The sequence below is a fragment of the Pseudomonas sp. RW3S2 genome, assembly GCF_014268955.1.
Taxonomy (GTDB): Bacteria; Pseudomonadota; Gammaproteobacteria; order Pseudomonadales; family Pseudomonadaceae; genus Aquipseudomonas; species Aquipseudomonas wayambapalatensis.
On record NZ_JABWRM010000017.1, the window covers coordinates 1 to 55,617 of the forward strand.

53 protein-coding genes (1 of these 53 only partly in view) are annotated in these 55,617 nt (G+C 64.7%); 20 read left to right on the forward strand and 33 right to left on the reverse strand.

The genetic code is table 11. From position 1 onward, the window contains the following. Positions 1 to 69: 69 nt before the first annotated feature. Together nadE and pncB are read right to left on the reverse strand one after the other, a co-directional pair. Positions 70 to 897, reverse strand: coding sequence for an ammonia-dependent NAD(+) synthetase (gene nadE, locus HU748_RS21150; RefSeq protein WP_186711696.1), 828 nt, complete (start codon positions 895 to 897; stop codon positions 70 to 72). Positions 898 to 900: 3 nt separating this feature from the next. Further along, on the reverse strand, positions 901 to 2,106 hold the full coding sequence (gene pncB / locus HU748_RS21155) for a nicotinate phosphoribosyltransferase (protein WP_186721824.1): 1,206 nt from the start codon (positions 2,104 to 2,106) through the stop codon (positions 901 to 903). 494 nt (positions 2,107 to 2,600) lie between these two features. Between pncB and HU748_RS21160 the strand changes: the two genes are divergently transcribed. From HU748_RS21160 to HU748_RS21185, 6 genes are all read left to right on the forward strand, one after another. Next, positions 2,601 to 3,737 (forward strand): branched-chain amino acid ABC transporter substrate-binding protein, encoded by a 1,137-nt coding sequence (locus HU748_RS21160; protein WP_186721826.1) that lies wholly within the window; start codon positions 2,601 to 2,603, stop codon positions 3,735 to 3,737. A 159-nt stretch (positions 3,738 to 3,896) separates the two neighbouring features. After that, positions 3,897 to 4,811: a branched-chain amino acid ABC transporter permease LivH gene (locus tag HU748_RS21165; protein ID WP_186665947.1), complete on the forward strand. Its 915-nt coding sequence runs from the start codon at positions 3,897 to 3,899 to the stop codon at positions 4,809 to 4,811. A gap of 2 nt (positions 4,812 to 4,813) precedes the next feature. After that, positions 4,814 to 6,115 (forward strand): high-affinity branched-chain amino acid ABC transporter permease LivM, encoded by a 1,302-nt coding sequence (gene livM / locus HU748_RS21170; protein ID WP_186711698.1) that lies wholly within the window; start codon positions 4,814 to 4,816, stop codon positions 6,113 to 6,115. Next, positions 6,112 to 6,987, forward strand: coding sequence for an ATP-binding cassette domain-containing protein (locus HU748_RS21175; RefSeq protein WP_186665953.1), 876 nt, complete (start codon positions 6,112 to 6,114; stop codon positions 6,985 to 6,987). Before livM ends, HU748_RS21175 begins: the two co-directional genes overlap by 4 nt. Then, the gene (locus HU748_RS21180) at positions 6,984 to 7,700 is read left to right on the forward strand and encodes an ABC transporter ATP-binding protein (RefSeq protein WP_054894550.1); all 717 of its coding nucleotides are present in this window, start codon (positions 6,984 to 6,986) and stop codon (positions 7,698 to 7,700) included. The genes HU748_RS21175 and HU748_RS21180 overlap by 4 nt, the downstream gene beginning before the upstream one ends. A 595-nt stretch (positions 7,701 to 8,295) precedes the next feature. Beyond that, the gene (locus tag HU748_RS21185; RefSeq protein ID WP_186721828.1) at positions 8,296 to 9,063 is read left to right on the forward strand and encodes an SDR family oxidoreductase; all 768 of its coding nucleotides are present in this window, start codon (positions 8,296 to 8,298) and stop codon (positions 9,061 to 9,063) included. Between the two features lie 174 nt (positions 9,064 to 9,237). Here the strand turns inward: HU748_RS21185 and HU748_RS21190 are convergent, their stop codons facing one another. From HU748_RS21190 to HU748_RS21200, 3 genes are all read right to left on the reverse strand, one after another. Further along, a complete protein-coding gene (locus tag HU748_RS21190) occupies positions 9,238 to 10,347 on the reverse strand; it encodes an AGE family epimerase/isomerase (protein ID WP_186721830.1) in 1,110 nt (369 codons plus the stop codon). An 82-nt stretch (positions 10,348 to 10,429) separates the two neighbouring features. Continuing rightward, positions 10,430 to 11,062: a TetR family transcriptional regulator gene (locus HU748_RS21195; protein WP_054894553.1), complete on the reverse strand. Its 633-nt coding sequence runs from the start codon at positions 11,060 to 11,062 to the stop codon at positions 10,430 to 10,432. A 125-nt stretch (positions 11,063 to 11,187) separates the two neighbouring features. Next, positions 11,188 to 11,643, reverse strand: coding sequence for a phage infection protein (locus HU748_RS21200; protein WP_186721832.1), 456 nt, complete (start codon positions 11,641 to 11,643; stop codon positions 11,188 to 11,190). A 341-nt stretch (positions 11,644 to 11,984) separates the two neighbouring features. On the opposite strand from HU748_RS21200, the gene HU748_RS21205 reads away from it, so the two are divergent. Then, entirely contained in the window at positions 11,985 to 14,048 is a 2,064-nt protein-coding gene (locus HU748_RS21205) for an AsmA family protein (protein WP_186721834.1), read from the forward strand. A gap of 98 nt (positions 14,049 to 14,146) precedes the next feature. Here the strand turns inward: HU748_RS21205 and HU748_RS21210 are convergent, their stop codons facing one another. Together HU748_RS21210 and osmE are read right to left on the reverse strand one after the other, a co-directional pair. Then, complete coding sequence (locus HU748_RS21210) at positions 14,147 to 14,677, reverse strand: ferritin-like domain-containing protein (protein WP_186721836.1); 531 nt, start codon at positions 14,675 to 14,677, stop codon at positions 14,147 to 14,149. A gap of 39 nt (positions 14,678 to 14,716) precedes the next feature. Further along, entirely contained in the window at positions 14,717 to 15,058 is a 342-nt protein-coding gene (gene osmE, locus HU748_RS21215; RefSeq protein WP_186665960.1) for an osmotically-inducible lipoprotein OsmE, read from the reverse strand. A 134-nt stretch (positions 15,059 to 15,192) separates the two neighbouring features. On the opposite strand from osmE, the gene HU748_RS21220 reads away from it, so the two are divergent. Further along, the gene (locus tag HU748_RS21220; RefSeq protein ID WP_186711367.1) at positions 15,193 to 16,083 is read left to right on the forward strand and encodes a triacylglycerol lipase; all 891 of its coding nucleotides are present in this window, start codon (positions 15,193 to 15,195) and stop codon (positions 16,081 to 16,083) included. On the opposite strand, the gene HU748_RS21225 is transcribed toward HU748_RS21220, so the two are convergent. Beyond that, positions 16,064 to 16,957 (reverse strand): DMT family transporter, encoded by an 894-nt coding sequence (locus HU748_RS21225; protein ID WP_186711366.1) that lies wholly within the window; start codon positions 16,955 to 16,957, stop codon positions 16,064 to 16,066. The genes HU748_RS21220 and HU748_RS21225 overlap by 20 nt on opposite strands. 153 nt (positions 16,958 to 17,110) lie before the next feature. Here HU748_RS21225 and HU748_RS21230 point away from each other — a divergent pair, with 153 nt between their 5' ends. From HU748_RS21230 to HU748_RS21240, 3 genes are all read left to right on the forward strand, one after another. Next, entirely contained in the window at positions 17,111 to 17,899 is a 789-nt protein-coding gene (locus HU748_RS21230) for a helix-turn-helix transcriptional regulator (RefSeq protein WP_186711365.1), read from the forward strand. Between the two features lie 62 nt (positions 17,900 to 17,961). Continuing rightward, positions 17,962 to 18,255, forward strand: a complete 294-nt coding sequence (locus tag HU748_RS21235) for a PsiF family protein (RefSeq protein WP_186665964.1) — start codon at positions 17,962 to 17,964, stop codon at positions 18,253 to 18,255. Between the two features lie 70 nt (positions 18,256 to 18,325). After that, a complete protein-coding gene (locus HU748_RS21240) occupies positions 18,326 to 19,333 on the forward strand; it encodes a hypothetical protein (protein ID WP_054894564.1) in 1,008 nt (335 codons plus the stop codon). Between the two features lie 68 nt (positions 19,334 to 19,401). Here the strand turns inward: HU748_RS21240 and HU748_RS21245 are convergent, their stop codons facing one another. Continuing rightward, positions 19,402 to 20,673, reverse strand: coding sequence for an Hsp70 family protein (locus tag HU748_RS21245; protein ID WP_186721838.1), 1,272 nt, complete (start codon positions 20,671 to 20,673; stop codon positions 19,402 to 19,404). Positions 20,674 to 20,836: 163 nt separating this feature from the next. On the opposite strand from HU748_RS21245, the gene cbpA reads away from it, so the two are divergent. After that, entirely contained in the window at positions 20,837 to 21,790 is a 954-nt protein-coding gene (gene cbpA, locus HU748_RS21250) for a curved DNA-binding protein (RefSeq protein ID WP_186665967.1), read from the forward strand. 2 nt (positions 21,791 to 21,792) lie between these two features. Next, positions 21,793 to 22,098, forward strand: coding sequence for a chaperone modulator CbpM (locus HU748_RS21255; RefSeq protein WP_186665968.1), 306 nt, complete (start codon positions 21,793 to 21,795; stop codon positions 22,096 to 22,098). A gap of 13 nt (positions 22,099 to 22,111) precedes the next feature. On the opposite strand, the gene HU748_RS21260 is transcribed toward HU748_RS21255, so the two are convergent. From HU748_RS21260 to cbiE, 18 genes are all read right to left on the reverse strand, one after another. Then, positions 22,112 to 22,642 carry a GNAT family N-acetyltransferase gene (locus HU748_RS21260; RefSeq protein WP_186721840.1) on the reverse strand — a complete coding sequence of 177 codons (531 nt, stop codon included), beginning with the start codon at positions 22,640 to 22,642 and terminating at the stop codon, positions 22,112 to 22,114. A gap of 3 nt (positions 22,643 to 22,645) precedes the next feature. Beyond that, positions 22,646 to 23,170 carry a GNAT family N-acetyltransferase gene (locus tag HU748_RS21265; RefSeq protein WP_186665970.1) on the reverse strand — a complete coding sequence of 175 codons (525 nt, stop codon included), beginning with the start codon at positions 23,168 to 23,170 and terminating at the stop codon, positions 22,646 to 22,648. 31 nt (positions 23,171 to 23,201) lie between these two features. Continuing rightward, the gene (gene urtE / locus HU748_RS21270) at positions 23,202 to 23,900 is read right to left on the reverse strand and encodes an urea ABC transporter ATP-binding subunit UrtE (RefSeq protein ID WP_054894570.1); all 699 of its coding nucleotides are present in this window, start codon (positions 23,898 to 23,900) and stop codon (positions 23,202 to 23,204) included. A gap of 117 nt (positions 23,901 to 24,017) precedes the next feature. After that, a complete protein-coding gene (gene urtD / locus HU748_RS21275) occupies positions 24,018 to 24,875 on the reverse strand; it encodes an urea ABC transporter ATP-binding protein UrtD (protein ID WP_186665971.1) in 858 nt (285 codons plus the stop codon). Next, complete coding sequence (urtC, locus tag HU748_RS21280) at positions 24,872 to 25,951, reverse strand: urea ABC transporter permease subunit UrtC (protein ID WP_186665973.1); 1,080 nt, start codon at positions 25,949 to 25,951, stop codon at positions 24,872 to 24,874. Before urtC ends, urtD begins: the two co-directional genes overlap by 4 nt. Beyond that, positions 25,951 to 27,438 carry an urea ABC transporter permease subunit UrtB gene (gene urtB, locus HU748_RS21285; protein ID WP_186721842.1) on the reverse strand — a complete coding sequence of 496 codons (1,488 nt, stop codon included), beginning with the start codon at positions 27,436 to 27,438 and terminating at the stop codon, positions 25,951 to 25,953. The genes urtC and urtB overlap by 1 nt, the downstream gene beginning before the upstream one ends. A 139-nt stretch (positions 27,439 to 27,577) precedes the next feature. Next, entirely contained in the window at positions 27,578 to 28,843 is a 1,266-nt protein-coding gene (gene urtA / locus HU748_RS21290) for an urea ABC transporter substrate-binding protein (protein ID WP_186665977.1), read from the reverse strand. Positions 28,844 to 29,114: 271 nt separating this feature from the next. Further along, a complete protein-coding gene (gene cycA / locus HU748_RS21295) occupies positions 29,115 to 30,521 on the reverse strand; it encodes a D-serine/D-alanine/glycine transporter (protein WP_186721844.1) in 1,407 nt (468 codons plus the stop codon). 229 nt (positions 30,522 to 30,750) lie between these two features. Beyond that, positions 30,751 to 32,118 (reverse strand): PepSY domain-containing protein, encoded by a 1,368-nt coding sequence (locus HU748_RS21300; protein WP_186721846.1) that lies wholly within the window; start codon positions 32,116 to 32,118, stop codon positions 30,751 to 30,753. Between the two features lie 57 nt (positions 32,119 to 32,175). Further along, positions 32,176 to 34,233 (reverse strand): TonB-dependent copper receptor, encoded by a 2,058-nt coding sequence (locus tag HU748_RS21305; RefSeq protein WP_186721848.1) that lies wholly within the window; start codon positions 34,231 to 34,233, stop codon positions 32,176 to 32,178. A gap of 67 nt (positions 34,234 to 34,300) precedes the next feature. Next, positions 34,301 to 34,738 (reverse strand): DUF2946 domain-containing protein, encoded by a 438-nt coding sequence (locus tag HU748_RS21310; protein ID WP_186665984.1) that lies wholly within the window; start codon positions 34,736 to 34,738, stop codon positions 34,301 to 34,303. A 19-nt stretch (positions 34,739 to 34,757) separates the two neighbouring features. Continuing rightward, positions 34,758 to 35,240: a copper chaperone PCu(A)C gene (locus HU748_RS21315; RefSeq protein WP_186665986.1), complete on the reverse strand. Its 483-nt coding sequence runs from the start codon at positions 35,238 to 35,240 to the stop codon at positions 34,758 to 34,760. Between the two features lie 44 nt (positions 35,241 to 35,284). Then, entirely contained in the window at positions 35,285 to 35,671 is a 387-nt protein-coding gene (locus HU748_RS21320; protein ID WP_186665988.1) for a DUF2946 domain-containing protein, read from the reverse strand. 124 nt (positions 35,672 to 35,795) lie between these two features. Then, complete coding sequence (locus HU748_RS21325) at positions 35,796 to 36,650, reverse strand: SPFH domain-containing protein (RefSeq protein WP_186665990.1); 855 nt, start codon at positions 36,648 to 36,650, stop codon at positions 35,796 to 35,798. Positions 36,651 to 36,674: 24 nt separating this feature from the next. Then, entirely contained in the window at positions 36,675 to 37,112 is a 438-nt protein-coding gene (locus HU748_RS21330) for an NfeD family protein (RefSeq protein WP_186721850.1), read from the reverse strand. A gap of 135 nt (positions 37,113 to 37,247) precedes the next feature. Further along, on the reverse strand, positions 37,248 to 37,967 hold the full coding sequence (locus HU748_RS21335) for a cobalt-precorrin-6A reductase (protein ID WP_186665992.1): 720 nt from the start codon (positions 37,965 to 37,967) through the stop codon (positions 37,248 to 37,250). After that, positions 37,964 to 39,058 carry a cobalt-precorrin-5B (C(1))-methyltransferase gene (locus HU748_RS21340; protein ID WP_186665994.1) on the reverse strand — a complete coding sequence of 365 codons (1,095 nt, stop codon included), beginning with the start codon at positions 39,056 to 39,058 and terminating at the stop codon, positions 37,964 to 37,966. Before HU748_RS21340 ends, HU748_RS21335 begins: the two co-directional genes overlap by 4 nt. Next, complete coding sequence (gene cbiE / locus HU748_RS21345; protein ID WP_186721851.1) at positions 39,051 to 40,262, reverse strand: precorrin-6y C5,15-methyltransferase (decarboxylating) subunit CbiE; 1,212 nt, start codon at positions 40,260 to 40,262, stop codon at positions 39,051 to 39,053. Before cbiE ends, HU748_RS21340 begins: the two co-directional genes overlap by 8 nt. Positions 40,263 to 40,444: 182 nt before the next feature. Between cbiE and cobG the strand changes: the two genes are divergently transcribed. The 7 genes from cobG (at position 40,445) to HU748_RS21380 (ending at position 46,935) form a co-directional block, all read left to right on the forward strand. Next, the gene (gene cobG / locus HU748_RS21350; protein WP_186721852.1) at positions 40,445 to 41,761 is read left to right on the forward strand and encodes a precorrin-3B synthase; all 1,317 of its coding nucleotides are present in this window, start codon (positions 40,445 to 40,447) and stop codon (positions 41,759 to 41,761) included. Further along, positions 41,754 to 42,380, forward strand: coding sequence for a precorrin-8X methylmutase (locus HU748_RS21355; RefSeq protein WP_054894218.1), 627 nt, complete (start codon positions 41,754 to 41,756; stop codon positions 42,378 to 42,380). Before cobG ends, HU748_RS21355 begins: the two co-directional genes overlap by 8 nt. Next, entirely contained in the window at positions 42,380 to 43,111 is a 732-nt protein-coding gene (locus tag HU748_RS21360; protein ID WP_186721902.1) for a precorrin-2 C(20)-methyltransferase, read from the forward strand. Before HU748_RS21355 ends, HU748_RS21360 begins: the two co-directional genes overlap by 1 nt. Beyond that, complete coding sequence (gene cobJ, locus HU748_RS21365; protein ID WP_186721853.1) at positions 43,099 to 44,805, forward strand: precorrin-3B C(17)-methyltransferase; 1,707 nt, start codon at positions 43,099 to 43,101, stop codon at positions 44,803 to 44,805. The genes HU748_RS21360 and cobJ overlap by 13 nt, the downstream gene beginning before the upstream one ends. Positions 44,806 to 44,897: 92 nt before the next feature. Beyond that, positions 44,898 to 45,578: a hypothetical protein gene (locus HU748_RS21370; protein ID WP_186721854.1), complete on the forward strand. Its 681-nt coding sequence runs from the start codon at positions 44,898 to 44,900 to the stop codon at positions 45,576 to 45,578. Between the two features lie 60 nt (positions 45,579 to 45,638). Then, on the forward strand, positions 45,639 to 46,319 hold the full coding sequence (locus tag HU748_RS21375) for a hypothetical protein (protein WP_186721855.1): 681 nt from the start codon (positions 45,639 to 45,641) through the stop codon (positions 46,317 to 46,319). Next, positions 46,312 to 46,935 (forward strand): hypothetical protein, encoded by a 624-nt coding sequence (locus HU748_RS21380; protein ID WP_186666002.1) that lies wholly within the window; start codon positions 46,312 to 46,314, stop codon positions 46,933 to 46,935. Before HU748_RS21375 ends, HU748_RS21380 begins: the two co-directional genes overlap by 8 nt. A gap of 14 nt (positions 46,936 to 46,949) precedes the next feature. Here HU748_RS21380 and HU748_RS21385 read toward each other — a convergent pair whose 3' ends face one another. The 6 genes from HU748_RS21385 to HU748_RS21410 form a co-directional block, all read right to left on the reverse strand. Continuing rightward, the gene (locus HU748_RS21385) at positions 46,950 to 49,721 is read right to left on the reverse strand and encodes a response regulator (RefSeq protein ID WP_186721857.1); all 2,772 of its coding nucleotides are present in this window, start codon (positions 49,719 to 49,721) and stop codon (positions 46,950 to 46,952) included. A 135-nt stretch (positions 49,722 to 49,856) separates the two neighbouring features. Beyond that, positions 49,857 to 51,152 carry a phosphoribosylamine--glycine ligase gene (gene purD / locus HU748_RS21390; RefSeq protein WP_186666006.1) on the reverse strand — a complete coding sequence of 432 codons (1,296 nt, stop codon included), beginning with the start codon at positions 51,150 to 51,152 and terminating at the stop codon, positions 49,857 to 49,859. A gap of 133 nt (positions 51,153 to 51,285) precedes the next feature. After that, positions 51,286 to 52,893 carry a bifunctional phosphoribosylaminoimidazolecarboxamide formyltransferase/IMP cyclohydrolase gene (gene purH, locus HU748_RS21395; protein WP_186666008.1) on the reverse strand — a complete coding sequence of 536 codons (1,608 nt, stop codon included), beginning with the start codon at positions 52,891 to 52,893 and terminating at the stop codon, positions 51,286 to 51,288. A gap of 80 nt (positions 52,894 to 52,973) precedes the next feature. Beyond that, a complete protein-coding gene (fis, locus tag HU748_RS21400) occupies positions 52,974 to 53,294 on the reverse strand; it encodes a DNA-binding transcriptional regulator Fis (protein ID WP_029614158.1) in 321 nt (106 codons plus the stop codon). After that, on the reverse strand, positions 53,291 to 54,304 hold the full coding sequence (gene dusB, locus HU748_RS21405; protein WP_186666009.1) for a tRNA dihydrouridine synthase DusB: 1,014 nt from the start codon (positions 54,302 to 54,304) through the stop codon (positions 53,291 to 53,293). Before dusB ends, fis begins: the two co-directional genes overlap by 4 nt. Before the next feature lie 156 nt (positions 54,305 to 54,460). Further along, positions 54,461 to 55,617: the 3' portion of a DUF3426 domain-containing protein gene (locus HU748_RS21410; protein WP_186710796.1), read on the reverse strand. 157 nt of this gene lie beyond the right edge of the window; only the last 1,157 of its 1,314 coding nucleotides appear in the window; its start codon lies off the right edge, out of view; the stop codon is at positions 54,461 to 54,463.

Consider the following 55,617-nt stretch of genomic DNA (forward strand, 5'->3'; position numbering starts at 1 on the left):
CCCACAGGTTGTTCACTGCCATTGAGAACAGTGAACAACCTGTGGGAGCGGGCTTGCCCGCGAAGCTTTTTATGGGGCGAACGGCAGTTCGCGCTTGTGCTGGGTCTTGCGGTAGGTGGCGACGATGATGTCGAACGCTGCCTGGTCAACCGGCTGCCCATGCAGGAAGGCATCGATCTGCTGATAGGTCACGCCATGTGATGCCTCGTCCGGCTTGCCTGGTTCCAGGTCTTCCAGGTCTGCGGTCGGCACCTTCTCCACCAGCGATTCCGGCGCACCGAAGCTGCGCGCGATCGCCCGCACCTGGTTCTTCACCAGCCCGCTCAGCGGCGCCAGGTCACAGGCACCATCACCGAACTTGGTAAAGAAGCCCATCACCGCCTCGGCGGCGTGGTCGGTGCCGATCACCAGGCCTGCGCGCGCGCCAGCGATGGTGTACTGGGCGACCATGCGGGTGCGCGCCTTGACGTTGCCAACGACGAAGTCGACCAGGGTCGGCGAGCCGTTCTTCAGCTCCACCACTTCGGCGGCCAGGGCTCGGACGGCCGGGGCGATATCGACGGTGTGCACTTCGTCTGCCTTGATCACCTCCAGGCAGGCCTGGGCGTCGTGTTCGTCGTGCTGCACCTGGTAGGGCAGGCGTACGGCGATGAAGGTGTAGGCCTTGTCGCCGGTCTCGGCGCGCAGCTCATTGACGGCGCGCTGGGCGAGCAGGGCGGCGGTCAGCGAATCGACGCCGCCGCTGATGCCCAGCACCAGGGTCTTGAGTCGGGCGTTGGCCAGGCAGTCCTTGATGAAGGCCACGCGCCGGGCCACTTCCTTCTCGAGCGCGGCGGCGTCGGCGAAGGGTGGCTGTACCTTGAGCGCCTGGGCAATCTCTTGCTGAACGGCTTGCATGGGTTACTCCTTGCTAGGGACTTTGAATACGTGACGCAGGTAGGCGACGAAGTTCTCGTCGCGGCATTGGGTCTTGGCGGCTTCGTCGGAAATCTTCGCCACTGGCGAGCCGTTGCAGTCGGTCATTTTAAGCACGATGCTCATCGGCGCCACACCCGGGATGTCACAGGTCAGGTTGGTGCCGATGCCGAAGCTGACATTGATGCGGCCGCGCAGTGCGCGGAAGATCTGCAGGGTGCGCGGCAGGTCCAGGCCATCGGAGAACACCAGGGTCTTGGTCATCGGATCGATCCCCAGCTTGCGATAGTGCGCGATGGCCTTTTCCGCCCAGGCCACCGGCTCGCCCGAATCGTGGCGCAGGCCGTCGAAGAGCTTGGCGAAGTACAGGTCGAAGTCGCCGAGGAACGCATCCATGGTGATGCAGTCGGTCAGGGCGATGCCGAGCAGCCCGCGGTACTCGCGTACCCAGCAGTCCAGCGCGGCGATCTGGCTGTCGATCAGCCGCGGGCCGAGCTGCTGGTGGGCCATGATCCATTCATGGGCCATGGTGCCGAGCGGCTTGATATCCAGTTTCCATGCCAGGTCGACGTTGCTGGTGCCGACGAAGCGTGCCGGGAAGTCATCGCGCATCACCCGTACCACCTCTTCCTGCACGCGGCTCGAGAAGCGTCGGCGGGTGCCGAAGTCGGCGACCTGCAGGGCGCCCAGCTCCTCTTCACTGGCATTGGCGCGCAACCAGTCGAACTTGCGATAGAGCTGGTCGCGCGCAGCGTTCAGGCGCATCTGCGGATGCAGGGCGCGGTTGCGCACTTCGCTGATGATCGCCAGCAGCGGCACCTCGAACAGGATCACGTGCAGCCATGGGCCGCGCAGGCGCAGGAACAACTGGTCGTGCTCGATGCCGATGCGCAGGTAGCGCAGGTTGAAGCGGAACAGGCCGAGAAAGCGCAGGAAGTCGGGCTTGAGGAAGCTGATGCGTTCGAGGAAGGTCAGTTGGCCGTCGTCGAGGGTGAGGTCGGCCAGCCGTTCGATCTGCCGGCGGATTTCACCCAGATAGGGGCGCAGGTCTTCGCCGTTGCGGCAGCGGAATTCCCATTCCACGTCGGCGTCCGGGTAGTTGTGCAGGACGCCCTGCATCATGGTGAGCTTGTAGAAGTCGGTGTCGAGCAGGTTATGCACGATGCGCTCGGCGAATGCGCTCTCGCTCATCAAAAAGGCTCCGGAAGCAGCGAATGGCGGACATTGTGCCAGCCTTTTGGGTGTTGTGGTGTCTGGGCTGGTCTCTTCGCGGGCAAGCTCGCTCCTACACAGGAGTGGGAGCGGGCTTGCCCGTGAAGGGGCCAGAACCGCCAGATCGGGTGTTTTTCCGTGCACCAGCTAGCCTTCAAACAGTGCTGCCTGTAGCAGTGACGCACCACCGGTGTGCACTTCGGTGACGTCCACTGTTACAGGGCGGTTGCACGTAAACACTTGCGAGGGTTGCAATGATGGCACCTTGCGGTTGCTCCTTTGTTTTGCGTTCAGTGGCGCCTGCCCTGTGGCAGACGGTTGCACGCTCAATAAAGAAACGACCGCCGGAGGTCTGCAGTGGCCCAGCGAAGTGTGTTTTCCCGGAAGACAAAACTGATGGCACGGCCCTTGCTCGGAGCACAGGGTTGATGAAGTTGTAGTGCCAACTAAAAAAACTCTAGGAGCACCACCTCATGTCGCAGACGTTTTACAAGAAAGGTTTCCTGGCACTGGCCGTGGCTACGGCACTGGGTGTTTCTTCGTATGTACAGGCCGACGTAAAGATCGGCGTAGCGGGCCCGATGACCGGCGCCAACGCAGCGTTTGGCGAGCAATACATGAAGGGCGCCCAGGCGGCAGCCGATGTGGTCAACAAGGCTGGCGGCATCAACGGCGAGAAGATCGTCCTGGTCAAGGGCGATGACGCGTGCGAGCCGAAGCAGGCCGTGGCCGTGGCCAACCGCCTGGTCGATCAGGACAAGGTGATCGGCGTGGTCGGACACTTCTGCTCCTCCAACACCATTCCCGCTTCCGAGGTGTACGACGAAGCCGGCGTCATCGCGATCACCCCCGGGTCGACCAACCCGCAGGTCACCGAGCGCGGCCTGTCGGCCATGTTCCGCATGTGCGGTCGTGACGACCAGCAGGGCATCGTCGCCGGCGACTACATCGTCGATGTGCTCAAGGGCAAGAAGGTCGCGGTCCTGCACGACAAGGACACCTATGGCCAGGGCCTGGCCGATGCGACCAAGGCGCAGCTCGAGAAGCGCGGCGTCAAGCCTGTGCTGTACGAAGGCCTGACCCGTGGCGAGAAGGACTTCAGTGCCGTGGTCACCAAGATCCGCGCCAATGGTGCCGACGTCGTCTACTTCGGCGGGCTGCACCCGGAAGCCGGTCCGCTGGTGCGCCAACTGCGCGAGCAGGGCCTGAAGGACGTCAAGTTCATGTCCGACGACGGTATCGTCACCGACGAACTGGTGGCCACCGCAGGCGGTGCGCAGTACACCGACGGCGTGTACATGACCTTTGGTGCCGACCCGCGCCTGCTGCCAGACAGCAAGGCGGTGGTCGAGGAGTTCCGCAAGGCCGGCACCGAGCCTGAGGGCTACACCTTGTACGCCTACGCCTCGGTCCAGGCGCTGGCCGCCGCGTTCAACGGCGCCAAGTCGAACAAGGGCGAAGACGCCGCCAAGTGGCTCAAGGCCAATCCGGTCAAGACCGTCATGGGCGAGAAGAAGTGGGACAGCAAGGGCGACCTGACCGTCTCCGACTACGTGGTCTACCAGTGGGATGCCAACGGCAAGTACCACCAGCTGGAAAAACAAAAATAACAATGGCTTGAAGCCCGGTCGCCTTGGCGCACCGGGCCGCGGCCCCGCGGTATTTGTACTTTATCCGTAGATCTGCACAGTCCTGCGCGGCGAGGGACGCTCTACCCTTGCCCCCGCCGTGGTCGGCGCTCGTGCAATCTCAATAGGTGAGATTGCGTTATGGATGGTATTTTCCTGCAGCAACTGATCAATGGGCTGACCCTCGGGTCTGTCTATGGTCTGATCGCCATCGGCTACACAATGGTCTATGGCATCATCGGCATGATCAACTTCGCGCACGGCGAGGTGTATATGATCTCCGCGTATCTCGCGGCGATCAGCCTGGCATTGCTGGCCTACTTCGGTATCGAATCCTTCCCGCTGCTGATGCTTGGCACGCTGTTGTTCACCATTGTCGTCACCGGTGTCTATGGCTTCACCATCGAGCGCATCGCCTACAAGCCGCTGCGCAACTCCACTCGCCTGGCTCCGCTGATCAGCGCCATCGGCATCTCGCTGATCCTGCAGAACTACGCGCAGCTCAGCCAGGGCGCGCGTCAACAAGGCGTACCGACCCTGCTCGAAGGCGCCTGGCGCGTCGATATCGGTACCGGCTTCGTCCAGCTCACCTACACCAAGATCTTCATCCTGGTTGCCGCCTTCGTCGGCATGGGCCTGCTCACCTACGTGATCAAGTACACCAAGCTCGGGCGCATGTGCCGCGCCACCCAGCAGGACCGCAAGATGGCGTCGATCCTCGGGATCAACACCGACCGCGTGATCTCCTATGTGTTCGTCATCGGTGCGGTGATGGCGGCGCTGGCGGGTGTGCTGATCACCATGAACTACGGCACCTTCGACTTCTACGCGGGCTTCATCATCGGCATCAAGGCGTTCACTGCCGCGGTGCTCGGGGGCATCGGCTCGTTGCCGGGTGCCATGCTCGGCGGGATCATCCTGGGCATCTCCGAATCGCTGTTCTCTGGCCTGGTCAACTCCGACTACAAGGACGTGTTCAGCTTCTCGCTGTTGGTGATGATCCTCATCTTCCGTCCACAAGGCCTGCTCGGTCGCCCGCTCGTGGCTAAGGTGTGATCATGTCCGTTGCCAATACTGCCTCCACTTCTCCAAGCAAGGGCTTCGACATCAAGCGCAGCCTGATCGAGACCCTCGTCGCCGGCCTGCTGGCGCTCATCGTTTTCGGCCCGATCGTCGGCGTGGTGCTCGACGGCTACAGCTTCAATGCAGAACCCCGGCGAGTCGCGTGGCTGGTCGGCGGGGTGATGATCGGTCGCTTCGTGCTCAGCCTGTTCCTGCAGACACCCACCGGCCAACGCCTGCTGCAAGGCTTCGACAGCGGCGGCTCCGGCGTGCACGTGCTGGCTCCCGACTACAAGTCGCGCCTGCGCTACATCATCCCGGCGCTGATCGTCATCGCCATCGTCTTCCCGATCTTTGCCAACAAGTACCTGCTGACCGTGGTCATCCTCGGGCTGATCTACGTGCTGCTGGGCTTGGGCCTGAACATCGTGGTCGGCCTTGCCGGACTGCTCGACCTGGGTTACGTGGCGTTCTACGCCATCGGCGCCTACGGCCTGGCGTTGGGCTACCAGTACCTGGGGCTGGGCTTCTGGACCGTGCTGCCATTGGCGGCCATCGCTGCGGCGCTGGCGGGATGCATACTGGGCTTCCCGGTGCTGCGCATGCATGGCGACTACCTGGCGATCGTCACCCTGGGGTTCGGTGAAATCATTCGCCTGGTGCTGAACAACTGGTTGTCGTTCACCGGTGGCCCGAACGGTATGCCGGCGCCGTCGCCGACCTTCTTCGGGCTGGAGTTCGGCCGTCGGGCGAAGGATGGCGGGGTGCCGTTCCACGAGTTCTTCGGTATCGAATACAACGCCAACTACAAGTTCCTGTTCATCTACATCGTGCTGTTCCTGGTGGTATTGGCGGTGCTCTACATCAAGCACCGGCTCACGCGCATGCCGGTCGGTCGAGCCTGGGAGGCGCTGCGTGAAGACGAGATCGCCTGCCGTTCGATGGGCCTGAACCACGTGCTGGTCAAGCTTTCGGCCTTTACCCTGGGCGCCTCTACTGCGGGCCTTGCCGGGGTGTTCTTCGCCACTTACCAGGGTTTCGTCAACCCGTCGTCGTTCACCTTCTTCGAATCGGCCTTGATCCTGGCCATCGTCGTGCTTGGCGGCATGGGCTCGACCGTGGGCGTGGTGATCGCCGCCTTCGTGCTGACCGTGGCGCCGGAGCTGCTGCGCAGCTTCTCCGAGTACCGCGTGCTGCTGTTCGGTGTGCTGATGGTGCTGATGATGATCTGGCGACCGCGAGGGCTGATCCGCATCAGCCGCACTGGCGTGGTCCCACGTAAAGGAGTGGCACCATGAGCGACGAAATCATTCTCTCGGTCGATAACCTGATGATGCAGTTCGGCGGCATCAAGGCGCTCAGCGACGTCAGCCTGAAGGTCAAGCGCAACCAGATCTTCGCCCTGATCGGCCCCAACGGCGCTGGCAAGACCACGGTGTTCAACTGCCTGACCGGCTTCTACAAGGCCAGCGGCGGGCGCATCGAGCTGAACGTGCGTGGCCGTCACACCAACGTCATCCAACTGCTGGGCGAACGCTTCGAGGCGACGGATTTCGTCTCCCCGGCGCGCTTCGCCAACCGCCTGTACTACAAGATGTTCGGTGGCACCCACCTGGTGAACCGCGCGGGCCTGGCACGCACCTTCCAGAACATTCGCCTGTTCAAGGAAATGTCGGTGGTGGAAAACCTGCTGGTGGCCCAGCACATGTGGGTCAACCGCAATCTGCTGGCCGGGGTGCTCAACACCAAGGGCTATCGCCAGGCCGAAAGCGATGCGTTGGACCACGCGTTCTACTGGTTGGAGGTGGTCGATCTGGTCGATTGCGCCAACCGCCTGGCCGGCGAGCTGTCGTACGGTCAGCAGCGCCGCCTGGAGATCGCCCGGGCCATGTGCACGCGGCCGAAGATCATCTGCCTGGACGAGCCGGCCGCCGGCCTCAACCCGCAGGAGACCGAGGCCCTGAGCCGCATGATTCGTGTGCTGCGCGACGAGCACGACATCACCGTGGTGCTGATCGAGCATGACATGGGCATGGTCATGAGCATTTCCGATCACATCGTCGTGCTCGACCACGGCAATGTAATCGCCGAAGGCGCCCCGCAGGACATCCGCAACAACCCGACGGTAATCGCCGCCTACCTGGGTGCCGACGAAGAGGAACTGATATGAGTGCACCCATTCTCGAGCTCAAGGACCTGGATGTGTTCTACGGGCCGATCCAGGCGCTGAAGAAGGTCTCGATGCATATCGAGGAGGGCGAGACGGTCAGCCTGATCGGTGCCAACGGCGCGGGCAAGTCCACGCTGCTGATGTCGATTTTCGGCCAGCCGCGGGCAGCTTCCGGGCAGATCCTCTACCGTGGCACCGACATTACCCGCAAGTCGTCGCACTACATCGCCTCCAACGGCATCGCCCAGTCGCCGGAAGGGCGGCGGGTGTTCCCCGACATGACCGTCGAGGAGAACCTGATGATGGGCACCATCCCCATCGGCGACAAGCATGCCGACGAAGACATGCAGCGCATGTACGAGCTGTTCCCGCGACTCAAGGAGCGCCGCAACCAGCGGGCCATGACCATGTCCGGCGGCGAGCAGCAGATGCTGGCCATCGCCCGTGCCTTGATGAGCCGCCCCAAGCTGCTGTTGCTGGACGAGCCGTCGCTGGGGTTGGCGCCGATCGTGGTCAAGCAGATCTTCTCGACCCTGCGCGAACTGGCCAAGACCGGCATGACCATTTTCCTGGTCGAGCAGAACGCCAACCATGCGCTGAAACTGTCGGACCGGGCGTATGTGATGGTCAACGGCCAGATTCGCATGACCGGGACCGGGCAGGAGTTGCTGGTCAACGAAGAGGTGCGCAGCGCGTATCTGGGCGGGCATTGAGGTGGGGCAGGGGCTGCAAGGCAGCCCCGGTCGCCAATGTGGACAACTTGTCGCACATCGCGCTTGAAACACCGTAGATTCCTTGCATAAACCCTTGTTTCCACAGGCACGGTCTTTTCCACGATTAATGTGGAACCGCCTGTGGAAAACATGGTGGCACCTCGCTGGACCCCTCGCACTCCAAGGCCTGCATGGCAATGATCAATAATTGATCAATCGAGCTTTGTGCACAATTCCGTGGCTCTTTTGCCGTTGAAACGCGGCCAGGGATCGCTGCTGTCTTTCTGTGGATAAGTCTGTGCGCAACCCTTGGACAGACCGCTGTACACGGCATGGCTGAAAGCGTTGAGCCATCACCCTGAGCGCTCTGAAAGAGTTCCCTCAGGCCACAGGGTTCACTTTACCCGACGAGTTGCCCCCAATCCGTGGGGAAAGCCTTGTGGATAAGATGCGTATAGCCTGCACCAGCCCTTGTGCTGCAAGGCTTTCGAGGCGTTGCCTGTTTTTTGACCAGTACCGAAAACGGCTTGCTGCCGGCGAGCGCCGCGGGCATGCTGCAAGGCCTGCGACGACCCCTACAGCGAAGGAGAACAGCATGACGTCCACCGTATTCATCACAGGTGCCACTTCCGGTTTCGGTGAAGCCACTGCCCGTCGTTTCGCCGACGCGGGCTGGAAGCTGGTGCTCACCGGTCGCCGCAAGGAGCGCCTGGATGCCCTGTGCGCCGAGCTGTCGGCCAAGACCGAGGTGTTGGGCCTGGTGGTCGATGTGCGCGACCGCAAGGCAATGGAGGCGGCGATTGCCGGCCTGCCGCCGACCTTCGACAAGTTGCAGGGCCTGGTCAACAACGCAGGGCTGGCCCTGGGCGCCGACCCTGCGCCGCAGTGCGACCTGGACGACTGGGAAACCATGGTCGACACCAACATCAAGGGCCTGATGTACACCACCCGCCTGCTGTTGCCGCGCCTGATCGCCCATGGCCGTGGCGCAAGCATCCTCAACGTGGGTTCGGTGGCGGGCAACTACCCCTATCCGGGCAGCCATGTGTATGGCGGCACCAAGGCCTTTGTCGGGCAGTTCTCCCTGAGCCTGCGCTGCGACCTGCGCGGCACCGGCGTACGGGTGACCAACATCGAGCCGGGGCTGTGCGAAAGCGAGTTCTCGCTGGTGCGCTTCGGTGGCGACCAGTCGCGCTACGACGCTACCTACGCGGGCGCCGAGCCGATCCAGCCGCAGGACATCGCCGACACCATCTTCTGGGTGCTCAACCAGCCGGCGCACATCAACATCAACAGCCTTGAACTGATGCCGGTAAGCCAGGACTGGGCTGGGTTCTCGATCGACCGCTCGGCCAAGGGCTGAAAACGGTTCCTCGCCAACTCTTGTAGGAGCAACTGTCTTGCTCAAAATCTAAAGGTCAGCCCAATCCCCCTGTAGGAGCGGGCTTGCCCGCGAACACGGGCGTAGCCCGTGCCAGGCAGCGCGGTGTCTTTTTCGCGGGCAAGTCGGGGCGCCGAACCGCCGCCCCTACAGCCATTAGTGCAGGCGTTGCAGGCCTTCGAGGCAAGTGGCCAGGTGGTAGGGCGTGGTGGACGGCATGTCGTGCCGGCTGACTGCGCCCTGGCCATCACGGCATTCGTGCCAGCCGCCGGCATGCAGGAAGTTGTCTTCGAGGGCTTTGAGCTGGGTCATCAGCTTCGCCTCGTTGCCTGGCTTCAACGCCAGCGCCCGCAGATATTCGGCCTGGGCCCAGATCCGCTGGGTCGCATCAATGACCTTGCCATCCACATCCAGCGACGCGAGCACCGCCGCATCCTTCACGCCGCAACCCTCGGCGTACTCGAACGCCCGGCTGATCGATGCATGCAGCGGGGTCCCGCGCAGCAGTGGCGAGGTGTCGAGCAGGTAGAACCATTCGAACTGATGGCCGGGCTCGAACCAGTTATCCACAGCACCGCGGGGTTTTTCCAGCATCACGCCGTGGGTCGGATCGATGAACTGCGCCTGCAGGGCTGTGCATAACTGCAGCAGGGCCGCTTGCGCGGCATCGTCCTTACGCACGGCCAGGGTTTGCAGGAAGGCTTCGGCCAGGTGCATCTGCGGGTTCTGCAGCGGGCCGCTGCCAAGGTCGGACCAGTCTTCGCCCAGCACGGCTTCGTACAGACCATCATCCCGAGCGAACTGCTCCTCGATGATTTCCAGGGCCGCGTTCAGCGCCGACCCGACCAGCCCTTCGCCGACCTTGCCCCAGTAGTGGGCGCAGGCGAAGACGATGAAGGCGTGGGTGTAGAGGTCCTTGCGTCGGTCCAGTGGCTTGCCGTCGGCATCGATGCTGTAGAACCAGCCGCCGTGCTCGGCGTCGTGAAAATGTCGCTGCAGCGAGCGGAACAGCGCGGCAGCGCGCTCGGCGGCACCGGGTTGCTCGATGCGGCTGCTGAACAGGTAGAGCTGACGTGCGCAGGCCATTGCGCGGTAGCGCTGCACCGGCAGGGGGTGGTGTTCGGCGTCGAGGGCTTCGAAGGGCAGGGCCATGTCGGCGTTCCACCCGGGACCTTGCCACAAGGGCACGATGCGCTCGGCGAAATGTTCGCGCACAGAAGCCAGGCAGGTGGTCAACTCGGACGGGGTAGGGCGGGGGTTGGACATGAAGGCGCTCGTCGCAATCGGGCAGGGCGCCATGGTAGCAGAACTGGGCAAGGGGTTGATTGTGCTGGCCGCCTCGCGGGCTTCAGCCAGGATTCCCCAACCCCTGCCAATGCCGCGCCCCGACGAAGATGAAGCGCAGTTGCTGGGTGATCTTGTCCTGCGCGGTCAGCGCCTGTGGACAAGCCGGATCAGGGCTGTCGATCAGCTCTGGCAGGGTGGCGAACACGGTCTTGACCACCAGGTCGGCCATCACCCCCAGGGCGGCGCTGTCCAGGTGCTGCCAGCGGGTCATGCGTGCAAGGTCGGTGGCCAGGTCAGAGCTGATGTCCCGGCGCAGCCGGGCGATGGCTTGGCGCACGGGCTGCGATCCGCCGTACTGTTCACGGGCGAGGAACAGGAATTGGGCGCGGTGTGCCGCCACCACATCGAGAAAGATGCGCACCGAGGCGTCGGTGATGCCGCCGAGTTCGAATTCGTTGTGGCGCACCAGGCGAATGGTCTGGCGGAAGGTTGCGTCGACCTCGGCGACCAGCGCGAGGCCCAGGGCATCCATGTCGGGGAAATGCCGATAGAAACCGGTGGGGACGATGCCAGCGGCCTTGGCCACTTCGCGCAGGCTGATGCTGCCAAAGCCACGGCCACTCTCCATCAGCTGGCAGGCGGCGTCGAGCAAGGCCTGGCGGGTCTGTTGCTTCTGTTCGGCACGCGGCAGCATGGGGTTCTGGATTCTGTGACAGTACGGCTGGGCACTCTAGATAAAAAAACGAAGCCCGGTCAATGGACCGGGCTTTGGAGGGGAGCAAGCGCTGTATGTCGAGTTGTCGTTATCAGCCATGGGCATCAGCTCACGCGGCGGATTTCGACCAGACGATCCGAGCCACCTTCGGCAACGCGGTTGTTACGTTCGATCAGACGATCCGAGCCACCTTCGGCAACGCGGTTGTTACGTTCGATCAGGCGATCCGAGCCACCTTCGGCAACGCGATTGTTACGTTCGATCAGACGGTCCGAGCCACCTTCGGCAACGCGGTTGTTACGTTCGATCAGGCGATCCGAGCCACCTTCGGCAACGCGGTTGTTACGTTCGATCAGACGGTCCGAGCCACCTTCGGCAACGCGGTTGTTGCGTTCGATCAGACGATCCGAGCCACCTTCGGCAACGGTTTTCAGGGGCTGGGCAATCACTGCCGAGCTGGAACGGGCTTCGGCGCTCAGGTGTTGGTCGGCAGCCGGCAAGGCGAAGGCGTTGGCGGCAAGGATGGAAAGACTCAGGCTCAGCAGCAGTTGGCGTTTCATGATTCGGTGCTCCTCGTGGGACGCTGGAAAGTGGGTACGAGGGCAATGCTACGCTTGGTAACTCAAGAAAAAAGTTCATACGGCTAATGGTAACAATCGACGGAAATGATGGTTGGGCGCAAAGGCTCTGGATCAATGATTTCGGGGTGATGGGTGGCTACGTGCTACCCCGTTTTGCCGGTAACACCCGGGTCGATTTCATCCCCGAAGCTGAGAATTAGGTCAGGAAAAACTTCGCTATCATTGCTGTCATCGATAAAACCCCGCGGGCTTTCGTCAGTCCGAAGTAATGAACGCCTTTGCCGCACCGCTTCATGTCATGCAGTCAGGAGAGCCCCGCAATGACGCGCCCCGCCAGAATCTTTACCTGGACCCTCGCTATCCTCGCGGCCTTGCTGGCGATACTGGTGGTGGTGATCGCCACCTTCGACTGGAACCGTATCAAGCCGTTGCTCAACGAGAAGGTCTCCGAGGCCCTGCATCGGCCTTTCGCCATCAATGGCAACCTCGCCGTGCACTGGCAGCGCGAGCCCGATGAGGGCGGCTGGCGCGCCTGGGTGCCGTGGCCGCGCTTCGTGGCCGAAGACCTGACCCTGGGCAATCCCGACTGGCTCAAGGAGCCGCAGATGGTCGGCCTGGAACGTGTCGAGTTTCGCCTGTCGCCGCTGCCGCTGTTGTTCCAGCAGATCTCGATCCCGCGCATCGACCTCACCCATCCCACCGCCAGCCTGACCCGCCTGGCCGACGGCCGGGCCAACTGGACCTTCGACTTCGGGCCCAAGGACGAGAACGCCGAACCGTCGAAATGGGTGCTGGATATCGGCGCCATCGGCTTCGACCAAGGCAACGTCACTTTCGACGACCAGACCCTGCAGACCAGCATGAAAGTGCAGATCGACCCGCTGGGCAAGCCGATCCCTTTCAGCGAGATCGTCGGCAAGGCCAGCGCGGAAAAGGTCGGTGGTGCGCAGGATTACGCGTTCGGGCTCAAGGCCGAAGGTCGCTACAAGGGCCAGGCAGTGTCTGCGACCGGCAAGATCGGCGGCCTGCTGGCGCTGCAGGACGCCAGGCAGCCATTCCCGCTGCAGGTCGATGCACGCGTCGGCGATACGCGCGCAGCGGTCGCCGGCACCTTGACCGATCCACGCAACCTTGGCGCCCTTGACCTGCGCCTGAAACTTTCCGGCAGCAGCCTGGGCAACCTCTATCCACTGACTGGCGTGACTTTGCCCGATACCCCGGCCTATGCCACCGACGGTCATCTCACCGCCAACCTGCACGATCCGCAGGGCGCGCGTTTTCGCTATGAAGGGTTCAACGGCAAGATCGGTGACAGCGACATCCATGGCGACCTGGCCTTCGTCGCCAGCCAGCCACGGCCCAAGCTCTCCGGCAACCTGGTCTCCAACCAGTTGCTGTTCAAGGACCTGGCGCCACTGATCGGCGCCGACTCCAACGCCGAGCAGAAAGCCCGTGGTGGCGCCAGCAAGCAGCCGACCGGCAAGGTGCTGCCGGTAGAGGAGTTCCGCACCGAGCGGTGGCGGGCGATGGATGCCGACGTGACGTTCGCTGGCAAGCGAATCGTGCATAGCGAGCAGTTGCCGTTCAAGGATCTGTCTGCCCATGTGGTGCTCGAGGACGGTCTGCTGCGTATGGTCCCGCTGCGCTTTGGCGTGGCCGGCGGCAACCTCGATGCCAATATTCGCCTCGATGGCCGCTCGGTGCCGATGCAGGGCCGCGCACGCCTGACTGCCCGCGGCTTCAAGCTCAAGGAACTGTTCCCCACCTTTGCCCCGATGCAGACCAGTTTCGGTGAGCTGAACGGCGATGCCGACCTGAGCGGACGCGGCAATTCAGTGGCGGCGTTGCTGGGCACCTCCAATGGCGACCTGCGGCTGCTGATCAACGATGGCGCGATCAGCCGCAGCCTGATGGAGATCGCCGGGCTCAACGTCGGCAACTATGTGGTCGACAAGCTGTTCGGTGACGAGGATGTGAAGATCAACTGCGCGGCGGCCGACGTCGGTATCAAGGATGGTTTGGCGACCACGCGGCTGTTCGTGTTCGACACCGAGAACGCGATCATCTACATCAACGGCACGGCGAATTTTGCCAGCGAGCAACTGGACCTGAAGGTCACCCCGGAATCCAAGGGCCTGCGCCTGTTCTCGCTGCGCTCACCGCTGTACGTGCGCGGGCCTTTCGCCAAGCCCAGTGCTGGCGTGCAGGCGGTGCCGCTGGCTTTGCGTGGCGCAGGGATGGTAGCGCTGGGTGTGGCGATCGGGCCGGCCGCCGGGTTGCTGGCGCTGATCGCTCCGAGTGGTGATGTGCCCAACCAGTGCACGCCGCTGCTGGAGCGAATGAAGGCCGGCAAGGCGCCTGCGGCGGTGAAGCCGAAGAAATAACGAGGCGAGGAATTAGGGGGAAATAGAGGGAAAGATACGCGATGGCTTACAGGTTGCTCGCGGACATCCTTGCCGCGAGCGATCCGCACCTGCAGTGCTTACAACCCTTGCAGCAGGTCCGACATATCGTCGGCGTGCTCTTCTTCCTGGGCCAGGATGTCTTCGAAGATACGACGGGTGGTCGGGTCCTTGTCACCGATGTACTGAATGATCTCGCGGTAGCTGTCGATGGCGATACGCTCGGCGACCAGGTCTTCGAGCACCATCTCCTTGAGATTGCTGCCGGCCACGTACTGCGCGTGGGAGTTCTTGCTCAGGTTGTCCGGGTTGAAATCCGGCTCGCCGCCCAGTTGGACGATCCGCTCGGCCAGCTTGTCGGCGTGTTCGGACTCCTGGTTCGCGTGCTCGAGAAACTCCTCGGCGGCGACGCTGGCCTTGATACCGCTGGCCATGAAGTAGTGGCGCTTGTAGCGCAGGGTGCAGACCAGCTCGGTGGCCAGCGACTCGTTCAGCAGGCGGATGATTTCCTGGCGGTCGGCGTTGTAGCCCTCGGTGACCGCGCCTTGCTCGACATGCTGGCGCGCGCGCTGGCGCAAGGTGTTGATATCGGTCAGTTCAACGTTGCTCATGACTCTCTCCATACAGATCAGGGGTTGGGGCGGGAGGGCTCACTGGCCGGGGACGGCCTTGCGGTCCTCTTCTCGTTGCTTGCAGGTCTTGAAGCCTTTGGCATCGACATGGCCGCTGGCGTCGAAGCGCACGTAGTAGGGCTGCTGCTTGCCATCCTTGTAGAGGATGTAGTCGTTGCAGATCCCGCCGTTGGGCAGGTCGCTCATGTTCGACGGGCTGCCGCCGATGGCGATGACCTTTTGCGTGGTCATGCCGTGCTCGACCTGCTTGACCAGCGGCTCGTCGCGGTAGGTCACGTAGTCCACCGGGTTCTCCGGGCGACTGCCGCAGGCGGCGAGGGTCGTGCTTGCGACAAGAATGGCCAGGATCGCTTTGTTCATGGTTCCGCTCCTTGCAGAAGGTCCGTTGCGGGTAGCTGTTAAGGTTGGAACCGCACGGCGCGTCAGGAGTTCGATTCATCAAGCGAAGCGGCGACTACTCTGAGAAGGGCAGGGTTCAGGGAGAGAAATGGCAGATGGCAAACGAACTGGCCACACGCTACCCGCTGGTGCTGGTGCCGGGCATGCTCGGTTTCGTGCGGTTGCTGCTCTATCCGTACTGGTTCGGCATCGTCCCGGCGTTGCGCCGGGGCGGGGCGCAGGTGTTTGCAGTGCAGGTCTCGCCGCTGCATTCCAGCGAGGTGCGTGGCGAGCAGTTGCTGGCGATCATCGAAGACATCTGCCAGCGCACCGGGGCAGACAAGGTCAATCTCATCGGCCACAGCCAGGGTGCGTTGAGTGCGCGCTATGCCGCGGCCTGCAGGCCCGGGCGGGTGGCGTCGGTGACCTCGGTGGCCGGCCCCAACCAGGGCTCGGAACTTGCCGATTATCTCGAACGCAGCGCCCCTGGCGACTCGGCCCGGGGGCGCCTGCTCAAGGCTGCGCTGCATGGCCTGGCGCTGCTGCTGGTGTGGCTGGAGACCGGCTGGCGCCGTGATCCGCTACCCATCGATGTGCATGCCTCGCATCAGTCGCTGACCTGTTCGGGCGTGGCGCTGTTCAACCAGGCGTATCCGCAGGGATTGCCGCAGCACTGGGGCGGCGAGGGGGCCGCCGAGGTCGGTGGCGTGCGCTATTACTCCTGGTCCGGCATCCTGCAGCCCGGGCGTACCGACAAGGGCTGGAACCGCTTCGATGGCAGCAACCGGTTCTGCCGCCTGTTCGCCCGCAGTTTTACCCGCGAGAAAGGTCAGTGCGATGGCATGGTCGGGCGTTGCAGTTCGCACCTGGGCCAGGTGATCGGCGACGATTACCCGCTCGATCACCTGGACATCGTCAACCAGCAGTTCGGTGCCGTGGGCAAGGGCGTCGACCCGGTGCGCCTGTTCACCGAGCACGCTGCCCGACTCAAGGATGCCGGGCTGTAGGCGCGCGGCGCACGGGGGTGGTCCAGCGTTCGGCGAGGATGACCCCGGCCAGTGTCAGCAGGCCGCCATACAAGTGATAGCTGGCCAACTGCTCGTTCAGGACCCCGGCGGCGATCACGGCAGTCACCACCGGCAACAGGTTGAAGAACAGGGTCGTGCGGGTCGGCCCGAGCCTGTGCACGGCCTGCATCCAGAACTGCGGCGCGATCATCGACGCCAGTACACAGGCGTACAGTACCAGGCCGATATTGTTCGCGGTCAGCCCGGTCTTCTCTGACAGCAGGTACATCGGCAGTAGTACCAGGATCGCCATCCAGATCTGCATGTACAGCAGTTGCATCTGTGGCAGGCGCAATTGCCATTTCTTCAGCAGCACGCTGTACAGGGCGTAGGCGAAGGTGGCGACCAGCATCAGCAGGTCACCGCCATTGAGCCCTTGGTGCAGCAGCGCGCCGGGGTTGCCGGCGGACACCACCTCCAGCACGCCGAAGAACGACACCAGGGCGCCGAGCGAGGCGCCGTAGGTCAGGCGCTGGCCGAGCCAGGCGATCGACAGGGCCAGCGACATCAGCGGCATCAGCGAGAGGATGATGCCCATGTTGGTGGCACTGGTGATGCCGGCGGCGAAGTAGGCCATGCTCTGGTACATGACCATGCCCAGCACGCCGAGGACGAACAGCTTGCCCAACTGCGCACGGATCGCCGCGCGGTTGCGCCACACCTGCGGCAGCAGGAACGGGGTGAGCAGCAGGCCGGCAAGCAGCCAGCGGTAGAAGCCGATCTCGGCGGGAAAGATCGCTCCGGCGGACATCTTGGTGACGACGGTGTTGCCGGCCCAGATAAGAATCGCCAGGACGGGGAAGCTGTAGTTCATGAGGCTTTGACTCGTGGGAATTGCTGTTTCGGTGCGGGCTTTTGCGGGAGTGAGGTTGTCCGCGAAAAACCACCGCAGATGCTCGCCATTATCCACTGTCTGTCTGCAAGGCTATACTCCCATCCAGACAACTCACCCTATGAAGCAGACAGCATGTCCGCCAAATACCTCGACCATCCCCGTTTCCCCGAGCTCCCGGCCCCGGTGTACTTTCGCTACGACGAGTTCGGCGCCGACACGGTCAGCGCCCCGCACTTTCATCCGTGGGGCCAGCTCAACTATGCCGCCCACGGCGTCATGCACCTGGATGTTGACGGCCAGCGTTTCATCTCGCCGCCAAACCATGCGGTCTGGGTGCCGCCTGACCGTGAACACGGTTGCTACAACCCGCAGGCCGTCGTGTTCCGCTCGGTCTATCTCGACCGCAGCCTGTGCGCCGAGCTGCCTTCCCAGCCCTGCAGCCTGGCGATCAGCGACATCCTCAAGGCGATCCTCGGCGACTTCGCCCGTCGTGACCTCAAGATCGCCCAGGACGAACGCGACCAGCGTCTGGTCCAGGTACTGCTCGACCAACTGCTGCTGGCACCCACGCAAACCTGCTACCTGCCTTTCGCCCGCAGCGACGGCCTGCGTCAGGTGCTCGAGGCCCTGCACGCCGAACCCGGCGACAACCGCCCGCTCGGCCACTGGGCGGGGCTGGTGCATGTCAGCGAGCGTACCCTGGCCCGCCAGTTCATCCGCGAACTGGGCATGAGCTTTGGTGAGTGGCGCCTGCGCCTGCGCTTTCTGCGCGCCATCGAAGCGCTGGAGACCGGCACGCCGATCCAGAGCATCGCCTTCGACCTGGGCTACAGCAGTGCCTCGGCCTTCATCGCCATGTTCCAGCGCCAGGCCCGATGCACGCCGGAGCAGTACCGGCGGCGGGTGCGATCAGGGATGTAGGAATTGTTGTCTACACTCAGCTCGACGACCGCGCATCCTGCGCGGGACAAGGAGACCACTCCATGAAGATGCTGCACGTTTCATTGCTGGTACTGGGGATGTCGATCGTCGGCCAGGGATTCGCCGCCACCCCGCAACAGGAAAAGATGAAGACCTGCAACGCCGACGCGACCGCCAAGGAGCTCAAGGGTGACGAGCGCAAGGCGTTCATGAGCACCTGCCTGAAAAAAGCCGAGCCTGCCAAGCCAGCCACGCCGCAGGAGCGCATGAAGGCCTGTAACGCCGACCCGAAAGCCACGGCGCTCAAGGGCGACGAGCGCAAGGCATTCATGAGCGAATGCTTGAAGAAGAAGTGACCTGCGCCTATGCCTGTCGCCTGAAGGCTGGCAGACTGCGGGTCTTTCCGCTGTCTGCCGCCGAGGCTGTATGACTTTCACCCCCCGCCAGATCACCCTGGCCAGCTGCATCATCGTCGTTGCCGGCCTGCTCCTGGCGTTGCCCCTCAAGCTGTTGCCGAGCCTGCTCGCGGGCCTGCTGGTGTTCGAGCTGGTGAACATGCTCACCCCGCGCCTGCAGCCGCTGATCGCCGGGCAACGGGCGCGCTGGCTGGCGGTGGCGCTGCTCGGCACCCTGGTGGTGAGCACACTGACTTTGCTGATTGCCGGGGCTTTCAGCTTTCTGCTGCACGAAGCCGAAAACCCTGGCGCCTCGCTGGACAAGTTCATGGGCCTGGTGGAGCGCGCCCGGGGGCAGTTGCCGCCGTTCATCGAGGGCTACCTGCCGGCCAGCGCGGCAGAGTTCAAGGTGGCCATCGGCGACTGGATCCGCAGCCACCTGAGCGACCTGCAACTGGTTGGCAAGGGCATGGCACACATGTTCGTGACCCTGCTGATCGGCATGATCCTCGGCGCCATCATCGCCTTGCAGCGGCTGCCCGACCTGTCCCGACGCAAGCCGCTGGCCGCCGCGCTGTTCGAGCGCCTGAGCCTGCTGGTGCAGGCGTTTCGCAACATCGTCTTCGCGCAGATCAAGATCTCGCTGCTCAACACGGCGTTCACCGGCATCTTCCTCGCCGTGGTGCTGCCGCTGTTCGACGTGCACCTACCGCTGACCAAGACCCTGATCGTACTGACCTTCCTGCTCGGGCTGCTGCCAGTGATCGGCAACCTGATGTCCAACACCCTGATCACCATCGTCGGGCTGTCGCTGTCGATCTGGGTGGCGGCGGCGGCGCTGGGCTACCTGATCGTCATCCACAAGGTCGAGTATTTCCTCAACGCGCGGATCGTCGGTGGGCAGATCAGGGCCAAGTCGTGGGAACTGTTGCTGGCGATGCTGGTGTTCGAAGCGGCGTTCGGCTTGCCGGGGGTGGTGGCGGGGCCGATCTACTATGCCTACCTGAAGAGTGAGCTCAGGCGTATGGAGCTGGTCTGAGGGGGGGCTTGAAATTGTACTGGCCTCTTCGCGGGTAAACCCGCGAAGAGGCCAGTACAGGCAAAGGATCAAATTGTCCCGTAACGCTTGCGCGCCTCGATGGCCAGCCCGCTGCCAATGCTGCCGAAGATATTGCCTTCCACATGCCGCGCATTGGGCAGCATCGCCGCAACGCTGTTGCGCAGCGCCGGAATACCGCTCGAACCCCCGGTGAAGAACACCGTATCCACCTGCGTTTCACTGACCCCAGCCTTGGCCAGCAGCTCGCTGACACTGCCACGGACCCGCTGCAGCAGGCCGTCGATGGCGTCCTCGAACAGGCCGCGGGTCAGGTCCGCCGCCAGGCCCGGCTCGACCCGGCCCAGTTCGATGCGCCGACTGGCCTGGTCGGTCAGCTCGATCTTGCTGGCCTCCACTTCCATCGCCAGCCAGTGCCCGGCGCGCTGTTCGATCAGGTTGAACAGGCGGTCGATGCCCAGCGCATCCTCGATGTCGTAGCGCATGCTGCCCAGGGCCAGTTGCGACTTTTGCGAATACAGGGCGTTGATGGTGTGCCAGGTCGCCAGGTTCAGGTGGTAGCTGGTCGGCATCAGCGCGCCGCTCTTCATCCGGCTGCCATAACCGAACAGCGGCATCACGCCCTGCAGGCTCAGTTGCTTGTCGAAGTCGGTTCCGCCGATGTGCACGCCGCCGGTGGCGAGGATGTCATCCTGGCGCTCATCGACCAGGTGGCGCTCGGGCGACAGGCGGATCAGGGTAAAGTCTGAAGTACCGCCGCCGATATCGACGATGAGCACCAGCTCTTCGCGGCTGATGCCCGATTCATAGTCGAAGGCTGCGGCGATCGGTTCGTACTGGAACGACACGTCCTTGAAGCCGATCTTGCGCGCTACTTCGGCGAGGGTATCCTCGGCCTCCTGGTCGGCCGCCGGGTCTTCATCGACGAAGAACACCGGGCGGCCCAGCACCACCTGGTCGAAGCTGCGCCCGGCATTGGCCTCGGCGCGTTTCTTCAGCTCGCCGATGAACATGCCCAGCAGATCCTTGAACGGCAGGGCGCTGCCCAGCACGCTGGTGTCGTGCTTGATCAGCTTGGAGCCCAGCAGGCTCTTGAGCGAGCGCATCAGGCGGCCTTCGTAGCCTTCCAGGTACTCGTGCAGTGCCAGGCGGCCGTACACCGGGCGCCGCTCCTCGATGTTGAAGAACACCACCGACGGCAGGGTGATCTTGCCCTCTTCCAGGGCGATCAGCGATTCGACGCCAGGGCGGTGCCAACCCACCGTGGAGTTGGAGGTGCCGAAGTCGATGCCAAGGGCGCGAGCCGGGGATAGGTCAGACATGGGGAGGGGCTTCCGGAGGCCAAACGGCCGCGCAGTTTATGCCAGTGGCCGACAGAATCAAGACCGATCGTCTGCCATAAGACAAACCCAAGCGAACCTTGAAAGGCTATGCTTGACCCCAATCTTCAGATGCAACACGAAAATTCCTACTGGTGATCCTTAGATGGACTTCAAAGACTATTACAAGATACTCGGCGTCGAGCCCAGCGCGGACGAGAAGGCGATCAAGGCCGCGTACCGCAAGCTGGCGCGCAAGTATCACCCTGACGTCAGCAAGGAACGTGACGCCGAGGACAAGTTCAAGGAGGCCAACGAGGCCTACGAAGTGCTGGGCGATGCGCAGAAACGCGCCGAATTCGACGAGATCCGCAAGTACGGCGGCCAGCATGGCCGGCCGTTCCAGGCGCCGCCAGGCTGGGAAAGCCGCGGCGGTGGTGGCGGCTTCGAGGGCGGCGATTTCTCTGACTTCTTCAGCTCGATCTTCGGTGCCCGTGGCGGCAATCCCTTTGGCGGCGCACGCGGCCAGCAGCGCAGTGCCGGCAGGCGAGGGCAGGACGTGGAACTGGAACTGGCGGTCTTTCTCGAAGAGACCCTGAGCAAGGAATCCAAGCAGATCAGTTTCCAGGTCCCGCAGACCAACGCTGCCGGGCAGCGCACCGGTTTCACCACCAAGACGCTGAACGTGAAGATCCCCGCCGGAGTGACCGATGGCGAGCGCATCCGCCTCAAGGGCCAGGGCGCTCCGGGCGTGGGCGGTGGCGCCAACGGCGACCTGTTCCTGACCATCCGCATGGCGCCGCACCCGCTGTTCGATGTCGAAGGTCACGACCTGATCATCACCGTGCCGCTGGCCCCCTGGGAGGCGGCGCTGGGGACCAAGGTGGCGGTACCGACACTGACCGGCAAGATCAACCTGACCATCCGCCCCGACAGCCAGAGCGGGCAGCGCCTGCGGGTCAAGGGCATGGGCCTTGCGAACAAGCAGGGCGAGCGTGGCGATCTCTACGCCCAGCTCAAGGTGGTCATGCCGAGCACCTCCGATGCGACCACTCGCGAACTGTGGACCAAACTCTCCGAGAAGGCCGCGTTCAACCCGAGGACACAATGGAGTAAGTGACCATGAGCAGCACCCTGATCGTTCAACTGGACATGCGAACCTTGTGTCAGGAGGCCGATGTCACGGCCGACTGTGTGATCGAAATCGTCGAGCACGGCATTGTCGAACCATCCGGGCGCACCCCGGAGGACTGGTTATTCGACGATCAGGCGCCGCTGCTGGCCAAGCGTGCGGCAAAGCTGCACCAGGAGCTGGAACTGGAGTGGGAAGGGGTGGCGCTGGCGTTGGAGTTGCTGCAGGAAGTGCAGCAGTTGCGCAGTGAGAACAGCATGTTGCGGCAGCGGTTGGGGCGGTTTACCCAGATGTAGAACTGCGGTGTTCTCAAGCGCCAGCCAGCACCTTGTAATACAGCGCCGTCGCCCGATACACACCGTCCGGGCCGCAGGCATAGTCCGGGATCTCCCCGGCCTTGTCATACCCCAGTGCCCGGTAGAACCCCTCGGCACCCGACCCTGCCTCGGTGTCCAGGTACAGCATCCCGCGGTTCAGACGTCGGGCATCGGCCTCCAGCGCCGCTATCAACTGTTGCCCCAGCCCACGCCGCCTGGCACGGCTGTGCACCAGCAGCTTCTGCACCTCGGCGCGGTTCAGACCGTTGGGTTTCAGACACAGCCCCAACTGCACGCTGGCCAGCACCTCCTGCCCCTGGGCGATCACCCAGAGCAACTGCTCACCGCTGACAAGCCGGCTGCGAATTTCAGCGAAATACGCAAGCGCCTGGGCCTCGTCGATGTCCGCCAGAAACCCTACCGAAGCCCCATTGCGTACCGCATCGAGCAACAGCGCCAACAGGCTGTCGCGATAGTAGGTCAGGCTCTCGTGGGTGACGCGCTGTAGCTGGGCGGCGTTCATGAATCAGTCCTTTCGAGGTGGTTCGCGGTTGTCGTCCAACGCCAGTTGCATGAACGTCAGGTCGAGCCAGCGACCGAATTTCACCCCCACCTGGGCCATTTGCCCGGTCGTGACGAAACCCAGCCGCTCATGCAGACGGATCGAGGCAGCGTTGCCGCTCTCGATGGCCGCGACCATCATGTGCTTGCCGCACTGCCGGGCGCGCTCGACCAGCGCCTGCATCAGCACCGGGCCCAGGCCCTTGCCACGCTGGTCGCCGCGGATGTACACCGAGTGTTCGACCGTGAGGCGAAAACCTTCGAACGGCCGCCAGTCGCCAAACGAGGCGTAGCCCAGTACGCCGGTTGCGTCGGCCGCGACCAGGATAGGGTAACCCTGCTCGGCGCGGGCGGCGAACCAGGCCTGGCGGTTGGCCAGGTCGACCGGGGTTTCGTTCCAGATCGCCGTGGTGTTGCGCACGGCGTCGTTGTAGATGTCGAGGATGCCCGCCACGTCGTCGGGTAGGGCATCACGGATCAGGTAGCTCATGGCAGTGTCTTCGCGAAGTCGATGCTGCAGATTAAATGGTTACCAGCCCGCGCACACCTTCGGCCTGCATGTTTTCGCCGCGGCCACGCTGGACGATTTCACCGCGGGCCATGACCAAGTACTGGTCGGCCAGCTCCTCGGCAAAATCGTAGAACTGCTCGACCAGCAGGATGGCCATGTCGCCGCGCTGGGCCAGGCTGCGGATGACCGCGCCGATTTCCTTGATCACCGACGGCTGGATGCCTTCGGTGGGTTCATCGAGGATCAGCAGGCGCGGGCGGCTGGCCAGGGCGCGACCGATCGCCAGCTGTTGCTGCTGGCCGCCGGAGAGGTCGCCGCCACGGCGCTGCTTCATCTGCTCGAGCACCGGAAACAGCTCGTAGATGAACGCCGGCACCTCCCGCGCCTCGCGGGCGCTGAAGCGCGACAGGCCCATCAGCAGGTTTTCCTCCACGGTCAGGCGCGGGAATATCTCGCGGCCCTGGGGCACGTAGGCGATGCCGGCATGCACCCGCTGCTGGGGCTTGAGCGCGGTGATCGGCTTGCCCTCCCACTCGATGCTGCCTTCGCGGGCGGGGACCAGGCCCATCAGGCAGCGCAGCAGGGTGGTCTTGCCCACACCGTTGCGGCCCAGCAGGCAGGTGACTTCGCCGATCCTGGCTTCGAACGACAGGCCTCGGAGGATGTGGCTGCCGCCGTAGTACTGGTGCAGGGTGTCGATCTTGAGCATGTTTGGTTCCTGACAATTCTGCTTTGACTGTGCCGGCCCTTTCGCGGGCTAGCCCGCTCCTACAGGGATCACGCTGTCCTTGTGGGAGCGCGAAAAGGCCGACACAACTCCCTCTGTTCAACGACCGAGATACACCTCGACCACCCGCTCATCCGCCTGTACCTGCGCAAGTGACCCCTCGGCCAGTACCGAGCCTTGGTGCAGCACCGTCACATGGTCGGCAATGCTGCCGACGAAGCCCATGTCGTGCTCCACCACCATCAGCGAATGCGTGCCCGCCAGGCCCTTGAACAGCTCGGCGGTGAATTCGGTCTCGGCGTCGGTCATGCCCGCAACCGGCTCATCGAGCAGCAGCAACTGCGGCTCCTGCACCAGCAGCATGGCGATCTCCAGGAACTGCTTCTGGCCGTGTGACAACAGCCCGGCCTGGCGTGAGGCCAGGCTGTTCAGGCGCACGGTCGTCAGCACGTGCTCTATCCGTTCACGCTGCTCGCCGGTCAAGCGCGCCGCGAGGCTGGCCCAGACCGACTTGTCGGCCTTGAGCGCCAACTCGAGGTTTTCATGCACGCTCAGCGCCTCGAACACCGTTGGCTTCTGGAATTTGCGGCCGATGCCCGCCTGGGCGATCTGGTATTCGCTCATGCGGGTGAGGTCCAGGGTGTCGCCAAAGAACGCACTGCCGGTGTCGGGGCGGGTCTTGCCGGTGATCACGTCCATCATCGTGGTCTTGCCCGCGCCATTGGGGCCGATGATGCAGCGCAGTTCGCCGACGCCGATGTACAGGTTGAGCGCGTTGAGCGCCTTGAAACCGTCGAAGCTGACGCTGATGTCTTCAAGGCTCAGCACCGTGCCATGGCGGGTGTCGAGCCCGGCCTTGCGCGGCTGGCCCAGGCCGATGGCGTCGCGGCCAGTGCCAACCTGGTCGAAGACCGGCTCCAGCATGAATTCCGGATGAACCGCAGGGATGCCTCTCATGGCTGGCTCCTTTTCTTCAGCAACCCGACCACGCCCTTGGGCAGGTACAGGGTGACCAGGATGAACAGTGCGCCGAGGAAGAACAGCCAGAACTCCGGGAAGGCCACGGTGAACCAGCTCTTCATGCCATTGACCAGGCCGGCGCCAAGCAGGGGGCCGATCAGGGTGCCGCGCCCGCCCAGGGCAACCCAGACGGCGGCTTCGATGGAGTTGGTCGGCGACATCTCGCTGGGGTTGATGATGCCCACCTGCGGCACGTACAGCGCCCCGGCCAGGCCGCACAGCACGGCGCTGAGCACCCACACCAGCAGCTTGAAGCCGCGTGGGTCGTAACCGCAGAACATCAGGCGGTTCTCGGCGTCGCGCAGCGCGGTGAGCAGGCGCCCGAACTTGCTGCGCGTCAGCCGCCAGCACAGGTACAGGCTGCCCAGCAGCAGTGCGACAGTGAGCAGGAACAGCACCGCGCGGGTGCCCGGCGCGGTGATCTCGAAGCCCAGGATGGTGCGGAAGCTGGTGAAGCCGTTGTTGCCACCGAACCCGGTTTCGTTGCGGAAGAACAGCAGCATCCCGGCAAAGGTCAGGGCCTGGGTCATGATCGAGAAGTACACGCCCTTGATCCGCGAGCGGAAGGCGAACCAGCCGAACACCAGTGCCAGCATCCCCGGCGCCAGTACCGCCAGGCACAGCGCCCAGGCGAAATGCTGGGTGCCGGCCCAGTACCAGGGCAGCTCGCTCCACGACAGGAAGGTCATGAAGCCCGGCAGGCCGTCGCCGGCCGCCTGGCGCATCAGGTACATGCCCATGGCGTAGCCGCCGAGGGCGAAGAACAGGCCGTGGCCCAGCGACAGCAGCCCGGCGTAGCCCCAGACCAGGTCCAGCGCGAGGGCGACGATGGCGTAGCAAAGGATCTTGCCGACCAGGGTCAGGGTGTAGGCCGAGACCTGCAGAGCATGGCCATCAGGCAGCAGCGACAGCAGCGGCAGGGCCAGCAGTGCCAGTACGACGACAACGCCGATGGCCATCGACAGCCGGGGGCCGGCCTTTTGTGTGGCAGTGACAAGCAGTGGCTGGTTCATCAGTCGATTACCCGTCCCTTGAGGGCGAACAGGCCTTGCGGGCGTTTCTGAATGAACAGAATGATCAGCGCAAGGATGAGGATCTTGCCGAGTACCGCGCCGATCTGCGGCTCCAGCAGCTTGTTGGCGATACCCAGCCCGAAGGCGGCCCAGAGGCTGCCGGCCAGTTGCCCGACGCCGCCGAGCACCACCACCAGGAAGGAGTCGATGATGTAGCTCTGGCCCAGGTCAGGGCCGACGTTGCCGACCTGGCTCAGGGCGACCCCGCCCAGCCCGGCGATACCCGAGCCCAGGCCGAAGGCGAGCATGTCGACGCGCCCGGTGGACACCCCGCAGCAGGCCGCCATGTTGCGATTCTGCGTGACCGCGCGCACGTTCAGCCCCAGCCGCGTGCGGTTGAGCAACAGCCAGGTGAGCAGCACCACCGCCAGGGCGAAGCCGATGATCACCAGGCGGTTGTACGGCAGCACCAGGTTGGGCAGCACCTGGATGCCGCCAGACAACCACGCCGGGTTGCTCACCTCGACGTTCTGCGCGCCGAACAGCAGGCGTACCGCCTGGATCAGGATCAGGCTGATGCCCCAGGTCGCCAGCAGGGTTTCCAGCGGGCGACCGTACAGATGGCGGATCACCGTGCGCTCCAGCGCCATGCCGATGCCGGCACTGACGGCGAAGGCTACCGGCAGCGCGATCAGCGGGTAGAACTCGATCGCGCCTGGGGCATAGCGCTGCACCAGCACCTGCACCAGGTAGGTGCTGTAGGCGCCGAGCATCAGCATCTCGCCGTGGGCCATGTTGATCACCCCGAGCAGGCCGAAGGTGATCGCCAGGCCCAGGGCCGCCAGCAGCAGGATCGAACCCAGCGACAGGCCGCTGAACGCCTGGCCGAGGATTTCACCGAACAGCAGCTTGCGCTGCACTTGGGCCAGGCTGGTCTCGGCGGCGGTGCGCACTCCGGCGTCGGGTTCTGCGCCAGGCTGCAACAGAGCTTCCAGACGGGTACGTGCCAGCGGGTCGCCGGTTTCCCCGAGCAGGCGCACTGCGGCCAGGCGTACCCGAGGTTCGCTGGCGCCCAGTTGCAGGTTGGCCAGGGCAAGGCCTAGGGCGGCGTGCACGGCGGCGTCCGGCTCACTGGCGAAGGCGCGGTCGAGCAGCGCCATTTGCGCCGGTTGCGCGCTTTTTTGCAGTTGCCGTGCTGCGGCCAGACGCAGATTGCTGTCGGCGCTGAGCAATTGATGGCTGGCCAGGGCGTTGTCGATCAGGCCGCGCAGGCGATTGTTCAGGCGCACCTTGCGCGTGTCGTCTTCGGCGATGCGCCCTTCGCGCAGGTTTTCCAGCAGCGCCAGGCGCGCCGGTTCGGGTTGTGCGGCCCAGCCTTCGAGCAGGCTGGCCTGTTCGGCGGGCTTGGCACCGAGGAAGAATTCGCCCTCGCTGGCGTGGGTTGCCAGGGGGAGCAGGAGGAGGAGGGTGAGCAGGAGTCTGAGCATGCGGGTAATCCTGGAAATCTGTGGTGGATTCTTCGCGGGTGAACCCGCTCTCACAGGGACCGCGCCGGTTCCAGACCTTGCACCGTACCTGTGGGAGCGGGCTTGCCCGCGAATGGGCCGCAACGCGGCCCCCGTGCAATCAGTTGCCCTTCACCGCATAGTCAGGTCGCTTGTCGTTACCCGGAATGAACGGGCTCCACGGCTGCGCACGCAGCGGCTGCTCGGTCTGCCAGACCACACTGAACTGCCCGTCATCCTGGATCTCGCCGATCATCACCGGCTTGTGCAGGTGGTGGTTGGTCTTGTCCATGGTCAGGGTGAAGCCGGACGGTGCCTGGAAGCTCTGCCCGGCCAGGGCCTCACGCACTTTGTCGACATCGGTGGACTTGGCTTTCTCGACCGCCTGCGCCCACATGTGGATGCCCACGTAGGTGGCCTCCATCGGGTCGTTGGTCACCGCCTTGTCGGCACCCGGCAGGCCCTTGGCCTTGGCGTAGGCCTTCCAGTCGGCGACGAACTTCTGGTTGACCGGGTTCTCCACCGACTCGAAGTAGTTCCACGCCGCCAAGTGGCCGACCAGCGGCTTGGTGTCGATGCCACGCAGTTCCTCTTCACCCACCGAGAAGGCCACCACCGGCACGTCGGTGGCTTTCAGGCCCTGGTTGGCCAGCTCTTTGTAGAAGGGCACGTTGGAGTCGCCATTGACGGTGGAGATCACCGCCGTCTTGCCGCCTGCGGAGAACTTCTTGATGTTGGCGACGATGGTCTGGTAGTCGGCATGGCCGAACGGCGTGTAGACCTCTTCGATGTCCTTGTCGGCCACGCCCTTGCTGTGCAGGAAGGCGCGCAGGATCTTGTTGGTGGTGCGCGGGTAGACGTAGTCGGTGCCCAGCAGGAAGAAGCGCTTGGCGCCGCCGCCGTCTTCGCTCATCAGGTATTCCACCGCCGGGATCGCCTGCTGGTTGGGCGCAGCGCCGGTGTAGAACACGTTCGGCGACATCTCCTCGCCTTCATACTGCACCGGATAGAACAGCAGCCCGTTGAGCTCCTCGAACACCGGCAGCACCGACTTGCGCGACACCGAGGTCCAGCAGCCGAACACTACCGCGACCTTGTCCTGGGTCAGCAGCTGGCGACTCTTCTCGGCGAACAGAGGCCAGTTCGAGGCCGGGTCCACCACCACCGGTTCGAGCAGCTTGCCGTTGACCCCGCCCTTGGCGTTGATCTCGTCGATGGTCATCAGCGCCATGTCCTTGAGCGACGTCTCGGAAATGGCCATGGTCCCGGACAGCGAATGCAGGATGCCGACCTTGATGGTCTCGGCCGCCTGGATGCTCCAGCTCAGGCCCATCGCCGCGATCGATGCGCTGAGGGTGAAGGCCTTGATCAGACTGCGTCGCTTCATGTGCTCTCTCCGCTGAGTTGTTGTGGTGTTGGCAGAGGGGAGATTGCAAAGGCTGTGCCGTGGTGCGCGAAGCTGCGGATTAGAAGGGTTGTGCTTCGATGCGGGGCTCTGGCAGGGGCCAGGTTGGTGCTTGCTCGGCGAGCCTGCACAGGATTGGGGCCAGAGGGTGAGCAGTTTATGCGCAGCGCGCTGGGGGCGAAGTGAAACTGCACACCATGAGTGTGAGAGCGGGGTTTGCCCGCGAAAGGGCTGCAGAGCAGCCCTGTGCAGATCAGTTGTCGCGCACCACCGCTCGTGGCTGGCGCTTGCTGCGCACGAACTGGTAAGTGACCGCCAGGATCACAAACCAGATCGGCGTCACCACCAGCGCCGAGCGGGTGTCGGCCTCAAGGCTCAGCAGCACCAGGATGCCGGCGAAGAACACCAGGCACACGTAGCACATGAAGCGCCCGCCAGGCATCTTGTAGACCGACTTCTCGTGCAGCGCCGCACGTTGCTTGCGGTAGCTCAGGTACGACAGCAGGATCAGCGTCCAGACGAACATGAACAGCACCGCCGACACCGTGGTCACCAGGGTGAAGGCTTCGATCACGTTCGGCACCAGGTAGATCAGCACCGCGCCCAGCAGCAGGCACAGGCAGGAGAAGTACAGGCCGTTGGCCGGCACGGCGCGGCGCGACAGCTTCTCGAAGGCCTTCGGCGCGTCGCCTTCCTGGGCCAGGCCGTAGAGCATGCGGCTGGTGGAGAACACGCCGCTGTTGGCCGACGAAGCGGCCGAGGTCAGCACCACGAAGTTGATGATGCTCGCCGCTGCCGGCAGGCCAGCCAGCACGAACAGCTCGACGAACGGGCTCTTGCCCGGCACCACGTCGCGCCAGGGCGTGACCGCCATGATCGCGATCAGCGCCAGCACGTAGAACACGATGATGCGGATCGGGATCGAGTTGATCGCCCGCGGCAGGGTGCGCTCGGGGTTCTTCGCTTCGGCGGCGGTGGTGCCCACCAGCTCGATGCCGACGAAGGCGAACACCGCGATCTGGAAACCGGCGAAGAAACCGAACAGGCCATTGGGGAACATGCCGCCGTCATTCCACAGGTTGGCCAGGCTGGCCGTGTGGCCGCTCGGCGACTGGAAGCCGGTGATGACCATGTACAGGCCGGTGGCGACCAGGCCGAGGATGGCGACGATCTTGATCAGGGCGAACCAGAACTCCATTTCGCCGAACAGTTTCACCGTGACCAGGTTCAGCGACAGCAGCACCGCCACGCAGGTCAGCGCCGGTATCCACTGCGGCAGGTCGGGGAACCAGAACTGTGTATAGGCGGCGATCGCCACCACGTCGGCGATGCCGGTGACGACCCAGCAGAACCAGTAGGTCCAGCCAGTGAAGTAGCCGGCCCAGGGGCCGAGCAGGTCGGCGGAGAAGTCGATGAACGACTTGTAGTTGAGGTTCGACAGCAACAGCTCGCCCATGGCCCGCATGACGAAGAACAGCATGAAGCCGATGATCATGTAGACGAAGATGATCGATGGGCCGGCGAGGCTGATGGTCTTGCCCGAGCCCATGAACAGGCCGGTGCCGATGGCGCCACCGATGGCGATGAGCTGGATGTGGCGGTTGGTCAGGTTGCGTTGCAGATGCTGGTCATCTGCCTGGGGGGATGAGGTCCGGGTCATAGGCTGCATTCCATTGAGGGTCAGTCTTCTTGTGAGCGAAAGCCGGTTAGGCTAACACGCACTGCAAAGGTGCGGGCGTGACAGATCGCCACGATCTTGGCGGTGCAGTGGCGATTCTTGAATGACTGAAATCAACGGATGCCCTTTTCGCGGGCAAGCCCGCTCCCACAAGCTACGGCGCCGCTGTACCTAGTGGGAGCGGGCTTGCCCGCGAAAAGGCCGACGCGATTCAGGCCTGAACCGCGACCCGCCCGCGCCGCACCACCAGGCTGTCCACCACCCACATCACTACCATCGACACCCCTACCAGCGGGAACACGACACCCAGCACCAGCATCACCCCCACGGCAGTCTTCCAGCGCGGCAGGTCATGACGCAGCGGCGGCACGCCAAGCCCGCCTGACGGGCGGCGCTTCCACCACATCACCAGCCCGCTCACCGAGCCCAGCAGGATCATCAGGCACACCAGCAGGATGACGATCTGGTTGAGCGCCCCGAACATCTTGCCCTCGTGCAGCATCACCCCAAGCTCGGTGGCGCGGGCTACCGGGCTGTAGTCGCGCCAGCGCACGTCGGCCAGGACCTTGCCGGTGTACTGGTCGACATGCAGGGTGGCGTCGTTGCGCGGATCGTCGGCGAACACTGCGATGGTGAACACACCTTCAGCGGTACTCGGCGAGGTGATGCTGTAGCCCGGCGCCACGCCGCGGGCGTTGGCCAGGTCCTCGACCTGCTGCAGGGTGATCTGCGGCGCGGCTGGGGCGCTGTGCATGTCGTGATGGCCCATGTGCTCGGCATGCGCGCCGGACACCGGCATCGGCGTGTTTTCCAGGGCCCAGGGCACGGTCTGGCGATGGGCGCTGTTCAGCGCGCCGGCCTGCTGGTCGGATTTCGGTACGTCGTTCCACATCGCCGCCGGGAAACGGTTCCACAGATCGGCGTACTGTTTGCCCCACAGCCCGGTCCAGGTCATGCCGCTGAGCAGCATCAGCAACAGCAGCGCCGAACCCCAGAAGCCGCTGACCGCATGCAGGTCGCGCCACAGCACGCGCCCGCGTGCCGACAGGCGTGGCCACAGTACGCCACGGCTGTTGCGGCCACGTGGCCACCACAGATAAAGCCCGGACACCACCAGCACGATGCCCCAGCCTGCGGCCAGCTCCACCAGCCGATCGCCGACGGTGCCGACCATCAGCTCGCCATGCAGGGCACGGGCGATGGCCTGCAGGTTCTGCTTGCCGTCCTGCGCGCCCAGCACCTTGGCGCTGTACGGGTCGACGAACACGTTCAGTTCGCGGCCGCCGTCATGCACCACGAACTGCGCGCTGCGCTCGGCGTTCAACGGTGGCAGGTACTGGCCGACATGGCCCTGTGGATAAGCCTGGCGCACCTGGGCCAGCAGGGTATCGGCGCTTTGGCGTTGCTGGCCGGCCTCGACCACCATCAGGTCGCGGTACATCCACGGGTCGAGCTGCGGCTTGAACAGGTAGATGATCCCGGTGATCGCCAGCAGGATCATGAAGGGCGCGACGAACAGCCCGGCATAGAAATGCCAGCGCCAGGCCAGGTTGTAGAAGGATTGCTTTGGTTTGCTCATGGAGCCTCCCGTTCGACCAGGTGGGGCGCGGTCAGGCCCGCGCCCCGGTTGTTATTGTCAGAAGCTGAAATCGACCTTGGTCCAGAAGGTCCTGCCCGGCTCGTTGACCGGCTGCGGGTCTGCCGCCGGATAGCCGAACCCGGCGTTCCCGGCCAGGTTCAAGTGCTCGGCGTAGGCCTTGTCGAACAGGTTGTCGACGCCCGCGCTGAGCTTGAGGTTGTGGTTGACCTTGTAGGCACCGTTGAGCGAGAACACGCCGAAACCGCCGCTCTTCTCGTAGTCCTTGCCCACCACGTTGCCCTGGTTCTCGGCGATGCGGTTCTGCGCCGCGACCAGCCGCCACAGCGCACCGACGCTCCAGGTATCGCGGCTGTAGCTCAGGCCCAGGCGGCTTTCCAGCGGGGGCATCTGCGGCAGGGCCTTGCCGTCGCTGCTGTTCTTGCCCCAGGCGTAGGCCAGCGTGGCGTCGGCCTTCCAGTTCTCGTCCAGCTTGTAGGCCGCGCCCAGCTCGCCACCCATGATGCGGGCGTCGATGTTCTGCGCCTGGGTGCTGCTCATGCCCATCATGCTGCGGTAGTCGAACAGGATGTAGTCGCGGATCTGCCCGACGTAGCCGGAGGCCCAGGCCTGCAGGCGTTCGTCCTGGTACTGGATGCCGAAGTCGAGCTGGGTGGTCTTCTCTGGCTTGATGCTGTCGAAGGCATTGACCGAGCCACGCGGGCCGTTGGTTGGCGAGAACAGCTCCCAGTAGTCGGGGAAGCGCTGGGCGTGGCCCAGGCCGATATAGCTGGTGGCCGGGATCGACGCCAGGTCATGCTCGTAGCGGATGAAGCCGCTGGGCAGGGTATCGGCGCGGGTGTCGCCGTTGGTGGCACTGGTCTGGCGGAAGTCGCGGGCCGAGGCGCGGTCCAGGCGCGCGCCGCTGATCAGGCGATCCTCGCCGGTGGCGTACCAGGTCAGCTCGCTGAACACGCCGTAGTTATGGAAGTCGGCGTCCTTGGTCCAGGGCTGGCCCTTGTGCGCATCGACGCCCATGCCGCCGCGTTTGCGGTGTTCGTTGGTCTGCGCGTCGATGCCGCTGATCAACTGCACGTCGGCCCAGCGCCAGGTCGCCTTGATGCGTGCGCCGAGGGTACGGCGATCGACATTGCTGACCATGGGCATGCCCATCATGCCGCTGCCCGAGGGCGTGCGCAGGCTGTAGTTGTCCATCACGTGGTCGGCGTAGTTGTAGTAGACCTGCGCCTCGACCTTGTCGAGCACTTCGCCGAGGTTGGACTTTTCAAAGCGCAGGCCCAGGCTTTCGCGCTTGAACTGCGAGCCGTCCATGCCGCGCCCGGCGTAGCGCGCCTCGCCATCGCCCTTACCGGCGGTGAGTTCGAGCAGGGTGTCGGTATCCGGGGTCCAGCCGAGGGTCACGTCGCCGTTCCATTTGTCCCAGCGCGACGGCACGGTATCGCCGTTGCCGTCCTTGTAGTCATCCGAGCGCGATTGGTTGCCGACGAAGCGCGCGTAGGCCTGGCTGTTGCCGGCGGCGGCGTCGAGCACCTTGTCGAAGCGGCCGTTGGAGCCGGCGAGCAGGCTGGCGTTGACCCGGCTGCCGAGGGTGCCGAATTTCTCCGGCTCGCGCTCGAAGAGGATGGTGCCAGCCGAACCGCCGGGGCCCCAGATCACGCTTTGCGGGCCTTTGATCACGGTCAGGCGGTCGTAGGTTTCCGGCGAGATGTACGAGGTCGGGGCGTCCATGCGGTTGGGGCAGGCGCCGAGCATCACGCCGCCGTTGGTGAGGATGTTCAGGCGTGAGCCGAACATGCCGCGCAGCACTGGGTCGCCGTTGGTGCCGCCGGAGCGGATGGCGGAGAAGCCGGGGATGGTCTTGAGGTAGTCGGCGCCGTCGCTGGCCGGCACCGGCTGGCGGGGATCCTTGGGGTTGGTGACCACGGTCAGCGGCGAGCTGGGCGCGATGGCGGTGATCACCGTCGGGCTCAGTTCCGGGGTGTCATGGCCTTCGTGGCCAGGCTCGACGGCGAGTGCCAGCGGGCTCAGCAGCGAGCCGCAGAGCATGGCGAGGGTCCCATGGCGGGACAGGGCAGAAACAGGGGTGCAGCCGGACATAATGATTCCAGTCGATCAGTCATGAGTAAGCGCGAAGCCTCCTGACTTCGGGCGTTAAACGGGGTGGTCAGACGTTGATCGACGCAGGTGGGGCGCGGCTGCGGGCACCGGGAAACACCGCTTGCAGGGCATGGCCCTGGCGGGTCGGGTAGGTGGTGAGGGTGGACGGGATGGCGCTGGCGAGGCTGAGTGGGCTGAGGGTCTGGGGCAGGGCGGGGCAGTTGAACAGCAGGCTGCAATAGCCGCATTTCTCCCAGTCCGCGTGTAGCTGGCCATCGTTGCCGTGGCCGTGGTGGTCTTGCCCGGCATGCGAATGCCCCGAGGCCATGGGCATGTCCATGGCCATGCTCATGTTCATGCCGGCGTGGTGATCCATCGGCATCGACTGGGAAACCAGTGGGCCGATGAAGATCATCCACATGGCGAACAGGCTCAGCCAGCCGCCACCGACGCGCCTGCGATCAGGGCGGGTGCTGCGGGCTGTGCTGTTGCGCGGCAAGCTCATGACGAGCGCCTGTCAGCGGTCAGTGCGCGTGTTCGTGTCCTGCCTGATCGGCGGGCGGCTGCTTCTGCACGGCGACCTCGACGGTGATGTCACCGGCTTTCTCGAAGTGCAGGGTGAGCGGGAAGCGCTTGCCGTCAGTGAGCAGGCTGCGGTCCTTGGGCTGCATCAGCATCACGTGGTAGGCGCTGGGGGCGAAGGTCAGGTCCTTGCCTGCGGGCACAACCACACTCTGCACCTGCTGCATCTTCATGGCACCGGCGGCGGTCTTGATGTGTTCGTGCAACTGGGCGTCATCGCTGACGGGGCTGTCGACGCTCAACAGGCGGTCGTCGACCTTACCGTTGTTGTGAACGATGAAATAGGCCGCGACATTGGGCGCGTTGGGTGGCAGCTCCAGCGACCAGGGATGGGCGATATGCAGGTCGCCGACACTGTATTCGTGGGCGCTGGCGAAGGCGCTGGGCAGCAGCAGGGTGGCCAGGATGAGGGCTTGCTTGAGCATGGTGGGTCTCCGGTCTGTACGGGTTCAGGAACAGCGTCTTGAACTCAGGCCAGTGGAGAGGCTCGCGGATTGAGCGCCGGCCAGAGCTGGCGCGGTGTGGACTGGTGCGTGGCGAGTGGCGGCGCCTGGCCGAAGCGCAGTTGCGGCGGGTTGTGCAGTTGCGCTGCGTGGCTGGCCAGGGCGAGCACAGGCGAGGCACCCGAGCAGCACCAGCAGTGCTGCATGTTGGAGTGGTCGTCCTGTTGGCCCAGGTCGATCTTGGCCAGGGCCTGGACATCGAGCTTGGCCTTGCCCGCGCCAGTCGAGCAGAAGGCACCCCACAGCAGCTGCTCGGCCGGGCCCTTGGGCACGGCGCAAGACAGCGGCATGGCCAGCAGGTTGAACAGCACTGCAAGGCAGGCTATCCAGGCGATGTGCCGACGTGGGGTCATGGAGAGATCCGGTCAGGAATCAGGTGGCTATTGTACGGCGGAGTATAGGTAAAAATGCGGGGGTGCGGTGAAGTGCCGCAGCTGTCGGCGCCCCGACTTGCCCGCGAAGCAGTCACCGCCGGTATCAGGCCTTGCCGCGCCCCAGCAGGCCGCGCACTGTCTCCTGCAGGTCCGCTGGCAACACTACGACTTTCGAATTGTCGCTCCCGGCGAGGTTTTCCATCGCGCCGATGTAGCGCTCACCCAGCAGGTACATGGCCGGGGTGGTCTCATTGCCCACCGCTTCACGCACCAGCGAAATCGCCCGGGCCGAGGCTTCGGCCAGGTTGATCTGTGCCTCGGCATCGAGCTTGGCTGACTGCAGGCGCGCCTCGGCTTCGAGAATCGCCGCCTGCTTGGCGCCTTCGGCACGGGTTACGTCGGCTTTACGCTCACGCTCGGCCGCAGCCTGGCGCTCCATGGCCACCTGCATGTTCTCCGACGGTTTGATGTCCTGGATCTCCACCGAGCGCACGGTCACGCCCCAGTCTTCGGTCTGTTCGGACATCGCCTCGCGCAGGCGCGCCTTGATCTGCTCGCGGCTCGACAACGCTTCGTCGAGGTCCATGGCGCCGACGATGGCGCGCAGCGAGGTCATGGTCAGGCTGGTGACCGCGAAGGAGAAGTCCTGCACGCCGTACGAGGCCTTCTGCGGGTCGACCACCTTGGCAAAGCACAGGGCGTTGGCGACGATCACCGCGTTGTCGCGGGTGATGATTTCCTGCTGCTGCACGTCGAGGATGATGTCCTTGGTCGGCAGGCGGTAGGCGATCACGTCCATGTAGGGGATGACGATGTTCAAGCCGGGTTTGAGCGTGGTGTGGTAACGGCCCAGGCGTTCGACGATCCATTCCTCGCCCTGGGGCACGATGCGCACCCCCTTGAACAGGGTGATCAGGACGAACAGGGCGATGGCGGCGACGACGATGAGGCTGGTCATTGCAAGCTTCCTTTCAAGACAGGTTCAGGGGCGGGTAACCCGCGCGGTGTTGCCTTCGATGGCTGCCAGGCGAACGCGCTCGCCGGCGGGGATGTCGCTGTCGGCGACGCAGGTCCATTCTTCGTTGCCGAGGATGGGCTTCTGGAAGCGCACCCGGCCTTTCTGGAACTGCGACACGCTGGCGGTCAGCAGGCCGACTTCACCGATCACGCTGTCTGCAGTCCAGCGTACGTCCGGCTTCTTGCGCCGGAACAGCTTGAACCACAGCAGGGTGGTGAGGGAGGAGAATGCCACCCACAGCAGCACCTGCATGTCCAGTTGCAGTGCACGGGCGGCCAGGGCAATCAGCGACACCAGGATGGCGCCGATGCCGAACCAGAGGATGAAGAAGGTTGGCAGGACCAGTTCGAGCAGGACCAGGGCGATGCCGAAGACGAGCCAGATCCACCATTGCATTTCCATATGGGCAGGGCCTTGCGGTGAGGGAGGCTGAAGTCTAAGGCAGGGGGAACTGGAAGACTATTCCGAGCTGGATGATGAATGTGTCGGAAATGGCTGGGGCTGCTGCGCAGCTCCCGCGCGAGCCGAGCCTGCTGCTCACATCGACAAGGCTTCGCGCAGTTGCGCCACCGATCCGAACAGCCGATTCACCTCCGGCAGCTCAGGCCGCTTCAACACCAGCACCGGCACCCCGCGCTCGCGCGCCACTTCAAGCTTCGGCTCGGTCGCGGCGCTGCCACTGTTCTTGCTCACCAGCACATCGATCTGGCGCCGTTCGAACAGCGCCCGCTCATCCTCGAGGTGGAACGGGCCACGGGCACCGATCACCTCGCAGCGATCATTGCCCGGGCAGGCTTCCAGGGCGCGCAAGGTCCAGAACTGGTGGGGCGGAATGTCTTCGAGATGTTGCAGCGGCTCGCGCCCCAGGGTGAACAACGGGCGCTTGAAAGGCGCCAGTGCGTCGATCAACTCATCCCAGCCCTCGACCTCGCGCCAGTCGTCACCCGGCTGCGGTTGCCAGGCGGGGCGACGCAAGGCCCAGCAGGGAATGCCCGCCGCCTTCGCCGCCTGCGCGGCATTGGCGCTGATCTGTGCGGCATAGGGGTGGGTGGCGTCGATCAGCAGCGCGATCCGTTCGCGTTGCAGGTAGTCGGCCAGGCCGTCGGCCCCGCCGTAACCGCCCACCCGCACCTGACAGGCCAGATCCTGCGGGATGCGGCCGATACCGGCGAGGCTGTAGACATGCTCAGGCCCCAGCAACCGGGCGATGGCCAGCGCCTCGGTGACGCCGCCCAGCAGCAGGATACGGCCGGTCATTGCACACCTGCCTTGCCGACGACACCGCCCTGACGGTCGATGGCGAATACCTCGACCTGCACCTGTGCAGGCACCACGCTGCGGGCGAATGCCAGGGCGTGGGCGCAGACGCTATCGCCCAGGGCGATACCGGCGGCATGGGCGAGCGCCAGTGCCTGTTGGCTGGTGTTGGCACCGATGATCGCCGCCTGCAGAGCGGGGTCCGCGCCGATATCCGCGGCCCAGCCTGCCAGTTGCGGCAGGTCGATGCTCGAATGACGGCTGTGCAGGTCCATGTGGCCGGCGGCCAGCTTGCTGATCTTGCCGAAACCGCCACACAGGGTCAGGCGCGGTACCGGCACTTTGCGCAGGTGCTTGAGCACCGCGCCGACGAAGTCGCCCATCTCGATCAGGGCGATCTCCGGCAGCCCGTAGACCCGGCGCATGGTGTCTTCGCTGGCGTTGCCAGTGCAGGCGGCGATGTGGGTGTAGCCGTTGGTGTGGGCCACGTCGATGCCCTGGTGGATCGAGGCGATGTAGGCCGAGCAGGAAAATGGCCGGACGATACCGCTGGTGCCGAGGATCGACAGCCCGCCGAGAATGCCCAGCCGCGGGTTCATGGTCTTGAGCGCAAGCTCCGCGCCACCCTGCACATTTACCGTGACCTCGAATCCGCCCGCGTAGGCGCAGTCGCCTGCCAGTCGCTGCAGGTGCTCGCTGATCATCCGCCGCGGCACGGGGTTGATCGCCGGTTCCCCGACTGCCAGTACCAGGCCGGGGCGCGTCACCGTGCCCACGCCTTGCCCGGCGACGAAGCGCACGCCCGGCTCGTCGGTCAGGCGTACCTGGCTGTAGAGCAGGGCACCGTGGGTCACGTCGGGATCGTCGCCTGCGTCTTTCAAGGTGCCGGCCTCGGCGCGCTCGCCGTCTCGGCGGCAGAATTCAAGGCGCATCTGCACCTGCTTGCCCTTGGGCAGGGTGATCTGCACGGCGTCGTTGGACTGGCCGGTGAGCAGCAACTGCGCTGCCGCCAGGCTGGTGGCGGTGGCACAACTGCCGGTGGTCAGGCCACTGCGAAGTGGCGCGGGCTGTTCGCGGGTTTCTTCACGCATCGAAGGGCTTCACCACCTCGAGCAGCGTGATCGGCAGAGCCTGGCGCCAGGTGTCGAAACTGCCTAGGGCCTGGGCCTGGGCCACATGGATGCGGGTCAGTTCGCCGCCGTGTCGCTCACGGAAATGCGCCAGGGCCAGTTCGCTCTGCAAGGTCACGGCATTGGCCACCAGCCGCCCTCCAGGGCGCAGGCGCTCCCAGCACAAGGGCAGTACGCCTTCGCCGGTGACGCCGCCGCCGATGAAAATAGCGTCGGGGCGTTCGAGACCGGCCAGGGCTTGTGGCGCCTTGCCGCGAATCAACTGCAGGCCAGGAACGCCGAGTTGGTCGCGGTTGAGTTCGATGAATGCCTGGCGACCTTCGTCGGCCTCGATGGCCAGTGCGCGGCAGCTGGGGTGGGCGCGCATCCATTCGATACCGATCGAGCCGCATCCGGCGCCGACATCCCACAGCAGTTCGCCGGGTTGAGGCGCCAGGCGTGCCAGGGTGATGGCGCGCACGTCGCGTTTGGTCAACTGGCCGTCGTGGCGAAAGGCGCTGTCGGGCAGGCCGCTGATCGGCGACAGGCGCGGGCTGTCCGGCGCTGCCTGGCATTCGATGGCGACCAGGTTCAGTGCTGCGGCCTGGGCGTGGGGCCAGTCTTCTGCGCTGCCATTCAGGTGCTTCTCATCGGGGCCGCCCAAGTGTTCGAACACCTGCATCCGGCTCGGGCCGAAGCCGCGTTCACGCAACAATTGCGCAATGGCTGCAGGGCTGTCGCCGTCATTGCTCAGCACCAGCAGGCGCACACCGCTGTAGAGCTGGGCATTGAGCGCCGCCAGCGGCCGCGCGACCACTGACACCACCTGCACCTCCTGCAACGGCCAGCCCAGGCGCGCGGCGGCCAGGGCGCAGGAGGAGGGCATCGACAGCACCTGCATCTGTTCGGCCGGGACCTGGCGCGCAAGGCTTGCGCCAACGCCGTAGAACATCGGGTCGCCGCTGGCCAGCACGCACACGGGCTCGCCGGACAGAGCCAGCACAGGGGCGAGGGAGAACGGGCTGGACCACGTCAGGCGCTCGCCGACCACGCAGCGTGGCAGCAGGGCGAGCTGACGCGGGCTGCCGAAGATACGTGCAGCAGACAGCAGCGCGCGCCGGGCCTGCTTGCCCAGGCCGCTGAAGCCGTCTTCGCCGATGCCTACTACTGTCAGCCAGGGGGTCATCTGATCATTTCCGTCGTGTTGGGAGTCGTGTCGCCTTTTTCGCGGGCAAGTCGCAGCGGCGAAAAGGACGACACGGTCCTGAAGCATTGCTCGACCATCGGCTTTTCATGCCGTCGGACAAAGCAGGCATAATACCGCGCCTTCTACACTGAAGCGCGTCTTCACGATTGCCGGATACCCCCTTGAAGCCACCCCACACACCCGCCGTTTCGCCCCGCCCCTCGGCCTGCCCGGGGTTGTGGCGCATCGTCGCGGCGCGAGATGGCGGCATTTGCCGGATCAAACTGCCCGGCGGCCTGCTGCTGGCCGAGCAGGCCGAGGCGGTGGCCGAGGCTGCCGAGCGCTTCGCCGGTGGAGTGATCGAGGCGACCAACCGCGCCAATTTGCAGATCCGCGGTATCGGCGACGACCACCTGGCGCTGGTCGGGCACCTGCTCGATGCTGGCCTGGGGCCGCGCGAGGCGGCCGGTGACGATGTCCGCAACCTGATGCTCAGCCCGCTGGCCGGTGTCGATCCGGCGATGTTGATCGACATTCGGCCGCTGGCCGGACAGATCCTGCACCTGCTGGAAACCACCCCGCGCCTGCATGAGTTGTCGGCCAAGTTCGCCGTGCAGCTCGACGCTGGCGAGTCCCTGGCGATGCTCGCGCACCCCCATGACCTGTGGTTGTCGGCGCTGCTGCTCGACCGGCAGGTGTGGCTGGCCTTCGGGCTGGCGGGCTGCCCGGGCGATGGCGCAACCCTTGGCGCCGTACCGCTGGACCAGGGAGTGGCATTGGTGCGGGCAGTGCTGGAGCGCTTCCTCGACCTTGCCACGCCCGAGCAGACACGGATGCGCCAGTTGCTGCAGACCTGTCCGGTGCAGGATTTCGTCGAAGGGCTGGGGCTGCCGATTCGTCGTGACAGCGCTGTGCGCCAATGGCGGCGAGCGCCCGCCAAGCCGCGCTGGCTCGGTATGTTGGCCCAGCGTGAGGGCAGTGCGTTCGGCGTGGCACCGCCGCTGGGGCGCTTGACGCCCGCCATGCTGCGCGGCCTGGCCAGGCTTGCGCGCGAGGCCGGTGATGGCAGCCTGCGCCTCACGCCCTGGCAGAGCCTGGTGCTGCCGAACTTCGACCCATCGCTGCTCGGGCAGGCCCAGGCCGAAACGAAGGCGCTGGGCATGATCAACGACGTCTTGCAGCCACTTGCACGCATCAGCGCTTGCACCGGTTCCAGCGGTTGCGCCAAGGGCCAGTCCGACACCAAGGCCGATGCGCAGGTGATAGCTGGGCTGCTGCACCATGGCGCCCCGGCCAGTGTGCACCTGACGGCTTGCCCGCGTTCCTGTGCCGTGGCCCATGTCGCCCCGGCCACCCTGCTGGCCCGTGCCCCCGGCCGTTATGACCTTTATCTTCGCGATGCGCGCCTGCCGGGTTTCGGCCGACTGCGCGCATCCGACCTTACCCCAGAAGAAGCAGGCGCCATGCTCGACCTGCCGACGGAGCACCTTGATGATTGACTACATCCGCGATGGTCAGGAGATCTATCGCAATTCCTTCCGCATCATTCGCGAGGAGGCTCGCCTGGAGCGGATTCCGGCCGATCTGGAAAAGCTCGCCGTGCGAGTGATCCACGCCTGCGGCATGGTCGAGGCGATCGACGGCCTGCAGTTTTCCGAAGGCGCCGGAACGGCGGGGCGCCAGGCCCTGGCCAAGGGCGCACCGATCCTCTGCGACGCGCACATGGTTGCCGAAGGCATCACCCGCGCGCGCCTGCCGGCCGACAACCCGGTCATCTGCACCCTGCGTGACCCCAGCGTGCCGGGCTTGGCCAAGGACGCCGGCAACACCCGCTCGGCGGTGGCCCTGGAGCTGTGGCGCCCGCATCTGGAGGGCAGCGTGGTGGTGATCGGCAATGCCCCGACCGCGCTGTTCTACTTGCTGGAAATGCTCGACGCGGGTGCGCCCAAGCCTGCGTTGATCCTCGGCTTCCCGGTAGGCTTCGTCGGCGCTGCCGAGTCCAAGGCGATGTTGGCCGCCGACAGCCGTGGTGTGCCGTTCGTCATCATGCAGGGGCGCCTGGGCGGTAGCGCCATGGCCGCCGCGGCTGTCAATGCCCTCGCCACGGAGGTGGAATGATGCAGCTTCGTGGACGTCTGCTCGGCCTGGGGGTCGGCCCCGGCGATCCGGAACTGATCACGGTCAAGGCCCTGCGCCTGCTGCGCGAAGCGCCGGTGGTGGCGTATTTCGTGGCCAAGGGCAAGCGCGGCAATGCCTTCGGTATCATCGAGGCGCATCTGCAGGCGCAGCAGACCCTGCTGCCACTGGTGTATCCGGTCACCACCGAGGTGCTGCCGGCACCACTGTCGTACGAGCAGGTGATCAGCGACTTCTACGACGAAGCCAGCGTGCAGGTGGCCGAACACCTGGATGCCGGTCGTGATGTGGCGGTGATCTGCGAAGGCGATCCGTTCTTCTACGGCTCCTACATGTACCTGCACGATCGCCTGGCCCAGCGCTACGAGGCCGAGGTGATCCCGGGCGTGTGCTCGATGCTCGGCGGGGCTTCCGTGCTCGGTGCGCCGCTGGTCTACCGCAACCAGACGCTGACCGTGCTCTCCGGTGTACTGCCCCACGAAGAGCTCAAGCGCCGCCTGGCCGACGCCGACGCCGCCGTGATCATGAAGCTTGGGCGCAACTTCCCCAAGGTACGCGAGGTGCTCGCCGAGCTGGGCCTGGACCAGCGCGCGCTGTACGTGGAGCGTGCAACCATGGCCAACCAGAAGATCGTCGCGCTGGACGCGGTCGATCCGCAGTCTTCGCCGTATTTCTCGCTGATCGTCGTACCGGGTGAAAAATGGCAGGGATGAACAGCGACAAGGCACCGGCCATCGTCATTCTCGGCCCTGGCAGCCTGGCCACCGCCCAGCGTATCCAGCAGCGTTATCCACAGGCGCGGATTCACGGCCTGAGCGGCCGGGTCGAGGGCGTCGAGCACGGCTACGAATCCTTCGGCGACACGCTGCGTGGGCTGTACCGCGAAGGTGTGCCGATCATCGCCCTGTGCGCGGCCGGGATCGTCATTCGTACTTTGGCGCCCCTGCTCGACGAGAAGGGCGCCGAGCCGCCGGTGCTGGCGGTGGCGGAGGACGGCAGCGCCGTGGTGCCGCTGCTGGGCGGCCTGAGCGGGGTCAATGTCATGGCCCGGGAGATTGGCGAAGTGCTGGGTGTGGCGGCGGCCATCACCACCAGCGGCGAGCTGCGTTTCGGCACCTGCCTGCTCAATCCGCCGGCAGGCTACGCCTTGGCAGACCTGGAGCAGGGCAAGCGCTTCGTCTCTGACCTGCTGGCCGGCGAGCGCGTGCGCATCGAAGGTACGGCGCCCTGGCTGGCCCAGGCGCAGTTGCCCGAAGACGCTGCGGCCCGACGCAGTATTCATGTCGGCTGCCAGGCGCGCCCGGCCAGCCGCGACGAGTTGCTGATCCATGCGCGCTCGGTACTGGTGGCTGTGCAGGCCGGGCAGGCCGATCTGCCTGCCCGTGTGCGTGACGCTTTGGCTGCGGCGAACATCGCCGACGCATCGCTGGCGTGCTTGCTGGCTGGTGACGATGCGCTGGCCGAGCCCGCCGTGCACGACGCCGCCCGAAGCCTGGGCGTGCCCCTGCGATTCGCGGCGGAGGGCGGCAGCCTGGTCGAGATGGCTGGACAGGCGCTTGCGGGCGCGCAACTGATCGAACAGGGTGAGGTGGTCATCGCTGTAGCGCCGGCGCCGATCGACCCGTTGCAGGTCGGACGTGCGCGCGGTCGCCTGGCTGTGATCGGCCTGGGCCCGGGGGCTGCGGAGTTCATGGTGCCGGCAGTCAAGGCCGAACTGGCCCGCGCCAACGATGTACTGGGCTACGAAACCTATGTGCGTATGGCCGGCCCCTTCCGCGCCGATCAGGTGCTGCACTGCACCGACAACCGCGAAGAGATGCAGCGTGCGCGTCACGCCTTCGAGCTTGCGGCGCAGGGGCGCTCGGTGGTGGTGGTCTCTTCGGGCGATCCTGGCGTGTTCGCCATGGCGGCTGCGGTGCTCGAGGCGCTGCATGAATCGAGCGATCCGGCCTGGCATCGCGTCGACCTGCAGATCCTGCCCGGCGTTTCCGCCTCCCTGGCCACCGCGGCCCAGGCCGGTGCACCGTTGGGGCACGATTTCTGCGTGATGTCGCTGTCGGACAACCTCAAGCCCTGGTCGATCATCGAGAAGCGCCTGGACCTGGCGGCGCAGGCCGACCTGGTGCTGGCGTTCTACAACCCGATCTCCCGCGCCCGGCCTTGGCAACTGGGGCAGGCCCTGGAGATCGTGCGCCGTCATCGGGATGGGCAGACCCCTGTGGTCCTGGGGCGCGACATCGGCAGGCCGGGGCAGAGCCTGAACGTCGTCTCGCTCTGCGAGTTGCTACCTGAGATGGTCGATATGCGCACCATGGTGCTGGTCGGCTCCAGTACGACCACCGTGTTCAAGCATGCCGATGGCGCGCAGTGGGTCTATACCCCGCGCTGGTATCCCCCGCACCGCTGACCTTATTGGAACTCCTTCAGTCCGCCAGGCCGAGCTGGCGCTGGCTAACGTGGTCGCCCCTGGTGTTCAGGGGCAACCCAAAGGAGTTTCAGATGAGCGATGATAAACAAGTCACCACCACCGACGCTGGCCTGCTGGTCGAGGGCAACTTGCTGGCCTGTGGTGCAGGCATGACGGCACAGAGCCGCCGCGACGTGAAGAACGCGTTCCACTTCGCCACCCTTGTCGCGGACAAGGCGCTGGATATCGAGGAAAACGGCAAGGCCTGGTACGACAAGTTCCTCGATGCGATGCGTGACCTGGGCTTCACCACCCCCCACCGCAGCTTCGAACTGGAAACCTCCTCGCAGTTGAGCGTCACGCTGGGCGCGGTGGGCGTGCGTATCATCGGTGCAGCCGGCACTGCACTGCTGGGCGGCACGAAGCTGGGCGCACTGGCCAAGCGGGCGTTCGACAAGCTGACCGACGTCGAAAAAGACACCCGCATCATTCATCACAAGAAAAAGAGCAAGGCCAGGGGCGTGGTCGGGATGGCGGCTTGCCTGGAAACCGAGCAAGGCGATGTGGTCATGGTGATGAGCTGTGTGCGTTCGACGGAGCCGAACCTGGATGAAGATGTACTGGGGGTGCAGTTCCAGCTCGAGAGGTCCGAGTACTACGCCGGCCAAGCGGTGCTGACGCTGAACAATTTCGTCTACGAGAAAGTGCGGGCCACGGTGGAGGAGAAGCTCGGCGTGCGCAGTGTCGAGAACATTCTGCAGTACGACATCTGATCAAGGGCGCGGGCTTGCGAGCACCGCGCTTTTTAGTTTCTACAGACCGGAAAACCTGCCATGACCTATGCAGATCACACGTTGATCCTGATTGGCCAGACCGTGTTGCTCGTGCCGCCAGGCATCGAGGTGCAGCAGCGCGAGGATGCCCTGGATTCACTGCACTACTGTCAGTTGCTGGCCAACAAGCACGCTGGCTCCTGCTTCGACGATCCCGACGCTTGGGCGGTTGCCTATCGCCAGGGTTTCGAGTCGCTGAACTGGATCAGGTTCGTCAGTGCGCATGATTGGATCGCCCTTGGACCAGGGGCTGCCCGCAACGAGGAGACGCCGCTCTTGAACTGGTTGAAGCAGCGCAAGATCGATGTCGATGGGGTACTGGCCACGTTGTCGAAGGCACTGACGGGCATGCCTGAGGGCCTGGACCATCTGCTGCGTTTCGCCGTGCGCAACGAGGCCGATACGGGCGAGCTGCACATCGAGTTCGGGCTGCTCGGTGCCGGGCCGATTCTCGACCTGTGCAGCGTGTCGCTGCGCTGCGAGCACCCGATCACGCGGGAGACGCTGGCCGCCGCTGCACAGCGTACGCAGCTGCAGGGCGAGCTGGCGGTACGGGCGCTGTCGCTGAACCTGAGCAAGCAGCACTTTGCTTCGCAGCGCTCGGACCTGCACAACTTGATACTCGACAAGGAACGCGAGAAGCCTCGTCGACTGACGCTGGGAGTGATGACACATGAATGAAGCCAATGCTGCTGTGATCGGGGCGGGCGTCGTCTCGTTCCTGCCGGGCTTGTCGCTGGCGCAGAAAGACAAGGTGAAACTGGCCCTGGCGTTGGCCGAGCGGGCCACACAGACGGCCTTCGACGAAGGGTTGGTGCAGGATTGGTTCGCCTACTACCGCAACCAGTTGAAGTTCATGGGCTGGGATGCGGTGTCTGCCGAGCAGGTCCACTGGCCGGATGCGGGGCGCGCCGAACAGGTCGACAAAGTCCTTGCGCTGATCACCAAGACCGCGGGGGAGCGATTCGCCAGCAATGTGGAAATGTCGTTGCAGCGCCTGCGCAACAGCCCGGAGACGCTCGCCACCTTGGAGAAGCACGCACGCGAGCGAGGGCACTTCCAGTTACTCCCTTGCGCTCCGGCCGGGCAGAACCGGGTCGATATGGTGCTGTATCACGAGGTCGATACTCAGGATGCCTGGCGCGCGGGCTTCATCACCCGCAAGCGCAGCATGAAGAACGTGCGCGCCGAGCTTGTACGGTTCAACATCCTGGCTTTCGAGAACAGCTACCTGTCCAAGGTGCACCAGCGGGTCGTGGAGGTATCCCTGAAGCGGATACACGACTACGACATTTGAGGGGGGCTGGGTGATCAGGGCGTGTGGAGGGGGCCGGTGGCCGCTTCGCGCTGGTTCGCCCAGAACTGGATCAGTTCGCGCAACTGCGACAGTTCCACCGGCTTGGCCATGTGCCCGTCCATGCCGGCCAGGCGTGCACGTTCCTTGTGCTCGCTGAGGATATGCGCGGTCAGTGCCACCACCGGGGTGCGCTGGCGCTGATTGGCCGCTTCCCAGTCACGCAGGCGCTGGGTCGCGGAGAAACCATCGAGAATCGGCATTTCGCAGTCCATGAGCACCAGGTCGTAGCGCTGCGCTTTCATGGCCTCGAAGGCCTCTTCGCCGTTGCTGGCCGTGTCGGGCTCGAGGTTGAGCTTGCCGAGCATGCCGCGGATCACCTTGGTCGAGATGCTGTTGTCTTCGGCGACCAGGATACGGAAGTCGGCGGGCAGGTCCAGCGGCGCCGGCGCGCCACCGAGGGCAGCAATGATCGCCGGCTCGCGGCCACGCTGGCTCAGTTCCTCGGCCAGGGTGGTCTTGAGCGTGTAGCCGGCCACCGGCTTGGCCAGGATGCGTTTGACCCCGGCATTGCGGGCGATGATCTTGCTGGGCGCGTTGCTGATGCCCGTCAGCATGATCACCAGGATGTCGTGGTTCAGGCTCGGGTCTTCCTTGATCTTGGCAGCCAGTTGCATGCCGGTCATTCCGGGCATGTTCTGATCGAGCAGCACGGCATCGAAGTAGTCGCGCAGGTGCGCCTTGGTGCGCAGCAGCGCCAGGGCTTCCTTGCCGGAGGGCACCGCACTGACGTTCATGCCCCAGGCGCTGCACTGTTGTACCAGCACCTTGCGGCAGGTGTCGTTATCGTCCACCACCAGCACCCGGGCATCGCGCAGCGGGCCGTCGAGATCGGCGGGCGGTTGTTCCAGGCGAAGCGGATCGAGCGGCAGTGTCAGCCACAGCGTATTGCCCAGGCTGGTGCTGGTCTTGATGCCGAATTCGCCGTGCATCAGGCCGATCAACTGCTTGGCGATCACCAGGCCCAGATGGCCGCCGAGCTTGTTGCTGGAGAGGAAGTGGTGGCTGTGCAGCTCGGCCTGCAGCAAAGCCTCGCGCTCGGCGCTGGCCATCGGTTCGCCGCTGTCCTGCACGGCGATACGCAGGCGCGGGGCGTCACCGCGCTGGTCGAGGGCCACCACCAGCAGGATTTCGCCCTGGTCGGTGTTCTTCAGGGCATTGTCCAGCAGGCTCGACAGCGCCTGGCGCAACCGCGTCGGATCGCCGCTGATCACGCGTGGCACCTGTGGCTGGGTGAAGCTGATCAGCTCGATGTTCTGCTGTTCGGCCTTGGCCCGGAAGATGTTCAGACAGTCTTCGATCAGTGCGTTGAGGTCGAACTGCACATCATCCAACTCGATCTGCCGCGACTCGAGCTTGGAGATGTCGAGGATTTCGTTGATCAGTGTGAGCAGCTCGTTGCCGGCACTGTGGATGGTTTGCACGTAGTCGCGCTGCTTGACCGACAACGGCGTGCCCAGCAGCAGCTCGGTCATGCCCAGCACGCCGTTCATCGGCGTGCGGATCTCGTGGCTGATCTTGGCCAGGAATTCGGCCTTGGCGTTGATCTCGGCGTCGCTGGCGGCGAGGGCACGGCTGGCACGCACGCGCTCCTCGTTGATCTTGCGCAGGCGCTCGCTGACCGCAAGGTTCAGCAACAGGCCGCTGACCACGGTCAGTCCCATCAGGATGATCAGCAGCCATGGGGTGGGGGTGCGTGTCAGACCGAGCAGCGCAGGCAGCAGGACTAGGCCGCCGAGGTTGAACACCAGCATGGCCAGGGTGAACAGGCGTGCGGGGTTGTAGCCCTTGTACCAGTAGTACGTACTGGCCAGGAGCATGCTCAGGCTGCCGAGGGCCAGCAGGGTGTAGGTGGTCAGGTTCAGCGGCAGGCTGTCGATGAACAGCAGGAGCAGGCCGCTGAGGGCGGCGATCAGCATTTCTGCCTGCAGGATGCGGGTGAGCCGCAACGAGGCGCAGGGCGAGAAGAAGCGCTGGGTGAAATACAGCCCGCAGAGCCCCGCCAGGACCAGCGTGAGGTAGGCGGCAGGCGTTTGCGCGCTGTGCCACAGGTGCCACCACGGGCCGCAGAGGTTGAGCAGGATCAAGGCGCTGAGCAGCATCAGCGCGTGGTAGAGCGCCAGTACCAGGGTGGTGCTGGAGCGCGTGTAGAAGAAGCGGATCAGGTTGTGCAGGATCAGCATCACTAGGCCGCCGAACAGCAGGCCGAACAGCAGCGGCTGGCGTTGGTCGATGGCCGCGCTGGCCGCCGATTCCAGAGAGATTGCCGGGCGTAACTGGTGTTCGGAGACCAGACGCACGTAAATATCCAGCGGTTGCGTGGCGTTGGGCAGTGGCAGAACGTGATCGCTGCCGCGCAGGGTAGGGCTGGCATTGCCCAGTTGTCGGCCATGGTGCAACTGGCGCAGTAGCGTGCCGCCGTCGAGGGCGTAGAGGTCCAGGCGCGACAGGTCGGGGGCGAAGATGCGCAGCAGGCGTTCCTGGTCGGCGGGCTCGAGGCGGTAGTGCAGCCACAGGGCCTGGTCGGGCAGGGCGGCATCCAGCGCGTCCAGTTGCAATGGGCTGAACTGGTTGCGGTAGCGGTCGGAGCGTACGTCGGAGAGCTGCAGGCTTGCCTGTTCATCGAGCAGCACAGACCACCCGCCGCCTTGTTCGGCTGCAGCCGGAAGCAGGCAGAGCAGGGTCAGCAAGCTGACGATCAGGGCAGTGGCAATCCGAAGCCGACGCACGACGAGATCCTTTCTTGGCTGATAAGCCGGATAACAACTATGCGCGGCGTGCCGCGCCAAAGGCAAGGCCCCGATGGGGCCCTGTCGACGAGCCGCAGGCCGCGCGCCATGGCGCTGCGACCTGCGGGCCGCAGTTTACTGCTGGTGCTCACCGCGCTCGCGGGCGATGGCCCGGTAGCCGATGTCGGTGCGGTAGAAGCTACCGTTCCAGCTGACTTCCTTGGCCAGGCGGTAGGCCTGCTGCTGTGCATCGGCAACGGTGCTGCCCATGGCGGTGGCACACAGGACACGCCCGCCGTTGGTGGTCACCTGGCCATCCTTGAGCGCAGTACCGGCGTGGAACACCTTGCCTTCGATCTTGGCCGCAGCGTCCAGGCCGTTGATCAGGTCGCCCTTGGCGTAGTCGCCCGGGTAACCGCCAGCGGCCAGCACCACGCCCAGGCTCGGGCGCGGGTCCCACTGCGCTTCGACCTTGTCCAGGGCCTTGGCGAATGCGGCCTCGACCAACAGCACCAGGCTCGACTCCAGGCGCAGCATGACCGGTTGTGTCTCGGGGTCGCCGAAGCGGCAGTTGAACTCGATGACCTTCGGATTGCCTGCCTTGTCGATCATCAGGCCCGCATAGAGGAAGCCGGTGTAGACGTTGCCTTCCTCGGCCATGCCGCGCACGGTCGGCCAGATCACCTGGTCCATCACGCGCTGGTGCACCTCGGCGGTGACCACCGGGGCTGGCGAGTAGGCGCCCATGCCACCGGTGTTCGGGCCGGTATCTTTATCGCCGACACGTTTGTGGTCCTGGCTGGTGGCCATCGGCAGCACGTTGTGGCCATCGACCATGACGATGAAGCTGGCTTCCTCGCCGTCGAGGAACTCTTCGATCACCACGCGCGAACCGGCCTCACCGAAGGCGTTGCCGGCGAGCATGTCGCGCACGGCGTCTTCGGCTTCCTGCAGGGTCATGGCAACGATCACGCCCTTGCCTGCGGCCAGGCCGTCGGCCTTGATCACGATCGGTGCGCCTTTCTCGCGCAGGTAGGCCAGCGCCGGCTCGATCTCGGTGAAGTTCTGGTAGTCGGCGGTCGGGATCTTGTGGCGAGCCAGGAAATCCTTGGTGAAGGCCTTGGAACCTTCGAGCTGGGCCGCGCCCTTGGTCGGACCGAAGCAGTCCAGGCCACGGCTGCGGAACAGGTCGACCACACCGATGACCAGCGGCGCTTCAGGGCCGACGATGGTCAGGTCGACGTTCTTCTCGGCGAAATCGGCCAGTTGCTCCAGGGCGCAGACGTCGATGGCGACGTTCTCGCATTTGGCTTCGATGGCAGTACCGGCGTTGCCCGGGGCCACGAAGACTTTTTCGACGCGGGGGTCCTGGGCGACTTTCCAGGCCAGGGCGTGTTCACGACCGCCGCTGCCGATGATCAAAACTTTCATGTCAAAACCTCTGTCTAGCGGTGATCCCCGATCCTGTGGGAGCGGGTTAACCCGCGAATGCGGCGGTGAATCCAGCATCGCATTCGCGGGTAAACCCGCTCCCACAGGGGCCGGCGATCAGCCTGTCATCTGATTAATGGCGGAAGTGGCGCATACCGGTAAACACCATCGCGATACCGGCTTCGTCAGCGGCGGCGATGACTTCTGCATCACGCATCGAGCCACCTGGCTGGATCACGGCGCTGATGCCCACTTTAGCCGCGTTGTCGATGCCATCACGGAACGGGAAGAACGCGTCCGAAGCCATGACCGCACCCTGCACCTGCAGGCCAGCATGCTCAGCCTTGATTGCAGCGATGCGTGCGGAGTTGACGCGGCTCATCTGGCCGGCGCCGACACCGATGGTCTGGCGGTTCTTGGCGTAGACGATGGCGTTGGACTTGACGAACTTGGCGACTTTCCAGGCGAACACCAGGTCGTGGATCTCTTGCTCGGTCGGCGCGCGTTTGGTGACGACTTTCAGGTCTTCGGCCGCGATCATGCCGATATCGCGGCTTTGTACCAGCAGGCCACCGTTGACGCGCTTGAAGTCCCAACCGGCAGCGCGCTCGGCAGGCCATTCGCCACACTCGAGCAGGCGTACGTTCTGCTTGGCGGCGACCACGTCACGGGCGGCCTGGGAGATCTTCGGTGCGATGATCACTTCGACGAATTGGCGGTCGACGATGGCCTTGGCGGTTTCGCCGTCGAGTTCGCGGTTGAAGGCGATGATGCCGCCGAACGCCGACTCGGTGTCGGTGGCGTAGGCCAGGTCATAGGCCTTGCGAATGCCACCTTCGTTTTCCGGAACCACGGCCACGCCGCATGGGTTGGCGTGCTTGACGATGACGCAGGCCGGCTTGACGAAGCTCTTCACGCACTCCAGTGCGGCGTCGGTGTCGGCCACGTTGTTGAACGACAGCTCCTTGCCCTGCAGCTGTACGGCGGTGGAAATGCTGGCTTCGCCTTTTTTCTGCTCGACATAGAACGCCGCGCTCTGGTGCGGGTTCTCGCCGTAGCGCATTTCCTGGGCCTTGACGAACTGGCTGTTGAAGGTGCGCGGGAACTCGCTGCGGCCTTCGGTCGACAGGGTGTCCTTGGACTGGTCGATGCTGCCCATGTAGTTGGCGATCATGCCGTCGTAGGCGGCGGTGTGCTCGAAGGCCTTGAGCATCAGGTCGAAGCGCTGGGCGTAGGTCAGGCCGCCGGCCTTGAGGCCTTCGACGATGCCGGCGTAGTCGCTGGCGTTGACCACGATGGCGACGTCCTTGTGGTTCTTCGCCGCGGAGCGAACCATGGTCGGGCCGCCGATATCGATGTTCTCGATGGCGGTCGGCAGGTCGCAACCTGGCTTGCTGATGGTGGCTTCGAACGGATACAGGTTGACCGCGACCAGGTCGATCGGCTTGATGCCGTGCTCGTTCATGATGGCGTCGTCGGTGCCGCGACGGCCGAGGATGCCGCCGTGGATCTTCGGATGCAGGGTCTTGACCCGGCCGTCCATCATTTCGGCGAAGCCGGTGTAGTCGGCCACTTCCACCGCGTTCACGCCGTTGTCCTTGAGCAGCTTGTAGGTGCCGCCGGTGGACAGGATCTCGACACCGAGCTGTTGCAGCTCACGGGCGAACTCGAGGATACCGGTCTTGTCGGAGACGCTGATCAGGGCGCGGCGGATCGGCAGGCGGGTAGTCTGGTCGGTCATTTCGGATTCCATAACGCGGTGGAGTCAGCAAAAAAGGCGCCTCTTTCAACGGAGCCGCCTTTTCTGATTGGGATTCTGGCTTACAACAGGTCGTACTGTTTGAGCTTCTTGCGCAGGGTGCCGCGGTTGAGCCCGAGCATCTCGCTGGCCTTGGTCTGGTTGCCCTTGACGTGGTTCATCACGCTCTCGAGCAGCGGTGCCTCGACTTCCGAGAGCACCAGGTTGTACACGTCCGTGACGGTGGCGCCTTCCAGGTGGGCGAAGTAGTTGTGCAGTGCCTTCTCGACGCTGTCGCGCAGGGTCTGGCCCTCTTCGCTCGGCGTATTCAGGTGCTGCTTGAGGTTGGCGTTGTCGCTCACGGGCGTTGTTCCACTCACTAATGTCTCGGTCATCATCGTCATGCGGCCACCCCTTGTCCGTCCTCTGTCTCAAGGCTCTGTCGACGTTCGGCAAAAAATGCCCGAACGTTGGCGCACTGCGCTTGGGTCTCTTCCAAGGCATTGAACCGGGCGCGAAACTCCCTGCCGCCCGTGCGTGTTGCCAGGTACCAGCCCACGTGCTTGCGGGCGATACGTACGCCCATGACATCCCCATAGAAGGCATGCAGCGCGGCAAGGTGCTCCAGCAGAATGCGTTCAACTTCGTCCAGCCCGGGAGCCGGAAGATGTTCGCCTGTCCGCAGGTAATGCTCGATCTCGCGGAAGATCCACGGCCGCCCTTGGGCGGCACGGCCGATCAGCAGGCCGTCGGCCCCGGTGGCATCCAGCACCGCCCGGGCCTTTTCTGGCGACGTGATGTCGCCGTTGGCGAAAACCGGGATCGACACCGCCTGCTTGATCGCGGCGATGGTGTCGTACTCGGCTTCACCGGTGTACAGGTCGGCGCGTGTGCGGCCATGCACCGCCAGCGCCTGGATTCCGGCCTGTTCGGCGATCTTCGCCACGTTCAGGCCATTCTTGTTCGAGCGGTCCCATCCGGTGCGAATCTTCAGGGTGACCGGCACATCGACCGCACCGACCACCGCATCGAGGATTTCAGCGACCAGCGCTTCATCTCTCAATAAAGCAGAGCCTGCCGCTTTGTTGCAGACTTTTTTCGCCGGGCAACCCATGTTGATATCGATGATCTGGGCACCGGACTCGACGTTGGCCCGCGCTGCCGCGGCCAGCATCTGTGCATCGCCACCGGCGATCTGTACCGAGCGCGGCTCGGGATCGCCTTCGTGGATGCGGCGCAGGCGCGATTTGCGGCTGTTCCACAGGTTCATGTCGCTGGTGACCATTTCCGACACCACCATGCCCGCCCCCAGGCGTTTGCAGAGCGTGCGAAAAGGCTGGTCCGTGACCCCGGCCATGGGCGCGAGGATCAGGTTGTTCTGCAGTGTGTATGGGCCGATGCGTACCGCCGACATAGGTGTTCCCTGTTGTGGGGCCGGATCATTGGAGTTCGAAAAAGGGATGGCATGATACCCGCTCTCGGTGACCGGATAAAGATGGAGCTGGATAAAATCTGAGCAGTTGTGGGCTTATGACTTTTGCGCTGGTTGGCGCTCCCGCCGACCCGCCGGTCACTCCGGGGATCGGAAGCTCAGGCTGTAGTTCACCGCCTTCGGGCCTGGATCGAGGATGTCCAGGGCGATGTGGATCGGCGTCTGGCTGGGCATCTCGCCGCGCCCGGCCAGCTCGCCCGACAGGTACTCGCTGGGCTTGAACCGACGACTGGCGATCAACTGGCCATTGAGGTCGGCGAAACGCAGCTCCAGCAGGGGGAAGGGCTGGCTGAAAGAGGCGCGGTTGTAGATGATCGCGTCGACGATCAGCGCGCCCTTGAAGTCTGGATGGCTGCGCACCACCAGGTTGCTGCTCTTGATGCGTGCGATGTCGACCCGGGTGGGGACCTGGCAGCCGACGATCGGGCACAGTTGCTGGAACAGCGGCCGGTAACGGTCGTGCCGGGCCATTTCATCGAAGTGGTAGTAGACATACTGGAAGGCCAGCAGGCCAGCGGCGAGCAGCGCCAGGAAGCCCCAGAGCAGGCGCTTGCCCCAGTTCGGTGCGGGCTTTTGCCAGTCCAGTTGCAGCGGGTCGTCGACGACATCGACCAGTGGTTCCTTGCGCGCACGCGAGGGTTTGGCGGCCAGCACCGGCTCCAGCCGTTCGTCGCCTTCGGTGTCGTCGTCGTGGTCGTCGCGTGCCGACAGGCGCAGATTCGCGACATCATCGTCCAGGGCCGAGAGGCCTTTTTCCGGAAGAGGCTCGTCGAGGGGCGACAGCCGCTCGTTGGCCGGTTCGTCGTGTTCGGCGGGCAGGCGGGCAGGGGCGTCTTCGTCGTCGAGTTCGAGCGCCTGTCCGAGGGTGGGTTCGGTGCGGTCCTGGGCTATCGGCTCCAGGTCGAGCGGCTCTTGCTCGACCTGGACCGGTGCAGGTGTGGGCTGCGGGTCGGGTTCGAGGCGGTCATCGGTTGCGGTGCCGAAGGGCTCGTCACCGTGCTGCTCGGGGTGTTGATCGTCACGTCGGGCCTGCAAGGATTCGTCGCGCTCGGCGCTTTGACGCTCGGGGCGAGGGCCGCGTCGCTCCAGACGCGCAAGCTCCTGGTCCAGGTCCATGGCGTCCAGCGTGGCAGCCCAGTCGTCCTGGCTCGGCGCTGGGGGCTCGATCGCAGGCGCTGCTGGCGCAGCCGGCAACGGGGCTGCTGGCGCCGGTGCGGTGGCGACCGGCGGCGTCG

Bases quoted from the DNA above. Each gene is read 5' to 3' on its own strand.
- HU748_RS21300 (WP_186721846.1), bottom strand. From the start codon at position 32,118: ATGAGCAAACCAAAGCAATCCTTCTACAACCTGGCCTGGCGCTGGCAT.
- HU748_RS21260 (WP_186721840.1), bottom strand. From the start codon at position 22,642: ATGAACGCCGCCCAGCTACAGCGCGTCACCCACGAGAGCCTGACCTAC.
- HU748_RS21200 (WP_186721832.1), bottom strand. From the start codon at position 11,643: ATGAAACGCCAACTGCTGCTGAGCCTGAGTCTTTCCATCCTTGCCGCC.
- cycA (WP_186721844.1), bottom strand. From the start codon at position 30,521: ATGACCCGGACCTCATCCCCCCAGGCAGATGACCAGCATCTGCAACGC.
- cbpA (WP_186665967.1), top strand. From the start codon at position 20,837: ATGGACTTCAAAGACTATTACAAGATACTCGGCGTCGAGCCCAGCGCG.
- HU748_RS21315 (WP_186665986.1), bottom strand. From the start codon at position 35,240: ATGCTCAAGCAAGCCCTCATCCTGGCCACCCTGCTGCTGCCCAGCGCC.
- HU748_RS21160 (WP_186721826.1), top strand. From the start codon at position 2,601: ATGTCGCAGACGTTTTACAAGAAAGGTTTCCTGGCACTGGCCGTGGCT.
- purH (WP_186666008.1), bottom strand. From the start codon at position 52,893: ATGACCGACCAGACTACCCGCCTGCCGATCCGCCGCGCCCTGATCAGC.
- urtE (WP_054894570.1), bottom strand. From the start codon at position 23,900: ATGCTCAAGATCGACACCCTGCACCAGTACTACGGCGGCAGCCACATC.
- HU748_RS21235 (WP_186665964.1), top strand. From the start codon at position 17,962: ATGAAGATGCTGCACGTTTCATTGCTGGTACTGGGGATGTCGATCGTC.
- HU748_RS21255 (WP_186665968.1), top strand. From the start codon at position 21,793: ATGAGCAGCACCCTGATCGTTCAACTGGACATGCGAACCTTGTGTCAG.
- HU748_RS21370 (WP_186721854.1), top strand. From the start codon at position 44,898: ATGAGCGATGATAAACAAGTCACCACCACCGACGCTGGCCTGCTGGTC.
- HU748_RS21340 (WP_186665994.1), bottom strand. From the start codon at position 39,058: ATGCGTGAAGAAACCCGCGAACAGCCCGCGCCACTTCGCAGTGGCCTG.
- urtB (WP_186721842.1), bottom strand. From the start codon at position 27,438: ATGCTCAGACTCCTGCTCACCCTCCTCCTCCTGCTCCCCCTGGCAACC.
- HU748_RS21380 (WP_186666002.1), top strand. From the start codon at position 46,312: ATGAATGAAGCCAATGCTGCTGTGATCGGGGCGGGCGTCGTCTCGTTC.
- HU748_RS21225 (WP_186711366.1), bottom strand. From the start codon at position 16,957: ATGAACTACAGCTTCCCCGTCCTGGCGATTCTTATCTGGGCCGGCAAC.
- osmE (WP_186665960.1), bottom strand. From the start codon at position 15,058: ATGAACAAAGCGATCCTGGCCATTCTTGTCGCAAGCACGACCCTCGCC.
- HU748_RS21375 (WP_186721855.1), top strand. From the start codon at position 45,639: ATGACCTATGCAGATCACACGTTGATCCTGATTGGCCAGACCGTGTTG.
- nadE (WP_186711696.1), bottom strand. From the start codon at position 897: ATGCAAGCCGTTCAGCAAGAGATTGCCCAGGCGCTCAAGGTACAGCCA.
- HU748_RS21240 (WP_054894564.1), top strand. From the start codon at position 18,326: ATGACTTTCACCCCCCGCCAGATCACCCTGGCCAGCTGCATCATCGTC.
- HU748_RS21305 (WP_186721848.1), bottom strand. From the start codon at position 34,233: ATGTCCGGCTGCACCCCTGTTTCTGCCCTGTCCCGCCATGGGACCCTC.
- urtA (WP_186665977.1), bottom strand. From the start codon at position 28,843: ATGAAGCGACGCAGTCTGATCAAGGCCTTCACCCTCAGCGCATCGATC.
- fis (WP_029614158.1), bottom strand. From the start codon at position 53,294: ATGACGATGATGACCGAGACATTAGTGAGTGGAACAACGCCCGTGAGC.
- HU748_RS21265 (WP_186665970.1), bottom strand. From the start codon at position 23,170: ATGAGCTACCTGATCCGTGATGCCCTACCCGACGACGTGGCGGGCATC.
- dusB (WP_186666009.1), bottom strand. From the start codon at position 54,304: ATGTCGGCGGTACGCATCGGCCCATACACACTGCAGAACAACCTGATC.
- HU748_RS21190 (WP_186721830.1), bottom strand. From the start codon at position 10,347: ATGTCCAACCCCCGCCCTACCCCGTCCGAGTTGACCACCTGCCTGGCT.
- HU748_RS21175 (WP_186665953.1), top strand. From the start codon at position 6,112: ATGAGCGACGAAATCATTCTCTCGGTCGATAACCTGATGATGCAGTTC.
- HU748_RS21245 (WP_186721838.1), bottom strand. From the start codon at position 20,673: ATGTCTGACCTATCCCCGGCTCGCGCCCTTGGCATCGACTTCGGCACC.
- HU748_RS21210 (WP_186721836.1), bottom strand. From the start codon at position 14,677: ATGAGCAACGTTGAACTGACCGATATCAACACCTTGCGCCAGCGCGCG.
- HU748_RS21205 (WP_186721834.1), top strand. From the start codon at position 11,985: ATGACGCGCCCCGCCAGAATCTTTACCTGGACCCTCGCTATCCTCGCG.
- urtD (WP_186665971.1), bottom strand. From the start codon at position 24,875: ATGAGAGGCATCCCTGCGGTTCATCCGGAATTCATGCTGGAGCCGGTC.
- HU748_RS21230 (WP_186711365.1), top strand. From the start codon at position 17,111: ATGTCCGCCAAATACCTCGACCATCCCCGTTTCCCCGAGCTCCCGGCC.
- urtC (WP_186665973.1), bottom strand. From the start codon at position 25,951: ATGAACCAGCCACTGCTTGTCACTGCCACACAAAAGGCCGGCCCCCGG.
- HU748_RS21220 (WP_186711367.1), top strand. From the start codon at position 15,193: ATGGCAAACGAACTGGCCACACGCTACCCGCTGGTGCTGGTGCCGGGC.
- pncB (WP_186721824.1), bottom strand. From the start codon at position 2,106: ATGAGCGAGAGCGCATTCGCCGAGCGCATCGTGCATAACCTGCTCGAC.
- HU748_RS21355 (WP_054894218.1), top strand. From the start codon at position 41,754: ATGATTGACTACATCCGCGATGGTCAGGAGATCTATCGCAATTCCTTC.
- HU748_RS21335 (WP_186665992.1), bottom strand. From the start codon at position 37,967: ATGACCGGCCGTATCCTGCTGCTGGGCGGCGTCACCGAGGCGCTGGCC.
- HU748_RS21310 (WP_186665984.1), bottom strand. From the start codon at position 34,738: ATGAGCTTGCCGCGCAACAGCACAGCCCGCAGCACCCGCCCTGATCGC.
- HU748_RS21325 (WP_186665990.1), bottom strand. From the start codon at position 36,650: ATGACCAGCCTCATCGTCGTCGCCGCCATCGCCCTGTTCGTCCTGATC.
- HU748_RS21195 (WP_054894553.1), bottom strand. From the start codon at position 11,062: ATGCTGCCGCGTGCCGAACAGAAGCAACAGACCCGCCAGGCCTTGCTC.
- HU748_RS21180 (WP_054894550.1), top strand. From the start codon at position 6,984: ATGAGTGCACCCATTCTCGAGCTCAAGGACCTGGATGTGTTCTACGGG.
- HU748_RS21360 (WP_186721902.1), top strand. From the start codon at position 42,380: ATGCAGCTTCGTGGACGTCTGCTCGGCCTGGGGGTCGGCCCCGGCGAT.
- HU748_RS21320 (WP_186665988.1), bottom strand. From the start codon at position 35,671: ATGACCCCACGTCGGCACATCGCCTGGATAGCCTGCCTTGCAGTGCTG.
- HU748_RS21185 (WP_186721828.1), top strand. From the start codon at position 8,296: ATGACGTCCACCGTATTCATCACAGGTGCCACTTCCGGTTTCGGTGAA.
- purD (WP_186666006.1), bottom strand. From the start codon at position 51,152: ATGAAAGTTTTGATCATCGGCAGCGGCGGTCGTGAACACGCCCTGGCC.
- HU748_RS21330 (WP_186721850.1), bottom strand. From the start codon at position 37,112: ATGGAAATGCAATGGTGGATCTGGCTCGTCTTCGGCATCGCCCTGGTC.
- livM (WP_186711698.1), top strand. From the start codon at position 4,814: ATGTCCGTTGCCAATACTGCCTCCACTTCTCCAAGCAAGGGCTTCGAC.
- HU748_RS21165 (WP_186665947.1), top strand. From the start codon at position 3,897: ATGGATGGTATTTTCCTGCAGCAACTGATCAATGGGCTGACCCTCGGG.
- cbiE (WP_186721851.1), bottom strand. From the start codon at position 40,262: ATGACCCCCTGGCTGACAGTAGTAGGCATCGGCGAAGACGGCTTCAGC.
- cobJ (WP_186721853.1), top strand. From the start codon at position 43,099: ATGGCAGGGATGAACAGCGACAAGGCACCGGCCATCGTCATTCTCGGC.